Origin of the sequence: Nocardia sp. JCM 34519.1, assembly GCF_020361265.1 — a bacterium.
GTDB classification, from domain to species: Bacteria; Actinomycetota; Actinomycetes; order Mycobacteriales; family Mycobacteriaceae; genus Nocardia; species Nocardia arthritidis_A.
Genome location: NZ_JAIRBR010000035.1, coordinates 1 through 51,597, shown reverse-complemented (window position 1 = coordinate 51,597; position 51,597 = coordinate 1). Strand labels below are relative to the sequence as shown.

The following is a 51,597-nucleotide window of genomic DNA, read 5'->3' as shown; positions in this document are numbered from 1 at the left end:
ACAGAACCAAAATATTTGGCACTGACATTCATCGACACACTATTGAGTTCTCAAAGAACACACGCACACACCATCGCTCAAGGTTTAACTCGATTGATCGGTGAGGCAACTTTTCCAGCTTAGCTCAGCCGCAATCCCAGTTGCAAACTGGGGTCTCGATCTGAACCAGTGTGATCGTCAGGCGCTCCTCGTCCTACCTCGTTTCCCAGGCCGTTCGGCTCCGGGTCGGTGTCCGTGTCGCTCTGACTCGATAAAAGTTACGTTGCTCCAGACGCGATGTCAAATCGCCTGGTCAAGAACGGTTTTCGGCTCACCGTCGGTGAACCGATGCCCAAACCGCCCGAATTTCAAGATCAATCCGGCGCCCCGACCCGTTCGACCTGACCGCCCAACGCCTGTAGTTGCTCCACGAATTTCGGGTAACCCCTATCGATGTGGAACACGTCGTGCACCTCGGTTGTTCCATCGGCGACCAGACCGGCGAGTACCAAACCGGCGCCCGCCCGAATATCCGACGACCAGACCGGCGCGCTCGACAACCGGGGAATACCGCGCACCACCGCGTGATGCCCATCGGTGCGCGCATCGGCGCCGAGCCGAATCATCTCCTCCACGAACCGGAACCGGGCCTCGAAGATGTTCTCGGTGATCATCGACGTGCCGTCGGAGATCGCCGCCAGACCGATGGCCATCGGCTGCAGGTCCGTCGGGAAACCGGGAAACGGCAGGGTCGAGAAGTTCACCGCACGCGGCCGATCCGCCTGCACCACCCGAAAACCGTCCTGCTCGAACGAGATTCGCGCACCAGCGGACCGCAACTTGTCCAACACCAGCGACAGATGCTTCGGGTTGACCCCGGTGACGCGCACATCGCCCTGGGTCATCGCCGCGGCGATCCCCCACGTCGCCGCAACGATCCGATCACCGATCACCCGATGCGTCGTCGGATGCAACCGTTCGACGCCCTGAATGGTCAGCACCGAGGTGCCCGCGCCGCTGACTTTGGCGCCCATGCTCACCAGCATGTTGCACAGGTCGACGATGTCGGGTTCGCGGGCGGCGTTGTCCAGCACCGTCTCCCCCTCGGCGAGCACCGCCGCCATCAGGATGTTCTCGGTCGCGCCGACCGAAGGGAAGTCGAGCCGGATCCGCGCGCCCTGCAGCTCGTCGGCGCGGGCGACCACGCAGCCGTGCTCGATCTCGCTGGTCGCGCCGAGTAGCCGCAGACCGGCCTGATGCATATCGAGCGGACGCGAACCGATCGCATCACCGCCGGGCAGCGCGACGACGGCGCGCTTACACCGCGCCATCAGCGGACCGAGCACACACACCGACGCACGGAACTGTGTGACGGCGGGGAAATCGGCGTGATACTTCGGTTCCGCGGGAGTCGTGATGGTGACCACGCCGCTATCGATCGTGACATCGCAGCCGAGGCCCCGCAGGACGTCGGCCATCAGCGGCACATCGAGGATGTCCGGGCAGTTCGTGATGGTGGTTGTGCCCTCGGCGAGGAGGGCCGCGGCCATCAGCTTGAGGACGCTGTTCTTAGCTCCCCCGACCGTGACCTCACCGACGAGCCGATTCCCGCCAGTAACCAAAAACCGTTCCATGCCGCCTCTCCGCGTATTGGCGCACCGTTGCGTGCAAGGATAGTTGGGACGCGTCTCGCGAGTACGCGTGCCGGGCCAGTTGCCCCTAGGTCACGTGACAGTCATCGCATCCATGACCTACCCAGGCCTGCCCGAGTCAGTCGCCGGATTCGGGATTTGCCTGATCACCGCCGGGTTTCCAGAGCACATCGCCGTCCGGATTGGCTACCCGGCCGAGGATGAAAAGCAAGTCGGACAGTCGGTTCAGATATTTCGCCGGCAGCACGCCGGTGTCGTCGGGATGCGCCTCGATGGCGGCCCACGCCGAACGTTCCGCCCGCCGCGCCACCGTCCGCGCGGTGTGCAACAGCGCGGCAAGCGGGGTACCGCCCGGCAGAATGAACGAATTCAACGCGGGCAGTTCGGCATTGAACTCATCGCACCACGCCTCCAGCCGATCGATATACGGCTGGGTGATCCGCAGCGGCGGATACTTCGGTTCCGCGACAACAGGTGTCGACAGATCGGCGCCCACATCGAACAGATCGTTCTGCACCTGCCGCAGCACCGCGAGAATCCGCTCATCCGGCTGCCCGAGCGTGACAGCGACACCTATCGCCGCATTGGTTTCATCGCAGTCGGCGTATGCGACCAGGCGCGGATCGTTCTTCGACACCCTGGAGAAATCGTTGAGACCGGTCGTACCGTCGTCGCCGGTACGGGTATAGATGCGCGTCAGATGCACACTCACACCGCAACCCTAATGGGCGCGGTCGAGGAAGCCGACCCCAGCCCGCGCATGGCCGGAACGAAGTCGGCGGTGATTTTCACCGGCACTCAGCGCAGGCGACGAGTGCGGTCGGACGGACGGGACTCCACCCAGGAAAGAAATGCGGCAAGCGACCCGCGATCCAGGGCCAGCTCGAAACTGCCGTCGCTGTCGGATACCGCGATGACCGCGATCTCATCGGTCATGATGTCGTACTCGTCGCCGCGCGGACCGCGCCGATCACCGATCTCGATGCCTTGACGGCGAATCGAGGAATCCGGTCCCAGCTTCAGACTCGACAATTTGTAGAAGACCAAACGGTCCTCGTCATAACGAATCAGACCGTGCCGCCAGCCCTGACCACCCTTGGCCGGTAATACCCGCAGAATGGCGGCCGTCCCGCCGCGGCGCAGCATGATCAGGCGGTAGGTCGATGCCAGGGCCAGGAAAACGAGCAGCAACACCAGAATGATCAGCAGAACCATCCCGGTTTGCAATGCCGTTCGTCCCTTCGCTCCGCCGCCGTGCGCTCGACGCCATGTTCAGTCATTCAACCACGTCACGAGTTTACAAACGGTACGGCCATGTCTTTCCACTAACGCGGCGCGGATACGGGACTGCCGGCGGTGCGCACCGCCGGCAGTCCGAACCGTTATTCGCTTGTGTCGCTTGGCATGCCCGGGCGTTACCCGGGACGCCCTCAGGCGTTCGCCGTCTGCTCGACCGCGCGCACCCTGGCCTGCGCCGCCAGCTGCTCCTCCTCGGAGGCGCTGGCGTCGGCCAGCACCTGGCGGGCCGCCTCGACATCCACCTCATCGGCGAATTCCGCCGACTCGGCCAGAATGCGGACCGAGGTCGCGGTCACCGAGAAGAATCCGCCGTGCACCGCGGCGACGATCCGATCGCCCTCGGCCGGAACGATATTCACGATGCCGCCCTCGACCAGCTGACCGAGCAGCGGCTCGTGGCCGGGCATGATGCCGATCTGACCCTCGGTGGTCTGCGCGCTGACGAACGTCGCCTGACCCGACCAGAGCAACCGCTCGATCGCGACCAGATCAACTGACATTTCCGCCATCGGTGACTACTTTCCGGCGATCTTCTTCGCGGCCGCCTCGACGTCGTCGAGACCACCGCAGGAGTTGAACGCCTGCTCCGGCAGGTGGTCGAACTCGCCCTTGCAGACCCGGTCGAAGTCGTCGATGGTCTGCTCCAGCGGAACCACCGAACCCTTCTGGCCGGTGAACTTCTCGGCGACGATGAAGTTCTGGCCGAGGAACTTCTCCAGGCGACGGGCGCGGCCGACGAGGACCTTGTCCTCCTCGGAGAGCTCGTCCATACCGAGGATGGCGATGATGTCCTGAAGTTCCTTGTACTTCTGCAGGATTCGCTTCACCTCGTTGGCCACCGCGAAGTGCCGGTCGCCGACGATCGAGGCCTCCAGGATGCGGGAGGTCGAGGTCAGCGGGTCGACGGCAGGGTAGATGCCCTTCTGCGAGATCGGGCGGGAAAGCTCGGTCGTCGCGTCGAGGTGGGCAAAGGTGGTCGCCGGGGCCGGGTCGGTGTAGTCGTCGGCGGGCACGTAGATGGCCTGCAGCGAGGTGATGGACCGACCACGGGTCGAGGTGATGCGCTCCTGCAGCTCACCCATCTCGTCGGCCAGCGTCGGCTGGTAACCGACGGCCGACGGCATGCGGCCGAGCAGGGTCGACACCTCGGAACCGGCCTGGGTGAACCGGAAGATGTTGTCGATGAACAGCAGCACGTCCTGGTGCTGCACGTCGCGGAAGTACTCGGCCATGGTGAGGGCCGAGAGGGCGACGCGCATACGGGTGCCCGGCGGCTCGTCCATCTGGCCGAAGACGAGGGCGGTGTCCTGGAGCACGCCCATCTCTTCCATTTCCAGGTGCAGGTCGGTGCCCTCACGGGTGCGCTCGCCGACACCGGCGAATACCGAGGTGCCGGAGAACTCACGCGCAATACGGGTGATCATCTCCTGGATCAGCACGGTCTTGCCGACACCGGCACCACCGAACAGACCGATCTTGCCGCCCTTCACGTACGGGGTCAGCAGGTCGATGACCTTGATGCCGGTCTCCAGCAGCTCGGTCTTACCCTCGAGCTGGTCGAAGCTCGGCGGCTTGCGGTGGATGCCCCACTGCTCGCCGTCGCGGCCCAGACCCGGAGAGTCCAGGCACTCGCCCAGCGCGTTGAACACGTGGCCCTTGACCACGTCACCGACCGGCACCGAGATCGGCTTGCCGGTGTCGGTGACGGTGGCGCCACGCACCAGGCCGTCGGTCGGCTGCATCGAGATGGTGCGCACGATGTTGTCGCCGAGGTGCTGGGCGACCTCGAGGGTCAGTGTCTTGGCCACCGAGGACAGGGTGATCTCGGCGTGCAGAGCGTTGAACAGCTCGGGGATGGAGCCCCGAGGGAATTCGACGTCCACGACGGGGCCGATGACTCGGGCGACGCGCCCTGCGGATGCGCCGGTCCGACTCGTGTTGTCTTGAGTGACAGCTGCGGTCATTGAATGTTTCTCTTCCTGCGCCTAGTCGCGGTCCGAGCTCGAAGCCAGCGCGTTGACGCCGCCGACGATTTCGCTGATTTCCTGCGTGATCTGGGCCTGACGCACCGTATTCGCCTGCCGGGTAAGCACACTGGCCAATTCGTTGGCGTTATCGGTGGCGGCCTTCATTGCGGTGCGCCGAGCCGCGGACTCGGATGCCGCTGCGTCGAGCAACGACGCGTAGATACGCGTGTTGATGTACTTGGGCAGCAGCGCCGCCAGCAGCACATCGGCGTCGGGCTCGAATTCGTACTGCGCCTGCAGTTCCGCCGTCGGCGAATCGGACACGAAGTCCTCGCCGAGATCGAAGTTCTCGTCGACGAAGCTCACCTGGATCGGGGCCAGGCGGCGCACCTCGGGGGTCTGCGTCAGCATCGACACGAAACGCGTGTAGACGATGTGCAGTTCGTCGACGCCCTCGATGGTCCCATCGCCGTTGGGCGCGGGCACCTCGCCGTCGGAACCCGCCATGAAGCTGTCCACCAGGTGGTGGCAGGCGGCGGAGGCATCGGTGTACTTCGGCTGCTGCGAGAAACCGGTCCACGCCGAGGCGGGCGGGCGGTTGCGGAAGGTGTAGTACGTGAGGCCCTTATTGCCCATCACGTACACCACCGGTTCCTTGCCCTCGTGCCGCAGCGTGGTCATCAACTCCTCGGCCCGCTTGAGCACGTTGGAGTTGTAACCGCCGCACATACCGCCGTCGCTGGTGATGACCAGCACGGCGGCCCGGCGCGGGTTCGGGCGCTCGGTGAGCAGCGGATGCGACAGGCTCTGCGAGGCACTGGCCAGTTCGCCGAGCACCTTGGTGATCTCGACGGCGTACGGCTTGGCGGCCGCAACCCTGGCCTGCGCCTTGGAGATTCGCGAGGTCGCGATGAGCTCTTGGGCCTTGGTGATCTTCTTGATCGAGTTCACACCACGGATGCGGGAGCGCAATTCACGCAAGCTTGGCACGGTTCACCCTCCCTTCAAGCATCGAATAACGCATCGGTCGACCCCGCTCTTACTTCTCGACGTGCTTGCGGGTGACCGACAGCGACTCGACCTCTTCGTGTGCGAGCTCACCGGCGGCGGGCTCGTTCACGACACGGCTGCCGTCGGAGGCGAGGAAGCCCTGCTTGAACCGGTCGGTGGCGGCCTTGATCTGGTCGGCGGCCTCGTCGGCCAGCGGCTTGGCACCACCGGCGATCGACTCGAAGGCCTGCGGCACCTGGCGGTGCAGATCCTCGAGCAGCTCCGAGTTGAAGCGGCGGATGTCGGCGACCGGAACCGAGTCGTAGTAGCCGGCGTCGACCAGGTAGATGGAGACGACCTGATCCTCGACCGCGACCGGCGAGTACTGGTCCTGCTTGAGCAGCTCCGTCCAGCGCGCGCCGCGCTCCAGCTGGGCCAGCGAGGCGGCGTCCAGGTCGGAGGCGAAGGCGGAGAACGCCTCCAGCTCGCGGTACTGCGCCATTTCCAGACGCAGGGTGCCCGCGACCTTCTTCATGGCCTTGGTCTGCGCGGCGCCACCGACGCGGGAAACCGAGGTACCGACGTTGATCGCCGGGCGGACACCCTTGTTGAACAGGTCGGACTCGAGGAAGACCTGACCGTCGGTGATCGAGATGACGTTGGTCGGGATGAACGCCGAGATGTCGTTGGCCTTGGTCTCGATGATCGGCAGACCCGTCATCGAGCCCGCGCCCATCTCGTCGGACAGCTTGGCGCAGCGCTCGAGCAGCCGCGAGTGCAGGTAGAAGACGTCACCCGGGTACGCCTCGCGGCCCGGCGGGCGGCGCAGCAGCAGCGATATGGCGCGGTAGGCCTCGGCCTGCTTGGTCAGGTCGTCGAATACGATCAGCACGTGCTTGCCCTGGTACATCCAGTGCTGGCCGATCGCCGAACCGGTGTACGGCGCAAGCCATTTGAAGCCGGCCGAATCCGAGGCGGGGGCCGCGACGATGGTGGTGTACTCCATCGCGCCGTGCGCCTCCAGCGCGGATTTGACGCCCGCGATGGTGGAACCCTTCTGACCGATGGCGACGTAGATGCAGCGCATCTGACGCTTGGGGTCGCCCGACTCCCAGGCCGCCTTCTGGTTCAGGATGGCGTCGATGCAGACCGCGGTCTTACCGGTCTTGCGGTCGCCGATGATCAGCTGACGCTGGCCGCGGCCGATCGCGGTGAGCGCGTCGATGGCGGTGATGCCGGTGGCCATCGGCTCCTCGACCGGCTGACGCTGCAGCACGGTGGCGGCCTGCAGCTCCAGGACGCGCTGCTCCTCGGCCTCGATCTCACCGAGGCCGTCGATGGGCTGGCCGAGCGGGTTCACCACGCGGCCCAGGAACTTGTCGCCGACCGGGACCGAGAGCACGTCACCCGTACGACGGACCTCCTGGCCTTCCTCGATCTCGGCGAACTCGCCGAGGATGACCGCGCCGATCTCGCGGTCCTCGAGGTTCAGCGCGACGCCGAGCACACCGCCCGGGAATTCGAGCAGCTCGTTGGCCATCGCCGAGGGCAGGCCGGAGACGTGCGCGATGCCGTCGCTGGTGTCGGTGACGACACCGACTTCTTCGATGGAGGTCTCGGGGGTGTAGCTCTGGGTGTAGCTCTCGATCGCGCTACGGATCTCGTCGGAGGAGATCGTCAGCTCCGCCATGTTCTTCCTGCTCTCGCTGTGTGGGTCTCGAATGTCGGGGGTGGCGCTCGGTTACGCCAGTTCGCGGCGCAGCCGCTCCAGTCGGCCGGTGGCGCTGCCGTCGATCACGTCGTCGCCGATGTGCACGACCAGCCCGCTCAACAGTTCCGGGTCGGTCTGCACGTGGACCGTGATCTGCTTGCCGTAGATGCGCTGCAGCGAGGTGGCAAGCCGCTCCCGCTGCTGCTGCGTCAATGGAACGGCGGCGCGCACATGCGCGACGATCTGATCGCGGCGGGCCGCCGCCAGATCGGACAGTTGCTCGAAGGCCAGGCCGATGCTGCTGCGCAACCTGCTGACCACCTGTTCCGCGAGGGTCCGGGTGATCGGCTCGGTCTTGCCCGCGAGCAGCCGCGCGATCAGGTCACGCTTGGCCGCTGCGGGCTTGCCCCGATCCGAGAGCGCCTGCTCGAGCTGCGGGTTGTCATCGAGGATCCGGCCGAGCCGGAACAGCTCGTCCTCCACCGCGTCCAGCCGGCCGCTGTCGGCGGCCGACTCCAGCAGTGCCTCCTGGCCGAGCAACACCAGGGTGTCGACCAGATCCGAGGTGCGCGACCAGTTCTGGGCCACCGCGGTGGTCAGCACCGCCAGGGTGGCAGCGCTGACCTTGCCGCCGAAGACCCGTTCGCTGAGCTCGGCACGCGCCGAGCCCGGCACCGACACGTCCGCGAGCGCAACACGCAGCGAACGTTGGTCGTCCAGGACGGAGACAACGGCAAACAGTTCCGACCCTGTCGTGGCCGCAACACTGTCGCTTCCGGTCAGAGCGGCCCGAAGCGCCTCCCGTGACCGGGAGCGTGCCTCACGGCTCGCTGCGTACATGCTTCTCACTTTCGCGTCGCTACCTTCCGACCCCGATGCCGGCATTGGTCTGATCGAGCTCCGTCAGGAACTTCTCGATCGAGGCCGCCTGCTTGGCTTCGTCCGAAACCGATTGGCCGATAATCTTTTCCGCCAAATCTACGGCCGTTCGGCCGACTTCGGAACGCAGTTCGGTCAGGATCTGCTGCCGCTGGGCCTCCAGCTGGGCGTGACCGGCGGCGACGATGCGGTCGCTCTCGGCCTGGGCATCCGCGCGCATCTGCGCAAGGATCTGCTGGCCCTGCAGTCGCGCGTCCTCGCGGATCTTCGCGGCCTCGAGCCGGGCGTCGGCCAACTGCTGCTGGTACTGCTGCAGTGTGAGCTGGGCCTCTTCCTGCGCGGCCTCGGCCCGCTGGATGCCGCCCTCGATCTTGTCGGCACGTTCGTCGAGCGTCTTCATCAGACGCGGAATCACGTACTTGTAGAAAACAGCCGCGATGATCGCGACGCAGACGATCGACCAGACGATGTCATACGTTTCGGGGAGAAGGGGATTCACATCCTCACCCTTATCCGCCGCGAGCATGGTGATCTCGTACATCGGAATCAGAAAATGAAGCCGGCGACGAGACCGATGAGGGCGAGGGCCTCGGTGAACGCGATACCGAGGAACATGTTGGTGCGGATGGTGCCCTGCAGCTCCGGCTGACGCGCGAAGCCCTCGATGGCCTTACCGACGACGATGCCGACGCCGATGCCCGGGCCGATGGCGGCCAGACCGTAGCCGATGGCGCCATAGCCCTTGATCTTGTCGCTGTTGGAGGCGGCTTCCTGGGCCAGGTACGCGAGGCTCATGAGTCTTCTTTCCCTTTCTGTTGCTCACCCGCCGGGCGGCGCGGTGTAGCAGGTATCCGGTAGTTGTGCGGTCAGGTCAGTGCGAATCTGCGTGTTGTGCGAGTCCGATGTACACGGCGGTCAGCAGGGCGAACACGTACGCCTGCAGGAATATGACCAGCATCTCGAACATCGTGAACCCGAATCCCGCCAGCAGCGAGAACGGCGAGAAGACCTTCATCCAGGATGTCGCGTCGAACAGGAAGAACCAGGTGGCGCTGAAGAACAGCACCAGCATGATATGTCCGGCCAGCATATTCGCCATGAGTCGGACCGTCAGCGTGAAGGGGCGCAGGATGAAGGTCGAGAGGAACTCGATCGGAATCAACAACACGTGAAACGCGGGCGGAACGTCGGGAACAACGACGCTGCTACGCATGTACTTGACGAAGCCGTACTTCTTGATACCCACGTAGTTGAACGCCAGGTACGCGATCACGGCCAGCACCAGCGGCATGCCGATTCGAGCATTCGACGAGATGTTCAGGAACGGAATGATGCTGGAGAAGTTCAGAAAGAGAACCGTAAAGAAGATCGTCGCGATCAACGGGAAGAACTTGCGACCGGCCTCCTTACCGAGCACCTCGTCGCAGATCTGTTCCTTCACGAACACCAAACCGGATTCGGCGATGTTCTGCAGCCCACGCGGGACGATGCGGGGATTTCGGAATGCCAAGACCATCACGATCAGCAGCACGGCCGACATCACGATCCGGATCAGCATCAATCGATCGAGTTCGAACGGCGTTCCCTCGAACAGCACAGCTGGAGGGAAGAAGTCGGTAAGCGACGGCGCGTGGAACTCGCCCGCCATAGTGGTGACGCTCAGCGTTCTCTCCCGTGTTCGGGCCGCGGGTACGGTCATTCCCGCGGTTCGATCGGACATTGACGATCAATTTGGGTCGACTCAGGTCGGCTCGAAATTCGTCATTCGCTGTGCGGTGAACCCGCCGCTGGCGTCTGTACGTGTGTCGGCGACATCGTCGACATGCAGAACCGGAGCCCCAGAAACCAGGGCGGCCGGCACGGCAGTAAGCATAGCGGCCATCAGCGCGATCTTTGCGATCGCCCCTCACTTGGTCGCTTGCTTACCAACACTTTACCAAGTTATCTACGACAACGTGTAGGTGGGTGGGGTAATCCCAGCACACGCGGTGTGAGCCTCAGGCCCGGAGGCGGTAGCGCAGCGTAACCACGCAGGGCCGGCGAGCGCCGCAAATCGGATACAGCCCCTCAATCGGCAACGCGCCCACCCGATTCGGGGGCGGGATCCGGCACCGTCACGTACGGAACCTTCTGCCGCACAACGCCGAACGTCTCCGCGCCGAGCACGATCAACAGCGCGCCGATCACCGTGAGGAACAGCGCGACCCGGTTGTAGAAATCGAAGTGGTTCAGGATCGCGACCACCACCAGCACCACCAGGATCTTGCCGACCCAGCTCACCAGCATCACCAAACCGGCGGTGCTCGGCGGCAATTTCGCGCCGAACAACACCACCGCGACGGTGGTCAGAATGAATCCGCCGCCGATCGCCGCACCGAGCAGCGCACCCCACAAACCGGGCAAACCGGCCGCCGCGGCGGCGATCACGGTGGCGAGCACGACCAGCACCGCCAAGCCGATCAGCCCATAGCGCAGCGCGGCGCGCAGCGGTGCGTCGGGACCGGCAACGGGTTTGATCGGTGAATTCACGATGCCCGACTTTACCTGGAGGGCTGTTCCTCCCGTGCGGCCTCCCCACGCCGCAGACCCGGTATAGCGGTCACTACCAGCGCGAACACCAATCCACCCGCAACGAACAGGACCACCAGCTGCCAGTTCATCAGCGAGGTGCCCACCGCACCGAATGCGAGCACGCCGACCCACAAATAGATGAGCAACACAACGCGCCGCTGTGAATGTCCGATCTGTAGCAGTCTGTGATGAAGATGCATTTTGTCCGGAGTGGAGAAGCTGACCCCCGCCCGCACCCGCCGAATGATCGCAAGCACCAGATCGAGCACCGGAATAAACATCACCGCACCGACCAACAGCAGCGGTGAGAGCAGACCGACAATGTCGCGGGTGCCGAACCCACTCAACGGGATTCGGCCGGAGGCGCCCGTCGAGACCGCGGCCAACATCAATCCGATCAACATCGAGCCGGAATCGCCCATGAATATGCGAGCCGGTTGGAAATTGTGCGGCAGAAATCCCAGACAGGCACCGGCCAATGCGGCGGCGAGAAGTGCGGGCGGATAGGTATCCACCGATCCACCCTGTTCGTAAAGCAGGGCGGTGGCGAAGACGAATACCGCGCTGGCACATATCAAACCGAGCCCGGCGGCCAGTCCGTCGAGGCCGTCGACGAAGTTCATCGCGTTCACCAGGGTCACCGTCACCACGACCGTCACCAGGCCGCCCTGCAGCGAATCCAGCACGACCGTCGTGTTGTTGAACGGGTTGTAGAAGCTGTACCAGCTCAGCCCCATCACGGCCATCAGACCGGCCGCGGTCACCTGTCCGGCGAATTTCGTCAGCGCATCGAGCCCCCAGCGATCGTCGATGATGCCGACCGAGACGATGAGCGTCGCCGCCGCCAACACCGCGGGGATATCGGGTGAAAACGCGAATCCCCTACGGAGCGCAGGCAACTGATGCGCGACAAGTACCGCGACGACAACGCCGATGTACATGCCGACGCCACCCATCCGCGGTATCGGCTTCACATGAACGTCCCGCTCCCGCGGAATGGCGACCGCACCGAAGGCGATCGCGACGAGCCGCACGCCGCCGGTTACCAGGAGGGTCACGGTCGCCGCGATCAACACCACAAGTCCCAGCTCGCGAAGCGGAACGATGGACGCAAAGCCGGTCACGCGCGCCCCTCACCTCCGAGCGAAATGACGGGTCCCCCGGATGAATTGTCGACGTCCCAGACCACCATCACGCCACCATCATTGCACCCCACCCCCCGCCGACCACGCGGCCGCCTGACCCAACTCAGATATCTATGCAAACCCCACCGCGAAATATCCACTCGCTACGCGGTGCACCGTTCGCATGCTGATACATCTCTGCACACACCTTCCCGCTGCCGTGTCCCCAAGCACTTCCAACCGCACCCTTCGACCATGCATTCGCAACACGTTCGAGTCCGGGGCCGGTGAAGTCAACGTGGCCTGGGATGCTGGAGTCAACGCATTGCAGTGGCCTCGCGGCAGATGCGTACCATCCGCCGTGCTCCCCCTGCTCCACCCGCAAGTACAAGCAGCGATCGGTCGCTTCCTTCGGCAGTCTCGGCCACGCGGCAGCGGTGCCGACCATGCCACCGGCAGCCGAAACCGACAGGAGCACAAGCGTAACGGCGCGTAAAACGAATGACCTCATGAAATCCCCCAATGCTGCAGTAGAAATGCACCATTGAGCCTAGGAGGCAGAAGCCAGTCGCTCCATACCGCCCAACCGACTGTGGCAGTGATCTGTCAGACCGTGGCAGTGTCAGCGGTCGGCGGGGCTGGTGGTCAGGGCTTCCGGGGACATGCCGAGTACCTCGGCGACCTGTGCGACGGATACCGCGCCTTCGCGGAGGATGCGGGGTTCGTCGGAGGTCAGGTCGACGATGGTGGAGGCTACGGCGTGGGCGGCGGGGCCGCCGTCGAGGTAGATGTCGACGAGGTCGCCGAGCTGATCGCGGGCCTCGGCTGCGGTCTTCGCGGGCGGCTGTCCGGAGACGTTGGCGCTCGAGACCGCGAGCGGGCCCACCTCGCGCAGCAGTTCCAGTGCGACCGGGTGCAGCGGCATCCGCAGCATCACCGTGCCTCGGGTGTCGCCGAGGTCCCAGGCCAGCGAGGGCGCCTGCTGCACAACGAGACTCAGTCCGCCCGGCCAGAACGCGCGGATCAGCTCGCGGGCCTGCGGGCGCACCGAGAACACCAGCCCGTCGATGGTGTTCCAGGAACCGACCAGCACCGGCACCGGCATATCCCGGCCGCGGCGCTTGGCCGCGAGCAACGAACTCACCGCGGACGAGTCGAAGGCGTCGGCCGCCAGTCCGTACAGCGTGTCGGTGGGCAGCACGACCAGCCGCCCGGATTTCAGCGCACTGGTGGCCGCGGTCAATCCGGCGGCGCGCGAATCGAGATCCGCGCAGTCGTAGACGGTACTCACGGCCACCATCCTGTCACGGGCTCCCGATCCGCCCACCATCCCCCAGGGTGGTTGTCCATCCGTCAACCCGATGGTTTCCGGGCGTCGGCGGACGACTCGGACGGCTCATCCCCGGGTCGCGGCGACGAAGCGCGGCTTTCCGGCCAGATCCGGATGCTCGACGATGTCGACGAAGCGACCGCCGTCGGCGAGCAGCGCGGCCACGCCGGAGCCGTTGGTGTCGTCGTGTTCGATGGCTGTCGCGCCACCGGGGCGCAGCAGGCGCGCGATGGTCGGGATCATCGGCCGGATCACGTCGAGGCCGTCCGGCCCACCGAATAGGGCCCGATGCGGATCATGTTCGGCCACTTCGGGTTCCAGCACCGCGCCGACCGGTATATAGGGCGGATTCGAGAGCACGATGTCCACCCGCCCGTCGAGTGCGGGCAGCAGATGCGGCGCGGTGACGTCGTCGGCGTGCAGTGTGATCGCGGTATCCCCCGCCGCGATCCGCGCGTCGGCATTGTGTCGCGCCCACCGCAGCGCGGCCGGATCCAGTTCCACCGCATGGACTTCCGCATCCGGTCTGGCATGCGCGACGGCCAGCGCCAGCGCACCCGACCCGGTGCACAGATCGACGACCACCGGCGTGTGGTCGTGCGGCAGCGTCGCCAATTGCGCCAGCGCCCAGGCGAATAGGAGTTCGGTCTCCGGCCGCGGCACGAAAACACCTGGGCCGACCGCGAGTTCGATATCCCCCATGGCCGCGAGGCCGATCAGGTGCTGTAGCGGAATCCGTTGTGCGCGTTGGTCGATCAACTCACGGAACCGGTCGAGCAGCTCCGGCTCGACCATCGGCACCAGAGCCAGCCTGCCCCGCTGCACACCGAGCAGATGGGCGGCGAGCTGTTCGGCGTCGGCTCGCGGACTCGGCACGCCCGCCGCCGCCAGTTTCGCGGCGGCCTCGTTGATGGCTGGACGCAGCGTTTGCCGGGTCATGCCGTCGGTGTCACTCGGCGGCCATGCGGGCCTCGCGGTCCGCCTTGCCGAGCGCGTCGAGCAGCGCGTCCATATCACCGTCGAGCACGGCGTCCAGGTTGTGCGCCTTGAAACCGATGCGGTGATCGGTGATGCGATTCTCCGGGAAGTTGTAGGTGCGGATGCGCTCGGAACGGTCGACCGTGCGGATCTGGCTGGCCCGGCCCGCAGCGGCCTCCTGCTCGGCCTGCTCCTCGGCCAATGCCTGCAGCCTGGCGGCGAGCACCTGCATGGCGCGCATTTTGTTCTGCAGCTGGGAACGTTCGTTCTGGCAGGTCACCACGATGCCGGAGGGTAGGTGGGTGATGCGGACGGCCGAGTCTGTGGTGTTGACGCCCTGTCCGCCCTTACCGGAGGAGCGGTAGACGTCGACGCGCAGATCGGACTCGTCGATCTGCACCTCTTCCACCTCATCCGGTTCGGGGTAGATGAGCACGCCCGCGGCGGAGGTGTGGATGCGGCCCTGTGATTCGGTCACCGGGACGCGCTGCACCCGGTGCACGCCGCCCTCGAATTTGAAGCGCGACCACACGCCGTCGCGGGCCGCGTCGCGACTCTTGATCGAGAGCGTGGCCTCCTTGTATCCGCCTAGGTCGGAGACGGTGGCATCGAGGATTTCCACCTTCCAGCCGTGCCGCTCGGCATAGCGCACGTACATGCGGGCCAGATCGGCCGCGAACAGCGCCGATTCCTCGCCGCCCTCACCGGATTTCACCTCGAGCACGACATCGTCGCCGTCGTGTGGATCGCGCGGGGCCAGCAGGTCGGCCAGGGCCTGTTCGAGTTCGTCGACCTGGCGCTGCAATTCGGGCACCTCGGCGGCGAATGCGGAGTCCTCGGAGGCGAGTTCCCGGGCGGTGGCCAGGTCGCCGCGAGCGGATTCGAGTTTGTTATACGTCGCCATGACGGGGGCGAGCTCGGCGAACCGCTTGCCCGCCCGGCGCGCGGCGCCCGCATCGTTGTGTAGCGACGGATCGGCCAGCTGTGCTTCCAGGCCCTGATATTCGGCCAGCACATCATCGATGGCGGACGGTTGCGTCACTTGTGGTGCTCCCTCTTGATTTCCGTGATTCGTGCGGAAGGTCCGTCATTCCGGCCCAGACCGGAATTCACAGAAAAACACCGACGCCCGGCCTGCTGGGCAGGACCGGGCGTCGGCGCGGAAGCTACTTGGCGTCGGCCTTCTTGGCGGCGCGCTTGCCGTAGCGGGCCTCGAAGCGGGCCACGCGACCACCGGTGTCCAGGATCTTCTGCTTGCCCGTGTAGAACGGGTGGCACTGCGAGCAGACTTCGACGGTGATGTGTCCCGACTCCTTGGTGCTGCGAGTCTGGAAGGTGTTGCCGCAACCACAGACGACCGTGGTCTCGACATACGCCGGATGGATTCCTGCCTTCATGGGTGTCCTCTCGATATTGGTCGCCGGGTCGCCCTCGCGTATTTCGCCAGGACGTGAACCGGAACCGACTTAGGCGGGAGGTCTGCTCAGCGGAGCAGACGCAACGACCGTTCAGTATGCCAGACCAGCCGTTACGCACCCAAAACGCCCCCGGTGAGTAGTTTGTTCCCGCCCGGCGCGCCGCGATATCCGCGCACTACTCGCGCCGCTCGGCGCGGCCGTCCGCGACCGGGGCTCCGGAGCGCGGCACCCACCCGGCCGAATCCTCACAAACGAGACCGGCACGGCGAATCGGGCACACCCCAAAGAAGTCCGGGCACGCGCCTTCGGCGGGCTCGAGCAACCCTGAAGTCGGGTAGTCCGCTACTCGTGTACACGAACAGTGGCGTTCGTAGATTTATTTCACACACGGATTCCGCCGCGAATCCGACAGGAATACGGGCAGCACACCGGCGTGCCGAGGCAGAAGGGAGAAATCATGACCACCCGAGTCGCCGCGGCGATCTTCATCGGCCTGATTCTCGCTGTCACGGTCGGCTGGCTGACCGCACCGAGGCACCCGACGGCCCACCTCGGCCCGGCCGTTGTGAACTATGCCCAGGCGCAAGGCTTTTCGATGCCGAGCGGCGCGGAGGGGACGCCGCTCGGCATCGTCGCCGGCTTCATGGTCGCCGGGGCGGCGGTCATCGGCGTCGTCTTCTTCGCCCCGCGAACACCGAGGGGACCCCGCCTGCGCGAGATCTCTTCGGCCGCGCGTCACGCACTCGTCGCCCACATCCGGGAACTCGAGATTGTTCTCGAACTTCTACAAACAGTCGATGAGCGGATTTATCGCCTATCGAAAATACAGACCAGACAGTATGTGCTGCGGCTCGCGTCATACCACTGAACTGGTGGAATCGTCGGTAAATCGCGAACTCTCGTATCGATATGCGGCATTTACCGAGGTCGAATACGGTACCGGCAAATCGGTTCAGAGATCCTGGACAGGTCCAGCCCCAATTTGCAGGGTGGTGTCGCACCACACCCCATGGCTAATACGCCGCATTCGGAGTGCCTGGGGATTTACGGTCCAGGTCGACACAAAGGCAAATAGTTGGTTAATTCAACGTGCGCGTGGCTTCGGATTGCAGTCGTTGACGGCCTGTATGACCTCCGGCTATGCTTCCGACTGGTAGCTAGTTAGGCTAATTGAAGGGGTTTCGTATGTTGCGCGCATCCGCAATTTAGTTTTCAAGCTACATGCGCGCCTTGCTGCATCTCTGAGGTATTCCGATATCTTCTTTCGACGTGGGCGGCGCAGCGTACCTGCGCGAAATGGTCGCGCCCGCGATATTCGAGTGAGAGATGCCGTCGAGTGCCGTGGCGGTCGAATCGGTTCGTGTTGTACCGCCATTCGAGACGTAATTCGTATCGTTGATTGTTCGCGACCTCATTCGGTCGTGTCCGATTGTCGACGAGTATGCGAAGCACCTGCAACGTGCAGAGTTGCAGGCGGTGAAAGAGGGATCATATGAGTGCGGAAGATGCACGGTCGGAACTGCGTCAGCAGATTTTCGCCATACTGTCCGAGGTCGCGGGCGGCGTTCTGGACAGTCAGAACATCGAATCGGATACGGAGTTCCCCGAGACCGGAATGAGCTCCATCGAATACCTGGCGCTCATCGAGAAAATCGAATCGAAGCTCGATGTCTTCATCGACCTCGAAGCCAATGAAGATCTGACCAGCGTCGACAAATTCTGCGATTATCTGCTGGAACAAGCGCCATCGGCCTGAGAAACAGCAGTAAAAGCTCAGCCGACATCTGCTGGGCCATATTCTCCGATAGAGATCAAAGGTTTCGGAATCATGCACTCAAAGGCATTCGGTTGCTTCCTGCCCCCATTCCACGACCCCTCGGTCAGCCCGCCCGCATCGTTGAAGCACGATATCGAACTGTGCGGGTTGGTCGACGACCTCGGATTCGACGAGATCTGGCTGGGCGAGCACCATTCCAGCGGTTGGAGCACACTCAGCTCTCCGGAAATGCTCATCGCCGCGCTGGCCCGTGAAACGCGCCGCATCCGATTCGCTACCGGCGTGATACCGCTGCCCTACCATCACCCCGTTCACGTCGCGGAACGAATGGTGCTGCTCGATCATCTCACGGCAGGTCGAGCGATCCTGGGCTGTGGTACGGGAACCTACGTGCACGACATGGAAATGATCGGGGTGGATCCGAGCACACTCCGCGCTCATTTCCGGGCGGCATTGGAAACGGTTCAGGCACTTATCAACGGCGAGACGGTCGACACCGTGACACCGTGGTTCACCGCGAAGAAGGCCGTGCTGCAGCTGCGGCCGCTGCGCGGCGCCATCGAAACCGTTGTGGCGTCATCGCTGGGTGATCCGGGCATCGAGCTCCTGACCGATACCGGGACGACGCCGACCGTGCACGTGGTACCGCCGTGGGGAATGATCCGGCCCGGCATGGATAAGGATCCGGTCGGCTCGCTGATCGAGCGCATCGAGGCCTACCGGAACAAATCCGCGGGTGCGACGCGGATCCGGTGCAACGTTTTCGTCCATATCGCCGATTCCCCGGCCGCGGGTATCGATGAACTCATAACCGGATTCTCCGCGCTGCGGCGCGGTTTGTACCGGAATATCCTCGGCATGCCCATTCCGGATTCCCCGGTCGCACATCGCAAGACGCTGGAGAGTCTGATCGACGCGGGTGCGTTCATCATCGGGGACGCGGCGACATGTACCCGGATGATCCGCGATCTCATGGATCGCATAGGCGATCCGGTGACGTTGAATTTCTTCGTCCCCCAGTGGATACCGTACAAGGCGACCCTCGAACAACTGACGGCTATCTCGAATGAGATCCTGCCCGCCCTCGTCGGCGGATTCGACGGCACCGCGGAGTCGATGCGGCTCACCTCGGAAGAGGCCGCTCGTCAGATGAAGGCTCGAACCGAAATCGACAACGGGGGCAACAAATGAGCACCGCAAAACTGAGTCTGGACTTCAGTTCCGACGAATTCCTCGCCGACCCGTGGCCCATCTACAAGGAACTCCGGCGGTCGGAGCCGGTGCACTGGTCGGAGGCGTTCAACGCCTTTCTGATCACCAGGTTCGAGGACGTGCACAACCTGCTGTCGGACCGCCAGGTCGTCAGCGGATTTCCGATGCGCAGCAGTCGCCGGTTGTTCGGCCGGACATTGCTGGACACCGACGGGCCGCGTCATCGCGAAATGCGGAAGCTGTTCATGCCGCTGTTCGCGGGCGCCTCGGTGAAACGGCTGCGCACCGAAATACTCATTCCCGCGGTGGACCAGGTCCTCGATTCGATCGCGGCCGAAATGGGCGATAAGGACGAGGTCGAAATCGAGTTCATGGAGCGGGTCGCGGTCGGGGTGCCCTATGCGATGGTCACTCGATTGTTCGGTTTCCCGCCGGAGGACGCGGCCTGGCTGCGTCCCCGAGTTCTTCCGTTGGCCGGTGCGATCGAGTTTCCGGCGACGTCACTGGATATGGCGCTCACGGCCAAAGCGGAGCTGATCGAATATCTGAAGGATAAGCTCGCCGACCGCCGGGCGGGCGGCCGGATGCCGTTCCTCGATCTCGTCTTTCCGCCCGGTGAACCGCTCGACGAATCCTTGCTGGGAACGGCGACGCTATTTATGCTGGCGGGCACCGAGACGAGCGTCGCCACCATCGGCAAAATCATGTACGCGGTCCTGGCGCACAATGTCGAATTATCGGCGTTGGCCGATAACGAATACCGGACCCAGGTGGTTCGCGAAACGCTGCGGTGGGAACCGCCGAGCCACACCATTCTCAGGTACGCGTCCACCGACCTGAATATCCACGGTGTTGATATTCCGCGACGGTCGACGCTTTTGTTGTCGCTGGGTAGCGCCAGCCGTGACGAGAATGCGTTCGCGGATCCGGATACCTGGCGTCCGGACCGGACCGATCAGCGGACGCTGGCCTTTTCCGCAGGACCGCACACCTGCCTCGGCATTCAGCTCGCCCTGTCGGAATTCGACACGCTGTTCGAGCGGTTGTCGCTCCGGTTCGGCGGCGTCCGGCGCAGCGGCTCGCTCGACGGCATCCGGCCCGGTTTCTGGCGGCTGCGCGAGCGCGGCCACATTTTCCGCAGGCCCGATCACCTTCATGTCCGATTCGACCGCCGACGCGAAGGGAGCAGTACGGCCGATGCCTGATGTGCGAGCCGCTCCCTACGATCTGACGGTCGAATTGGCGGCCGGGTCCGCCGGGCGCGACCGCATGGCGCTGGTGGTGGCCGCGTTCGCGGTCACCCTGTGCCGGTGGACGGCCGCGAGCGAGGCCGCGATCTCGGTCGCCGGGCGGGTGATCCGGCTCCGGCTCGACGACCGAGCGCCCATCGATGACTTCCTGCGAACGGTGCACGCGGTCACCGAGGACGGATCCGTCGACCTGGTGATCGTTTCCGAGCACACCGATCTGCGGTCCGGGGAGATCCGCTTCATCACCGAGGTGCCGAATGCCGAGCACGGGTTCATCGCCGATGTCGCCGCCGCGGTGAACGAGCTTGCCTCCCTTGATGGTTCGGTACAGGACGTGCGCTGTATCGCGCCGGAGCGCCGCCAGCTCCTCGATGCCATGGCGGGCGCCGACATCCCCGCGGCCGATATCGAAACCCTGTTCCTGGATCAGGTGCGGCGCCACCCATGGGAGGTCGCGGTCCGCGACGCGACCGTCGAGCTGACCTACGAGCAGCTCGCGCACGCCGCCGATCGGTACGCCGACGTGCTGCGGCGGGCCGGGGTCCGGCCCCGGGACACGGTGTTGGTCGCGATCCGGAGGTCCGTCGCAGAGGTGGTGACGCTGTTCGCGATCATCCGACTCGGCGCCGCGTACGCGGGATTCGACGAGGACGCACCCGAAGCCCGGCTGGCGCGGATGGTCGGCAAGCTCGCGCCCGCGGCCGCGGTGGTCGATGCTGTCACGATCGACCATCCCGCACTGCGGGAAGTGACCCGCGTCGATACCTGGCATCCCGAACAAGGCACCGAGCACGGGGCGCTGAGCCGAACACCCGGCTCCGACGACCCGAACCGCACGGCGTACATCGCGTTCACCTCGGGATCCACCGGCGAACCGAAAGGCGTTGTCGTACCACACCGTGCGGTCACGCGACTCGCGCGCACCACCGAAATCCAGCCGCGCCCGGGCGACCGCGTGCTGCGGATGGCGCCGCTGGCTTTCGACGCGTCGACGTACGAGATCTGGGCGACGTTGCTCAACGGCGCGACGCTGGAGGTCTTTCCCGGGAAACTTCCGTCGGTCGGAAAGCTGGAGCGGTTCCTCACCGAGCGGAAGATCTCGGTCGCCTGGTTGACGGCCAGCCTCTTCCGGCTGGTCGCCAAGTCTCGGCCGCAGGCGCTCACCGGACTGCGCTGGCTCTTGACCGGCGGTGAGGTCGTATCGCACGAGTCCGCGGCGCGGATGCTCGAAGCGCATCCCGGGTTGGTGATCACGAACGGATACGGCCCCACCGAAAACACCACTTTCACAACCACATACACCGTGCGGGACAGTGCGGAGATCGATGGGCCGCTCCCCATCGGCAAACCGATCGCGGGCACAAAGGTTTTCGTTCTCGACCGCGACGCCCGCCTGCTCCCGCCCGGCGCGGTCGGCGAATTGTACGCGGCCGGAACAGGTTTGGCCGATGGCTATCTCGATGACGAGATCGAGACGAATAAACGGTTCGGCCACTTCTCGCCGGATATCGATGAACGTCTATACCGCACAGGCGATCTGGTCCGGCTCGACCCGAACGGCAACCTGGTCTTCCTCGGCCGCGCGGACAAGCAGATCAAACTCGACGGACATCGCATCGAAACCGAGGAGATCGGCAGCATTCTCGCTCGCCATCCCGGTATCCGCGACGCGGTGATAGTTGTTGCGCGGCAACCGGATCGCAGCCCCCAGCTCATCGCCGGCGTCGTCCCGCACCCCGGCGCCGACGCGGACCAGCGAGCCTGGCGCACGTATCTGTCACACCTGCTGCCGAGCTACGCGTTACCGGCCCGATGGGTCGTCGTCGACGAGATCCCGCTCACCCGCAACGGAAAAGTCGACGAAAAAGCCCTGATCGAATCCGCGATACCGCCCGCGCCCGCGCGCGACGGAGACCGCGATGCCCTCGCCGCTCGACGGCGATGAGCGCCTGACGAAGGAGTACCCGATGAAGTTGTCGCTCGGGCAGGAACGTCTGTGGCTGATACAGCAGCTCGACCAGACCAGCGCCGCGTACAACATCCCGATCGTGCTGCGGTTCCGCGACGGTGTCGATTACGCGGCACTCGACCGCGCGCTCGACCTGCTCGCCACCCGCCACCCGGTGCTGCGCTGGGCGTTCGTCGTCGACGAATCGGGTACGCCGGCCGCGAAACCGGTGCCGGACTTCCGGATTCCGGTGGCGCGACGGACCGCGGCGGACAGCCGGAACGGATGGCAGACACACGCGGCCGACCTGGCCAGGGAGCCGTTCGACCTCGCGGCGGCACCGCCGGTGCGCGCGATGGTTGTCGAATGCGCCGACGGATCGGCCGTGCTGTGCCTGGTGAACCATCACATCATCACCGACGGACGTTCCATCCAGATCGTCACCGAGGATCTCATCGCCTTCTACCGAGGGCAGCTGCCCGCACCGCTCGACGTGACCTACCAGGATTTCGTCGCATGGCAGCGCGCGAGCACCGACGCCGACTCCGCGGCGGAGCACCTCGAGTATTGGCGGCGGGAGCTCGCCGGATTCGAACCGCTGCGGCTGCCGACGGACCGGCCGCGATCGGCCGATCCCGGATTCGCGGGCGACCACGTCGATTTCGAGCTGCCGACCGAGCTCACGGCGAGCTTTTCCGCCTTCGCCCTGCGGAATCGGTGCGCGCTCTCCAGCGCCGTCGCCGCGGTGTTCCAGGCGCTGCTGGCGCTGCATTCCGGACAGGAGGACATCACCATCGGAACGGTGCTCGCGGGCCGCGACGACCGCCGATTCGCCGATGTACTCGGGTTTTTCGTGAATACCGTGGTGTTGCGCACGCAGATCACCCCGTCGACGTCGTTCCGCGAGCTGATCCGGACGGCACGCACCAAGATGGTCGCGGCGTACGCCCACCAACAGGCGCCGTTCGAGCAGGTGGTCGCGGAGATCCGGCCCGAACGGGATCCGGGGCGCAATGCGATCTTCGATGTCGTCGTCGTGCACAACGGGGAGGTTCCCGCACCCGGCGAGGACGAAATCTCCAGCGTCCCATGGGCAGGCGTGGCCACCCGGTTCGACCTGGAGCTGGTCACCCATATGCAGGACGGCGAGCTGCACGGCTCACTTGTGTTCCGCACCAGCCTTTTTCACCGATCCACCGCGAAGCGGCTCGTCAGCAGACTCATCCGGCTGGTCGAACACGCGCTGGCGAACCCGGACGAGCCGATGTTCGAATACCTACGCGGACAACTCGATTACTGGCGGCGAGAACTCGCCGATGCGCCCGCGGCGCTGGACCTACCGACCGACCGCGCACGCCAGCCGGTGGCGTCCTACCGCGGCGACTCGGTCTCCTTCGAAGTGGACCCGGGTGTCGCCGCGCAGCTACGTGAGCTGAGCAGTCGCCATGACGTCACGCTGTTCATGACGCTGCTGGCGGCCTACAACCTCACGCTGTCCCGTTACGCACGCACCACCGACGTAACAGTCGGCATACCAACAGAATCCGATGCCAACCTGCTGATACTGCGTACCGACCTCTCCGGCGATCCCGCCTTCCCGGAACTGCTCGATCGCGTGCGGAAGACCACGCTCGGCGCATACGCGCACCAGGACGTTCCCTTCGAACGTCTCGTCGAGGAACTGGCACCCCACCGGGACTTCAGCCGAAACCCGCTCGCCCAAGCCGCTTTTCAGCTGGTGGACGTGCCGTTGCCGGAAGTTTCGCCGCTCGGCACGCAAGCGGTGCCGTTCGATCTCGAATGCCATGTCGCGGAACGGAACAGCGGGCTACAGGTGCGGGTCGACTACAACGCCGATCTGTTCGACCGCGTCACGATCGATCGATTCATCGGCCACTTCCATCAACTACTCGCATCCGTCGGGGCGGGCCCGGAGCAACCGCTGTCGACCCTGTCGATCATGAGCGATGCCGAAATCCGGCGGCTGACACAGGATTGGAACGACACAACCGAACCGTTGCCGTCACCGGCGACCGTGCCAGCGATATTCGCCGAACAGGTCCGCCGCCGACCACATGCGACGGCCCTGATATCCGGCGAAAACTCCCTGACCTACACCGAACTCGATATCCGGTCCAACCAACTCGCGCACCGGTTGCGGACCCTCGGCGCCGGGCCCGAGACCGTCGTCGGAGTGTGTCTGCCACGCTCCATCGAACTGATCACCGCATTGCTCGCGATTGTCAAAACCGGCGCCGCATACCTGCCGATCGATCCGGAATATCCCGAGGAACGTCAACGGTTCCTCCGCACCGACGGCGAGACGCAATTCGTGATCACCGCCGATCTGATCGGCGACCCCACCATCGATGCGGAACCATCGACCGCGCTCGAATCCGAAGTGGTACCGCAAGATCTGGCCTACGTCATTTACACATCCGGCTCGACCGGACGCCCGAAAGGCGTCGAAATCGAGCACCGGTCGATCATCCGTCTCGTCACCGGACTGCCAGCGGGCATCCTCGGCCCGAGCGAAGTACTGCTGCACGCGTCGGCGGTCTCCTTCGACGCCGCCACCTTCGAGATCTGGGGTGCGCTGCTCACCGGAGCCACCTGCGTCGTCTCCACCGAAAGAGTGCTCACCGCAGGGCCGCTCGCCGACGCGATCGCTCGTCATCGGATCAGCACGCTCTGGCTGACCTCATCGCTGTTCAACCACATCGTCGACGAGGACACCGCGGCGCTGACCGGGCTGCGCCAGCTCCTCGTCGGCGGGGAGGCGCTATCCGTCGCCCATATTCGCCGCGCCGTCGCCGCGCTGCCCGGCACGCGAATATTCAACGGCTACGGCCCCACCGAATGCACGACGTTCGCCACCTGCCACCCAATCACCAATCCTGTTGCGGCCGAGACGAATAACATCCCCATCGGCCGCCCGATCGGCAACACCCGGGTGTACGTCCTCGATGACAACGGCGAGCTCGCGCCCACCGGAGTGCCGGGCGAACTGCACGTGGCCGGGCTCGGTATCGCCCGCGGCTATCGCGGACAACCCGAACTCACCGCCGAGCGGTTCGTCCCCAACCGCTACGACACCGACGGCGACCGGCTCTACCGGACCGGAGATATCGTCCGGCACAACGCGAATGGCGATATCGAGTACCTCGGACGCTCCGACGACCAGGTCAAGATCCGCGGGTTCCGCATCGAACCGCGGGAGATCGAGGCCGTCTTGCAGACCCACCGGGATATCGCGCAGGCCGCCGTCGTCACGCGCGAAGACGCCACCGGTCAAAAGAGACTCGTCGCCTATCTCGTATGCAACGGCGTCGTCGACGACCACGCCCTGCGCACCCACCTACGTCGTGAGCTGCCGGAGTACATGGTGCCCGCGGCATTCGTGTCGCTGCCCGAACTACCGCTGACGATCAACGGAAAACTCGATACCAGAGCACTTCCCGAACCCGCGAGCGGATCGGATTCGGCCGCGAAGTCCGTCCGGCCACAGAACCCGACCGAAGAAACGTTGGCGGACATCTGGACTCGGATTCTCGGCATCGAAACCGTAGGCAGGGACGAGAACTTCTTCGATCTCGGCGGGCATTCATTGCAGGCCGCGCAGCTCGTCGTCCGGATTCAGGAGACGTTCCGGCTGAACCTGCCGTTGCGGGCGCTGTTCGAACGGCCGACGATCGCGAAGCTGGCCGAGGAGATCAACGGCGGGCGGCGGACGAGCACCACCCGGGTCCGCTCGTTCGATCCCCAGCCCATGCTGCGCGACATCATCCCGGATCCGTTGCCGCCCAGCGGATCCGGTGAAATCGCGGACATCCTGCTCACCGGGGCAACCGGATTCGTCGGGGCGTACCTGGTCCGCGCGTTGCTGACCCGGCCCGGCGTGCGCGTCCACTGCCTCGTCCGGGCCACCGACGAACAGGCGGGTTGGCGGCGGCTGCGCGCGAATCTCGACCATTACGGCCTGTCGGACGAGATAGACCAGGAGCGGATCGAGGTCGTTCCCGGCGATCTCGCGGCACCCGGGCTCGGGCTCACCACCGAGACATTCGACCGGCTCGCGGGCGAGATAGACCTGATCTGCCACAACGGCGCCCGGGTCGACGCACTGTCCAGCTACGAACAGCTCGAAGAGGCCAATATCGGCGGCACCCGTGAACTGATCCGGCTGGCGGCCACCACCCGGCTCAAGCAATTGCAGTTCGTATCAACCATTTCCGCCGCCGATGAAGGCGGCGGCCGCAGCGGCTACGCGGAAACCAAATCGCATGCCGAACAGCTGATCATCGCCGCACACGACCGCGGAATGCCCGCGGCGATCTATCGGCTACCGCGGATAGTCGGGGATTCGCGCACCGGACAGGGAAATACCCGCGACATCATGCTGCGGGTACTGCGCACCATTCTCGAGCTGGGCGCCGCACCCGACACCGAGCTGGCGGAACCGTGGATCGCGGTGGATGAGACGGCCGATCTGCTGGCCCGGCTCGGCACCGAGCAGCCGCGCAACGGCGGCCGGTTCGTGCTGACCAGTCGACGACCGGTGCGTCTCACCCATCTGCTGGATCTGTTGCGCGGCACCGGCATGGTGATCGACACCCGGCCCGTCGGCGACTGGCTCGCGATGCTCGCGGACCACTCGCCCGAGGAGCACGCCATCCTGAAGCTGCTCTTCGAATCCGCCTCCGACACCACCGGCGACAGCCAGCCGGGTCGTGAATTCGCCCCGATCGTCGTGCACGGCCCCGACGACAGCGCGCTACTTCGTTACGTCGACAGAATGCTTGTCCGGACCGACCAAGAAGGGCTATTGCAAATATGACTCGTGAACATCAGGTGGCCCTGTACCGGTCTATGAAATTGATCCGAGAGTTCGAAGAGCGATGTCTGGAGATGGCGATTGCCGGTGAGATCATCGGCGGTATTCACCCGTATATCGGGCAGGAGGCCGTCGCCGTCGGCGTATGTTCGAACCTGACGGAGCAAGATTTCATCACCAGTACGCATCGCGGGCATGGGCACGTGCTGGCAAAAGGTGCGGACCCGCGCCGAATGCTCGCCGAACTTCTCGGCACCCTCGAAGGTTTCAATAAAGGCCGTGGCGGTTCGATGCATGCCGCGGATATTCGGCTGGGCATCCTCGGCGCCAACGGAATCGTCGGAGCAGGCGGCGCGATCGGTTCCGGCGCCGCCTGGGCGGCCAAAGAGCGCGGAAATTCGGAGGTCGTCGTCAGCTTCTTCGGCGATGGCGCGATGAGCCAGGGCGTATTGCTGGAGGCATTCAACCTGGCCGCGATCTGGTCCTTGCCGATACTGTTCGTCTGCGAGAACAACAGGTACGCGACGAGCCTGAAAATCGACTCGGGACTCGCAGGCAATGCGGCGCGCCGCGCCGAGGGCTTCGGGATGGTCGCACGCACGGTCGACGGCATGGACGTCGAATCCGTGGCAGATATGGCAGGCGAACTGATCGAGCGTTGCCGCGCTGGTAAAGGACCCGCATTTCTGGAATGTTCGACCTACCGATTCTTCGAGCATCATTCGGTGCTCGAAAAAATAGGTGTCACATTTCGCGATCTCGACGAAGTGGCCGACTGGCGCGAGCGGGATCCAATTACTTCATTGGGTAAGCGGTTGGGCGACGAGATCGTCGCCGAGATCGATGCTGCGGTAAAGAAGGAAATCGATGCGGCGGTCGAGTTCGCGCGGAATGCCCCATCGCCCGAGCCGGAGGACGCACTGATGTACTTGTACTCGGCACCGATCGCGGTCCGGCCGGGGGTGATCCTGTGAGCGCGCTGCCACCGCCACCGCCGGACCTCGGCTATGTCCATGCGTTGAATCGCGCCCTGCACGCCGAGATGGCGGCGGACGACACCGTATTCGTACTCGGCGAGGATATCGGCGTCGGCGCGAGCGGAGTCACCGCGGGACTGGTGCCCCGATTCGGCTCGAAGCGTGTGCTGGACACGCCATTGTCCGAACAGGCGTTCACCAGTTTCGGGACGGGCGCCGCGATCGCCGGAAGAAGACCCGTGATCGAATTCCAGATATCCTCGCTGCTGTATCTGGTATTCGAGCAGATAGTGAACCAGGCCCATAAGTTCTCCTTGATGACCGGCGGGCAGGTTCATGTGCCCGTCACATATCTCGTCGCCGGGTCGGGTTCGAGAAATGGCTGGGCAGGCCAACATTCGGACAGCCCATACAGTCTGCTCGCACACGCGGGAATCAAGACGGTGGTTCCGAGCAATCCAGCCGATGCCTATGGGCTCCTGCGATCGGCGATTCGCGATCCGGACCCGGTAGCGGTGTTCGCGCCTTCCGCATTGATGGAAACAATGGGTGTGCCCGATTCGGGCGAAGAGGAGATCGTGCCGCTGGGCGAGGCGAATGTGGTGCGGGAGGGCGATGACCTGACGGTAGTGGCGGTGGGACAGCACGTCGGTACTGCACTCGAGGTCGCGGTTAGCCTGAGCGGTAAGGTCGGGCTGGAGATCATCGATCCGAGAACGGTTTATCCATTCGATTGGGAATGCCTCCGGAAATCGATCGACAAGACCGGACGCCTCGTCGTAATCGACGACTCGAACCGCATGTGCGGTTTGGGGGCGGAAATAATCGCGACGGCGGCCGAGGAATTCGACCTATTGTCGCCGCCGCGGCGCGTCAGCAGGCCGGATGGCACCGTTATCCCCTACGCCCTCGCGCTCGACCGTGAATTGGTGCCCGGTCCCGAACAACTGACCAAGGCCATTGCGGCGACATTGCGCCGGTAAAGCACCGAGGGAGAACAATGGAACCCAACGATATCGTTGATCGCTATCGGCGGACACAGGATGTTTTCGACGCCGTGCTCGCGGCGGTACCGCCGCAACAATGGGACGCGCAATCGGCGTGCGAACTTTGGACGGTGCGCGACGTGGTGGGTCACGTCATCTGGAGTCTGGAGGTCCTGCGCCATCACGTGACGGGTCAGGAGTACACCGAGAAATCCGGCCCACCGGGTTCCGAGCATCCCGGCGAACTCGCCGGCGACGACCCGCTGGCCGGATGGCGCACGAGCCGGGAAGCCGCCGCCGCCCTCCTCACCGATCAGCTGCTCGACCGGCCCGCCCCGGCGTGGTTCGTGGCCAGACGCCCCGACGCGACGATCGCGGATTTCCTGGAGTTGTCGACCTTGGACACCCTGGTCCACGCCTGGGATATCGGCTCCGCATCAGGCGTTGACGTGCGCTTCGATGCCGACCTCGTCGCGCGGGTGTTCACCCTCGCTCGTTTGATCGTCGTCCGCTCGGCGAGCACCTTCGGGCCGAGGCTGACACCGCCACCGGGCGCCGACCCGCAGACCCGATTGCTGGCCTTCCTCGGACGATCGGTCGAATGACCGGCCGCAGACGGCCGGTCGCTCGCGAGTGGCGGCATCCGCCACTCGCGAGCGGCACTCACTCGTCCATGGCTCCCGGCGCGGTCTTGGAGACCTGCATCAGGAATTCGAGGTTGTTCTTGGTCTTCTTCAACCGGTCGATCAGCAGATCGATCGCCTGATGCGAATCCAGGCCGGACAGCACTCGACGCAGCTTGTGCAGGACCGCCGCCTCATCCTGGCTGAGGAACAGATCGTCCTTACGGGTGCCGGACGGGTTGACGTCCACCGCGGGGAACACCCGCCGCTCCGCGATCTTGCGGTCCAGCTTGAGGTCCGCGTTACCGGTGCCCTTGAACTCCTCGAAGATCACCGTGTCACCGGTCGAACCGGTCTCCACCATGGCGGTGGCGATGATCGTCAGCGAGCCGCCGTTCTCGATATTGCGCGCCGCGCCGAGGAATCGCTTCGGCGGGTAGAGCGCGGTCGAGTCGATACCACCGGAGAGGATACGACCGGAGGCCGGCGACGAGTTGTTGTACGCGCGACCCAGTCGAGTGATCGAATCCAGCAGCACCACAACGTCTTTGCCCATCTCGACCAGCCGCTTGGCGCGCTCGATGGCGAGCTCGGCGACCGAGGTGTGATCTGACGGCGGGCGGTCGAAGGTGGAGGCGATCACCTCGCCGCGCACGGTGCGCTGCATATCGGTGACCTCTTCCGGACGCTCGTCGACCAGCACCACCATGAGGTAGACCTCGGGGTTGTTCACCGCGATCGCATTCGCGATGTCCTGCATGATCGTCGTCTTACCGGCCTTCGGCGGCGAAACGATCAGCGCACGCTGACCCTTACCGATTGGCATGATCAGATCGATCACACGCGTGGTCAGCTTGTTCTGCGTGGTCTCCAGGCGCAGGCGCTGGTTCGGGTACAGCGGGGTGAGCTTGGTGAAGTCCGGCCGACGCTTGGCCGCCTCGACATCACCGCCGTTGACCGTGTCCAAACGCACCAGCGGATCGAACTTCTGCCGCTGATTGCTCTGGTCGCCCTCGCGCGGCGCGCGCACGGCGCCGGTGATCGCGTCACCGCGGCGCAGGCCGTTCTTGCGGACCAGGTTCATCGAGACGTAGACGTCGTTCGGCCCGGCCAGGTAGCCCGAGGTGCGGACGAACGCGTAGTTGTCCAGCACGTCGAGGATGCCCGCTACCGGCTGCAGCACATCGTCCTCGCGGATCTCCAACTCGCGGGCTTCGCCGCCGCCACCGCCGCCATCGCGGTCGCGACCACGACGACGTTCCCGGAACCGGCGACCCCGCCGTCCGCGACCGCCCTCGTCCTCGTCACCGCCGCGGTCGCGATCCCGGTCGCGGTCGCCGCCGCGGCTGCCGTCACCGTTGCGCGTGCTCTCGCCGTTGCGGGCGCCATCGCTGTTGCGTGCGCCGTTGCGCTCGCCCTGCTGATTGCGCTCGCCCTGCTGATTGCGGTCGCGGCGACGCTCGCCCTGCTCGTCCTGCTTGGGCTCGTCTCCCGCAGTAGGGGTGTTCTCCCCACCGGAACGCGTCTGCGCCTGATCCCGGCCGCGGCGCTGGCGGCCCCGACCGCGCTGACCCGCATCACGACCGGACTCCTCGCCGGTCTCGGCCGCGGGGGCGGTGTCGGTGGAACCCGGATTCGCGGGGGCGGAATTCGCCGCCGCGGCTTCGGTCTTCGCGGCGGGCTCGGCCGTTTTCGCCGGTGCCGCAGCCGCTTTCGCCGGCGCGGGGTCCGCGACGGGCGTCACGTCGAGGGTGGCTTGCTCACCACGGGCCTCGGACTTGGCGGGCGCCTCCGTCGACGCCTTCGCCTCGGACTTCCCGGCGGCCTCGGCCTTCGCGGGCTTGGCGTCCGCCTTGGCGGCGGGCTTTCCGGCCTGGTTCTCCTTGATGGCGGCGATCAAATCACCCTTGCGCATACCGGAAGTGCCTCGAATACCGAGCTCTCCCGCAAGCGCGCGCAACTGCGGCAACAACATTCCAGTCAGCCCCGATCGTGCGACGTCGGTCCGTTCGCTCATCTTAGAAATCTGTCCGGAGTCACTTTCGCGGCTGCCCGTAGGGTTCGAATCCACCCCGGGTGTCGCGAGCAGGTCCGTATCTGTCACGGAAATCCTTTCCTTCCCTCGACCGCCGTGTGCTAATTCGAGGGGTCAGTCCCGCAGTCCGGGCACTGTGCCGGACTCGGTTTATCGCCGTATCACCTGCCCCGCCGGACCGGCGGCTTCGCCACCGGTTCTGAAAGGTGGGAGAGATCATTCCAGTTGCGCAGCTACGCAGTTACCCCCATGGCCTGGAGGCTCGAGCCTGGAGCCTGCTGGAGCGATTGCCCTGATGAAGCACCGGCGTCTGATGCGCACGATGTACGGACTCGCTCAGGATAGCTGGCACAAGGGAAACTCGGCAAGGCAGACTCGCCGCCGCGGTGCGAGTGACGTGCCACAAAGGTGGCGATGCGGCGGACGAGCCCGGCGGAGGCCGCTCCGCGCAGCTCACGATGGGTGCGCGCGGTCTGCGGCGGGTACTGCCGATCAAACACTGCCGACCTGGACGCCGTCGGCGACTCCCGGTTCGAGCACGCGCATGCCCTCCGCCACCGCGAGTTCGCCCAATTCGGTAGGGAATTCGCCGGTACAGAGCGCGAGCACGGTCGGGCCCGCACCCGAGACGGTGGCCGGAATGCCCGCCGCACGCAGCCGCTCGATCCACGCCGTGGTCAGCGGCAACGCGGGTGCGCGCTGCGCCTGGTGCAGCCGGTCGGCCGTCGCTGGCATCAGCAGATCGGGACGCTCGGTGAGCGCGACCACGGCCAGCGCGGCCCGGCTGACATTGAACGCGGCATCGCCGTGCGGCACCACCTCCGGCAGCAGCCCGCGAGTGTGCGCGGTGGCCGACCGCTCCTCCGGAATCAACACCACTGGACGCAGCGACGGATGCGGCTCCAGCCGAACCGCCCGGTAGATCCGGCCGTGGTCGGGTACCGCGATAGCGCCGCCGAAGTCGGCCGCCCGGTCGGTTTCGGTCCAGGACACCACGATTCCGCCGAGCACGCTGGCCGCGGCATTATCCGGATGACCCTCGAATTCGGCGGCCAACTGCACCAACCGGTCGGCGTCGACGGCGTCGGCCGTCGAATCCGCTTTGGTGGCAAGGGCGCAGCCCGCGGCCAGCCCGCCGACCACCGCCGAGGCCGACGAACCGAGCCCCCGTGAATGCGGAATCGCGTTGCGGCACACCACATCGAGTCCATCGGCCCAGACACCCGCGGCCTCCAGGCCGCGCTCGATCGCGCGGACCACGAGATGTGAAGGGCCCCAAGGCACATCGTCGGCGCCCTCACCCTCGACCCGGACGGTGAGCCCGGAATCGGTGGTGCGCACCTCGATTTCGTCGTAAAGGCCCAAAGCCATGCCGAGCGAATCGAATCCGGGGCCGAGATTGGCGGTGGACGCGGGAACTCGTGCGATGACACCGATTCCGGCGGGCAGCGGCGTCGTGACGCCCGTTCCCCGCTCGCGCATATGAGATTCGCGCGCCGTCAAGGTCAGGCCAGCTCTAGTGCGCGTGCGACGGCGACCGGGTCGACCTCGATGGGCCGTACCTGCGGCATCCCGGCCAGCGCGTTATCCGGATCCTTCAGGCCGTTGCCGGTGACGGTGCAGACCACCGTGAGCCCGGCCGACAGCCACCCCTCCTTGCGCGCCGCGAGCAGGCCCGCGACGCTGGCCGCGGACGCGGGCTCGACGAATACGCCCTCGGTGGCGGCCACCAGGCGGTAGGCCTCCAGGATGGCCTCGTCGGTCGCGGCGCGGAACGCACCGCCCGACTCGTCCTTGGCGTTCATCGCGCCGTTCCACGAGGCCGGGGCGCCGATCCGGATGGCGGTGGCCACCGTCTCCGGATCTTTCACCGGCGCGCCGTTGACCAGGGGCGCCGCACCGGCGGCCTGCACGCCGAGCATGCGCGGCCGCGAATCGACGACGCCGTCCTTGGCGTATTCGGTGTAGCCCTTCCAGTACGCGGTGATGTTGCCCGCGTTACCCACCGGCAGCGCGTGCACATCCGGCGCCCGGCCGAGCACATCGCAGATCTCGAACGCGGCGGTCTTCTGCCCCTCGATCCGGGCCGGGTTCACCGAGTTCACCAGGCCGACGCTGGGGAATTCCGAGGTGACCTTGCGGGCCAGTTCCAGGCAGTCGTCGAAGTTGCCCTGCACCTGGATGATCTTGGCGCCGAGCATGACCGCCTGCGCGAGCTTGCCCATCGCGATCTTGCCCTGCGGGATCAGCACAGCGCAGCTCATACCGGCGCGGGTCGCGTATGCGGCCGCCGATGCCGAGGTGTTGCCGGTGGATGCGCACAGCACCGCCTGCTGGCCACGATATTTCGCGTCGGTGATGGCCATCGTCATGCCGCGGTCCTTGAAGGAACCGGTCGGGTTCAGGCCCTCGACCTTCAGATACACCTCGCACCCGGTCAGCTCGGACAGATGCGGCGCGGGCACGAGCGGCGTGCCGCCCTCGTACAGGGTCACCGGCTCCCAATCGGCCGCGCCCTCCAGCCGATCGCGATAGGCCGCGATCAGGCCCGGCCAGCGGGAATGCACCCCTGCTTGAGCCTGGACGCCTGTCGTGTTCATTCTTCGGTGCCTTCCAATCTGAGAACACTGGTCACGGATGTGACGGACGCCATTTCCGCAAGCGCGGCAACGGTATCCGCGAGCGCCGACTCCGCCGCGTGGTGGGTAACCACGACCAAGCGCGCACCCGTACCGTGCCCTTCCTGACGGACGGTCGAAATGCTCACCTCGTGCTTGGCGAATTCGCCCGCCACCGCCGCCAGCACGCCTGGACGGTCGGCGACCTGCAGGTTCACGTGATAGCGGGTGGGCGTATCGCCGATCGGCGCGATCGGTAGCTCAGCATAAACCGATTCGCCGGGAGCGCGACCACCGTAGAACTTGTTGCGCGCCGCCATCACCAGATCGCCGAGCACCGCCGACGCGGTCGGGGCGCCGCCCGCACCCTGCCCGTAGAACATCAGCCGTCCGGCGTTCTCCGCCTCGACGACCACGGCATTGAACGCGCCGTTCACCGCGGCCAGCGGATGTTTGCGCGGGATGAGCGCCGGGTAGACGCGCACCGAGATGCGCTCCTTGCCGCCCTCGGCCGGACCGGGCTCGCCCGGCCCCGCAGCGACGCGCTCGCAGATAGCCAGGAGTTTGACCGTGCAGTTGAGCGCCGACGCGGTCTCCAGATCCTCCGCGCTGATCTTCGAGATGCCCTCGCGGTAGACGTCGGCGGCGGTCACCCGGGTGTGGAAGGCCAGCGAGGCGAGGATCGCGGCCTTGGCGGCGGCGTCGTAGCCCTCGACATCGGCGGTCGGATCGGCCTCCGCGTACCCGAGGCGGGTGGCCTCCTTCAGGGTGATCTCGTAGTCGGCGCCGGTCTCGTCCATCGCGGAAAGGATGAAGTTGGTGGTGCCGTTCACGATGCCGACCACGCGATTCACCCGGTCGCCGGACAGCGACTGGATCAGCGGGCGCACCACCGGGATCGCGCCCGCCACCGCGGCCTCGAAGTAGAGGTCGGCGCGGTTGCGTTCGGCGGCCGCGGCGAGTTCGCCGGTGTAGTCGGCGAGCAGGGCCTTATTGGCGGTTACCACCGATTTGCCCGCATTCAGCGCGGATTTGATCAGCGAACGCGCCGGATCGATACCGCCGACCACCTCGACGACGATATCGACGTCGTCACGGGCCACCAGGGCCGCCGCGTCGGTGGTCAGCAGTTCGGCGGGGATGCCGCGGTCGACGCTCAGGTTGCGCACCGCGACACCGCGCAACACCACCGGCGCGCCGACCCTGGCGCGCAGGTCTTCGGCGTGCTCGCGCAACACCCGCACCACCTCGGTGCCCACCGTGCCCATACCGAGGACCGCGACACCGATCGGGTGATCCGCACCCCAAGCGCCTCTAACCACTTCGGTCATTTACCGCACCTCCAAGCTGAGCAAGTCCGTCACCGTTTCCCGGCGCAGAATGAGTCGCGCCTGACCGCCCTTGACCGCGACGACGGCCGGACGGGGCAACAGGTTGTATCGACTCGACATCGAATAGCAATACGCACCGGTCGCGGCCACCGCGATCAGATCACCCGGGCCGACATCCGACGGCATCCAGGTATCGCGAATGACGATATCCCCACTCTCACAATGCTTTCCGACAACCCGCGCGACGACGGCCGACGCCTCCGACGAGCGCGAGACCAGGCGGCAGTCGTATTCCGCCTGATACAGCGCGGGCCGGATGTTGTCGCTCATCCCACCGTCGACGCTGACGTAGCGCCTGCTCGCGCCGCCGTCCAGCGCGACATCCTTGGTGGTGCCCACCTCGTAGAGGGTCACCGTGCCCGGTCCGGCGATGGCCCGGCCCGGCTCCACCGCGATGGTCGGGCGCGGCAGGCCGATCCCATGGGCCTCGGCGTCGACCAGATCGCGCAGTTTGCCGGCGAATTCGTCCAGCGGCGGCGGGTCGTCATTCGGCAGATACGAAATACCAAGTCCGCCACCGAGATCCAGCGTCGCGATCTGGGCGGTGCGGTCCGCGCCGAATTTGTCGATGGCCTCGCTCAGCAGCCGCAGGATGCGGCGCGCGGCGATCTCGAAGCCGTCGATATCGAAGATCTGCGAACCGATATGGCTGTGCAGGCCCACCAGGCGTAGGTTGTCGGCCTCGAAAACCCGGGCCAGCGCCTCCATGGCGTCGCCGCCCGCGATCGAGAATCCGAACTTCTGATCCTCGTGTGCGGTCGAAATGTATTCGTGCGTATGGGCTTCCACGCCGACGGTCACCCGGACCAGCACGTCCTGCACCACACCGGCGCGGCCCGCGACGGCCTCCAGGCGCTCGATCTCGATGAGCGAGTCGACGACGATGTGCCCGACACCGGCCGCCACCGCCGCTTCCAGCTCGGCGACCGATTTGTTGTTGCCGTGCATGGCGATTCGCTCGGGCGGGAAACCGGCGTGCAACGCGACGGCCAATTCGCCGCCGGAGCACACGTCGAGCGAGAGCCCCTCGTCCCGGATCCAGCGGGCCACCTCACCGCACAGAAATGCCTTGGAGGCGTAGTGCACTCGGTTCTCCGGGCCGAACGCACGCACCATATCCCTGCAGCGGGAACGGAAGTCGTCCTCGTCCACCACGAACAGCGGGGTGCCGAATTCGGCCGCCAGCTCGGACACCGGAACACCGGCCAGCCGGACCACACCGTCGGCGTCGCGGGATGCGTTGCGCGGCCAGACATTCGCGGGCAGATCGATCATCTGCCTCGGATCCACCGGGCGCTGCGGCAGACTCGGCGCGTGTGGGATCTCCGCATGCCGGGGACCTGCGGGGTGCGCACTCATTCGATTTCCTTTCCCGCCGCGGACACAACGCCGCTCACCTTCTTGGCCGGTTCGCCGACGATGTTGCCGCCGTGGGCAATTCGTAGTCTCACATCCGCTCCGGTGCGCTCACGCCGAGCAGCCCGAGGCCGTTGGCGAGTACCTGGCGGGTCGCGTTGACCAGCACCAGCCGGGCCGCGTTCACCGGGGCCACCGGCTCGTCGCCCTGCGGCAGGATGCGGAGGTTCTTGTTGGTCTGGAAGCGGTGATAGGCGCCGGCCAGCTCCTCCAAGTAACGGGCCACCCGGTGCGGCTCACGCAGCGTCGCGGCGCCGGCGACGATGGCCGGGTACTCGCCGAGGGTGCGAATCAGCGCGCCCTCCTCGTCGGCCGTGAGCAGACCGAAATCCGGTGCCACACCGTCGAATTCGAATTCGGCGGCATTGCGGGCGACCGCCGAGGTCCTGGCGTGCGCGTATTGCACGTAATAGACCGGGTTTTCGTTGCTCTGCTTGGTCCACAGGCCGAGATCGATATCGATGCTCGCGTTCACCGACGAGCGCACCAGCACATAGCGCGCCGCGTCGACACCGATCGCCTCGACCAGGTCCTCCAATGTGACGACGGTGCCCGCGCGCTTCGACATACGAACGGCCACACCGTCTTTCACCAGATTCACCATCTGGCCGATGAGCACCTCGACGGTCGCCGGATCATCGCCGGAAGTGGCGGCGATCGCCTTCAACCTGCCGATGTAGCCGTGATGGTCCGCGCCCAGCATGTAGATGCACAGGTCGGCGCCCCGCGCCCGCTTGTCCTGGTAGTAGGCGATGTCGCCGGCCACGTAGGCGGCGTTGCCGTCCTTCTTGATGACGACGCGATCCTTCTCGTCACCGTAGTCGGAGCTCTTGATCCACCAGGCTCCGTCGCTCTCGTACAGATTGCCGGAATCCTTGAGCTTGGTGACCGCGCGGTCCACCGCACCGGATTCGAACAGCGAACTCTCGTTGAAGTACACGTCGAAATCGGTGCCGAAATCGTGCAGCGACTGTTTGATCTGGGCGAACATCAACTCGACGCCCTCGGCGCGGAACAGCTCCACCCGCTCCGCCTCCGGCAGCGACGGCGCGTCCGGATGCCGCGCGACGATCTGCCCCGCGATTTCACCGATATAGGCGCCCGCATAGCCATCCTCCGGGGTCGGCTGCCCCGTCGCGGCGGCGACCAGGGAGCGGGCGAACCGGTCGATCTGTGCGCCGTGATCGTTGAAGTAGTACTCGCGCACCACATCGGCGCCCTGCGTGGCCAGGATCCGGCCGAGCGCGTCGCCGACCGCGGCCCACCTGGTGCCGCCGAGATGCACCGGGCCCGTCGGATTGGCCGAGACGAACTCCAGGTTGATGCTCATCCCCCGCAGCGCATCCGTCGAACCGAACCGCTCGCCCGCATCGATCACCTGACGCAGGATCGCGCCCTGCGCATCCTTGGCCAGGCGAATGTTCAGGAAACCGGGACCGGCGACCTCGGCCGTATCGATCGACTCCGCCGCCGACAGCGCATCCGCAAGCCAGGTCGCGAACTCGCGCGGGTTGGCGCCCGCCTTCTTACCGACCTGAAGCGCCAAATTCGTGGCGTAGTCGCCATGTTCCGGATTACGGGGACGCTCCACGCTGACCTGCTCGGGGAGGACCGAAGCGTCCAATCCACGTTCAACAAGCACCTTCGCCGCGGTCGAGCGAAGGAGATCTGCAAGGTCAGCTGGAGTCACGAGTCTCTATCCTATGGTCTGGGCAGGTGTACACCACGGGTGGGCACCGGTGGGGCAACCCGCCCGCGCAGCGGAAAGCACGTCGAAGAGAGCACAACGAGCGATGCCGAGCAGGACCAGTGCCAAATCGGCCAAGGCCGTCCGGGCCGCAGGGAAATCGTCGTCGTCCCGCAAACGGGGCAAGGTCAAGGGGCAACTTCCGGAGAAGCGCCGAATTCCATGGCCGGCCGTCGGTGCCGCCGTATTGATCATCGCATTGGTCGGGGCACTCGCCTACAGCCTGGTCCCGAAGTACCAGCACCGGGCCGACGAGGAGAAGTTCACGCCGAGCGCGCAGAAACAAGATCCGTCGGATCAGATACCGGGCGTGGTCAAGAAGAAATACGAGCAGGGCTATCACGTCAACGCGACCCAGCGGGTCAACTACGACCAGAAGCCGCCCTTCGGCGGTCCGCACGACTTCGCGTGGGCCACCTGCACCGGCATCGTCTACCCCAAGGCGATCCGCACCGAGAACGCGGTGCATTCGCTGGAACACGGTGCGGTGTGGATCACCTACAACCCCGACAAGGTGGACGCGGCGGGCGTCGACGCGCTGAAACAGAAGGTCTCCGGACAGCAGTACACGCTGATGTCGCCATATCCCGGCCTGGACACCCCGATCTCGTTGCAGTCGTGGGGACATCAGCTGAAGCTGAACGATCCGGGTGACAAGCGCATCGATGAATTCCTGACCGCGCTGCGCCGCAACCCGTACACCTATCCCGAACGCGACGCGGTCTGCTCGACACCCGCCTTCGACACCGACAACCCGCCGCCGTTCGACCCGACCCCGCCCGGACCCGACGCGGTGCAGATGGACGGCAAGGGCGCGAACAAGGACACCGACGAATCCGCGATGGGCGGCCTGCCGCCGGGTATTCCGGGACTTCCGCCACAGCCGGGCCGCTGACATGGACGAGCCGGAAACCGGCGCCGTACGTGGGCAGCGCACCGCACTGTTCGTACTCGGCGCCATCGGGCTGCTGCTGATCGGATTCGCCGTCGGCGTCCTCGCCCGGCAACCGCTCGACCGACCCGCGACACCCGCACCGAACAGCGTCGACATCGGCTTCGCCCAAGATATGGCGGCCCACCACGCCCAAGCCGTCGAAATGGCCGGGATCGCGCTCGTCGGCTCCACCGACAACGACGTGCGCCGCCTCGCCTACGACATCATGACCAGCCAGGAAAGCCAGATCGGCCGCATGCAGGGCTGGTTGCAAACCTGGGGACAACCCGAACAGGGCGTCAACGGACATATGGGCTGGATGACCGAACAACCCACCCACGACCACACCGGCGGCAACCACGGCATGACCGGACCGGTGACGATCATGCCCGGCATGGCCAGCGACAACGAATTGGCCGCACTGCGCAAAGCCACCGGCGCCCAACTCGACACCATGTTCCTGCAACTGATGCTGCGCCACCACCAAGGCGGGCAACCCATGATGCACTACGCCGCCCAATACGCCGCCACCACCGAAATCCGCACCCTCGCCGACTCCATGGCACAAGCCCAGCAAAGCGAGGCCGAACTCATCGCCACCATGCTCACCGCACGCAACGCCAAACCACTCCCCAACTAACCGAAACCCGGGTTCGCCTCCCTTTTTTGGCGCACAGCCGCCAATGCGATACGCTTGGCCCCGCCCGACCGGCAGCCCCCAGCCGCCGATCGACCTATCCCGCCCTCGTAGCTCAGGGGATAGAGCGTCTGCCTCCGGAGCAGAAGGCCGCAGGTTCGAATCCTGCCGAGGGCACAACGCAATTCAGGCTCCGACCAGCGGGTAAGCGGTCGGAGCCTGAACCGTTCAATGAGGTCAGCTGGCGTCGATGACACGGGATGACACAACCTCACCCAAAGTCTTCGCGGCAGCGCGCAGCGCCTCATCCTGCGAGTGGGTGTAGATCCTCGCGGTGACACTGGCGTCGGCATGACCCAGCCACGCGGCGATCACCGCCAACGGCACCTTACGCAGATGCATGGTCGTTCCGCAGGTGTGACGAGCATCATGCAACCGGATGTGCCGGACACCCGCCTTCTTGATCGCCTTCGCCCACTTGTGAGTCAGCGTGTCCGGATGATAGGGGTTGCCCGCCTCATCGCACGCCACATAGCCGCCCTTACCGTAGGCTTCCCCAACCGACAGCTTCTCGGCCGCCTGCCGCCGCGAGGCTCGTTTCAACACCTCCACCATGTCGTCATCCATGGGCAAGGTCCGAACCGATGCCTCGGTTTTCGGATCGTCCTCCACCGCCTTGCCGCCCGCCGACGCACGGCCGATATGTACATCGATCGTCTTGCGCGTGAAATCGACTCCGCTCCAGCGCAATCCGCCCAACTCGCTGCGCCGCAGGCCACACAGGGCAAGGAACCACAGGTGCCCATTACGATCGGCATCGAGGCTAGTCAACACCTTCGCGACCTCATCCGGCGTGTAGGTCTGCGGCTTACGCTTCTTGCCCGGTTTCGGCCTCATCGGTCGAGATATGTTGTGCGACAATATTTTTCGCTCAATCGCGTAGTCCAGCATCATCGTGATGGTTTCGATCGTTCGTTTCAACGATCGCGCAGCCCACGGCCGCCGCGTGTGCCCTTTCTCCGTGATTGTCCCGCCGCATTTCAACGCCGCCACCAAATCGTCGAGATGCTTGCGCGTCAGCTTCTGAACAGCTAGTTCACCGTGCTCCTCGCGCAACGGCGCAAGGTTGTACTTATAGCCCGCCAACGTCGTTTCTCGCGCCCAGTGCAGACTTTTCAGCCAGTCGGCGCACATCTCCTCTACGGTCATATCCTTACGTGGCACGAAATTGCCGGATGCCGCATCGGATTGAAAATCTGTGAGGGCCTTCCGAGCTTCCTTCTCGGTCCGGTACCGCCGACGCACTTGGTGTCGTTTGCCGGTTTCCGGGTCGACTCCCGCATCAACCCGAACTTGGTACCGCACAACCGATTTCCCGGTACGCCGATCTGTAACCGTGACTTTCGTAATCTGCGGCGGCAATTGCTGCCTGGTCATGCCGCAGCCACCTCATCGAGGAGAGCAATATAGTCGGCCACCGCCTGTTCGGTGACGAACCGTCGACGACCAATCTTCACCGACCGCAGCTCACCTGAACCGATCAATTCGTAGTACTTGCTGTGCCCGACCGGAATCAACTTCCGCACCTCGTGCTCAGTCAACAACCTGGACATATCCCCTCCCTTCTATGCTGCTTCCCGGATTGCCGAAAGTTGTTGTGTCCCTGGCGGACTGGCCGCGAGTAGGCGTGTGGCGTACTCCGCGCGCCACCTGGTGCGTTGCGCGATATGAGCCATGATCAACTGGTCACGCGGTGGGCAGTGCTGGTCACCGGGTTCGACCGGGGTGATCTGGAGCCGGTCGGTCTCGGGGAGGGTCATGCCGACCTTGCCGAGCAACTGCCGGACGAATTCGACGCGGTCGGCCTTGTGGTCGGCCAGGGTCTTGCCCGTCCATTTCCTCGAGTTCAGGACACGCCGACCGGGCAAGCCGAGGGTGTCTCGGCGGTGCGCCTTGCCACGGCAGCGTCCCGGAATCGTCTTCTCGGTCGCGCCCTGGGGGACGATGCCGAACCGCAGCCACACCGCACACGTTTCGCTACATGGGGTGTGCTGAAGTTCGGCGTGTAGCCGGTCGTAATGTACTGCGGCCCTGGCGGATTGGGGTTCGAGGACTTCGGCGATCGATTTGGTCAGGTATTTGGTGACGTAGCCGATCGTGCGGGCCGCTTCCTGGGTCCCGCCGATCACGCCCTTGATGTGTTTCGGGTCGATCTGGGCACCGAACTTGATCACGTGGGCCGGTTTCAAGTTGTCGCGAGCGTCATCGAATCCCGGCAGCGCAGCCTTGGTGTCCGGGTCGACGAACGTCGCCGTCTTGTTGTCCCAGACCGGCATTCGGCCGTGCCCGTAGACCTCGTTCTCCGCATCGTGGTAGGGCCACCACACCTGGTGATAGGTGCCGCGGGCCACCTGCTTGACCACCTCACGCGGGATCCGGCCCCGGATCAGCATGTGCACGTGCGGGGCACCGCGTTTCTGCGGTTCCACCATTTCCCAGTACTGGACGTTCCAGCCGACGCAGCGGCGCAGGTTCTTCTTGAACCGGTCACGCAACGCCGCGAAATGCACGATGTCGCGTGCGGCGGACTGATAGTCGTAGGTGTCCGGGTCACGCGGTGAACCATCCGAGGCAGGCTTGCCGTCTTTGTCGCGTCCGCCATCGGGGTTGATCTTCCCGTAGGAGGGCAGGGTGAGGGTGATCATCATCGAGGGCCGGTACTTGCCCGCGAAAATCTCACCAATCGTGGTGCGGCTCACCTTCTTTCGCGGTAGGTCCGGCATGTCCTGGCGACGTTTGGTCGAACGGATACGCCGTTTCTTGGGCAGCGGGTCCAACGCCGCCAGCTTGACCGTCCAGCCGGTATCGTGTAGCTCGGCATCCAGGTCCGCGACCAGTTCGCGGATGCCGTCCATCAGATGCTCATCACCTTCGGCCTTGGCGGCTTGGTAGTCGTCGAGCAGGTTCGCCCGTGCGGTCAGCAGATGGACCTGCCACTCGGTCGGTTCCGGTTTCTCGTCCACCGGTTCGGCATCCAGGTGCCAGCCCTCGTAGCATTGCGTAACCCGCACTGCGCGAGCAGCTTTCGCGCACGCCGCACATGTCGAGGCGATCGTGGCCTTACACGGTGTCGCCACATACATCTCGGTCAGGGTGCGCGGGTCGTACACGCGCATCGGGATCGGCCGCTTACACACCCCGAACTTCTCCGCCGTGGCCAACGCGATGTCGTAGAAGTTGGGCATCCCGCGACGCTGCATAGCCGTCTGCCGCAACGGTTCACCATCCTGCGGTTCCATATCGATCATCACAGGACACCTTCCTCAGCGAGCGAATCAGGTTGATAGAACAGCAGTTCCACGATGGCCGGGCCGACGAGCGTTGCGTGGCATCGGGTTGCGCCGAACGCTGCCGCGAGTCGGGTGGTGCGGTTCTCCCAGTCGGCGGGGCACTGGCCTGGCAGCATCCGCACCAACAGGCGGTCGACGCCGTCGACGCCGATCTCGATACGCAGCCGGGGCGGGATCATGCGGGCGTCGGCCGGGCCGGTCAGGTGGCAGGTGGTGAGCTGGCGTGCCCAGCGGCGGCCGTAGCGCCACCACCCGATCAGCCGGGTACGCGGCCAAGCGGTCAGCCACCGGTCCATGGTGAACGTGGTCGAGGTGTTCATTACTTCCTCCGGACCGGTGTCTCGAACAACGCCAGCTGGTTGTCATCGGCGCGCTTGCGACGCGGGCGGGGCTTGGTCGCGGCGGCGGCCACGATCGGGTTGATTCGCCGTGCTGGTGCCGCTGGGCGACCGACCTTCAGGCGAGCGTCGGTGTCGACGAAGCGGGAGAACCGGGAGTTGGGTGGTTGCGGCACCAGCTCCCAGCCCTCCGGGGTATGCCGGTGAGAATCGGCCGGCGCGTAGCGGGCCTGCGCCAGCGGAAACGCGCCACCCCGGATCGGCCGGTCGTTGATCTCATACAGCAGGTCACCGGGGCGGACCTGGTTCGGTGCGATCAGGTAGAAATGCAGCGTCTCCACCGGCTGTACGGGATCAGGATTGGTGGTCATGGCTGAGGTTTCCTAGTCGTCGAATGTTTCGCAGACCCAGCACATGCGGGTTCCGGCGGCATCGGAGTACACCCACTGGTGCCGTCCCCGCTCGCAATCGATGGCGACGGCGCAACCGGGGCAGAACACCCCGGCCCCATCGGTGCGCCACCCGCTCGATTCGATCCGGCGCACTGCGGCGATATCGTCGAGAACGCCCAGGCAGCACGCTTGGCGCTGGCAGTCCTTCTCACCGCACTGCCAGGGTTGGCCGCAGGCGGTGCAGTAGGCGAGCAGGTGTGTTTCGGTGACGAATCCGGTTTTCACCCCCGACCCTCCTTCACGGCCGGTACGGCGAGTTCGGCGTAGACGCGCACACCGTTGCCGCCACGGTTGGGATAAGTCAGGTCGCCGACATCGATCAGCAGGCCCTCGGTGCCGACCAGCACCGCCAGCACCGCCGTGATATCTCCGAGGTCACCACAAAGACGCAGGCGCACAACACCATTCATGCCACTCGCCCCCGCTCGCCGAAGTCGGCCGGGTTAATCGGACGCGGACGCGGCCGGTAGCGTTCGGCGATCCGTGCCATGTCCTCCGATGTCACCTCGAACACGCGGGCGCGGCGGAAACCCGCTGTGCCGTCCTCCTGCACGTAGCAAACACCCGGTGTGGTGTGCGGGATCTCATCGCAACGTGAACCCCGATCCCGCGCGCCGTGGCCATGGATCATGGCGACCTGGGTGGGTTCGGCCATCCGCAACCCGATCCGATAGGGCAGCAATTGCCGTTGGGGCACATTGTCTTTCGACGGATCGATCACCGTTTCGACGACCGAAAACAACGGGGCGCGACCCTGCGAGAGCAGCAGGCCGTGTGCCCGCGCGTAGCGGGCCATCAGTTGCGGATCGGTGAACGCCGCCAACGTCGCCGCCTCATCGATGATCGTGACCACGAGCGGGTTGTCCGGTGTCGGGACTGGTTTGTCGGTCCCTGCGGCCCGATACCGCAGGGCAGCCTCCTGCATGTCGGTGACCGTTTCCTCCAACAGCCCGATCATCAATTCCGGTGTGGTGCATTCGAATCGGGTGCACAGCTCTTCCAGCCAGCCCAATCCCATGCCGCCCTTGGGGTCGATCACCCGCAATTCCACCCGCCCCGAGGCGATCGCCGGACCCATGCCGTTGACCAGCGCGCCGAGGAAACCGGTTTTGCCGGAACCGGTCTCCCCGCCGACCAGGACGTGTCGGCCCTGCACGGGGACGGTCCAGTCGGTGTCGTCCTCGAACTTGCCGGTGAGGACGGCCGTGAGATCCACGTCATCGGGGACCACCCTCGGCAACGCTGTCGAGGTGGCGAGAGTATCGAAGACCCTCACCTCAAGGCGCATCCATCCAGGCGACGGCGATATCGCTGTCACCCTCGGCACACCCAGGACGTTCGCGATCGCGTCCAAGGTGTCCTCGCTTGTCCAGTCCTTACGTCGTTGACCGGCCAGCATGATGAAATCCACGTCCAGCCCGTGCGGGGTGTAGTTGTAGGCGTCCAGGACCGGGAAGCCCTTCTCGACCGACCCCAGGCCGACCGCGGTAAGCATCAGGTCTGTTTGCATCGGGTCGGCCAGCACGAACACCGCCGCGCACAACTCCTCCGGAGCCTGCCCCACGATGGCATCGACTGTGATCGCCTCGGGTTGGCGAACCTTCAGGCAGGACAACGCGATCGGCGTTACAAGCCCGGTCACGACACCTGCCGCCAACAGAGTGGGCATAATCGACATCACGCCACCTCCATCAGCGGGGCCAGCGCCAGCGCGATGCTGTGTTCGGCCAGCACGTTCGGCAGCACCTCGCACAGGGCGCGGGCATCGGTCAGGGATAACCGGATCTCGTTGTCGCCCACCAGGAACGACACCAGTGCTGAGGTTTCGACTGGCCGGAATCGAGACGCGGCAACGTATTTCACGTTCCGCAGCCCACCGCCGACGACAAGGTTCGTGGGCATCAGCGATCACCCTTCCAACCCGGTTCGGTGCAGAACATCAGGCACTGACCGGGCTTCGGCGGTGCCGGAGTAGGTGTCGGCGTGACCGGCGGACAGTTGGCCACGCAATCCACCCCGGCATACGACGGGACCGGGCCCGGTGCCGGATCGCAGAACATCACACAGCCGCCAGCGTGAATGCTGGTGAAGTGCGCTACCGGGCGCGGCGTGCGATCAGTGGTCAGCATCAGCACGCCGGTCGCGACAGCGAATACCGGGACCGCGACCAGGGCGGCGATAGCCGGTTTACGGGACGAGACAGGAGTTGTTGGGATAGGCATCAGGCACCCCCGAGGGCGGGAATAGCGAGCGGCAGCATGGTTTGCATCGGCCGCTCGGGACGAACAGGATGAATAGATTGGGTCGCGGCGGTGACGCGAGGTTGCGCGGTCTGCTCCACCACCGGTTTCGGCGCGTACTTTGCAGCCGTCGTCGCCGAAACATTCAGCGCGGCAGCGATTTCGGTGTAGGTTGCACCTTCGGCGCGCATTGCGACCGCACGAGCTACCAGCGCCGGATCTCGCCGAGGAGTCCGCCGCCTCACCAACGGAACCGAGGCGATAGCAGGCTTCGGAACCGCGCCTGTGGATGGAACTGGTTCGGGCGCAACAATTTCGGGAGTATCGTTGTCCCGACTGATCATGTGGGCCAGGGTCGCGCCCATCCCCAAAACGGCTGGCGGGATGCAGGCGACCAGCACTACCACCGGCCACGGCGCGGCATTCCACCGTGCGGCCTGCATGAGGTGATAGGCGACCTGCCCGACACCACCGAGGGCCAGCGCGCCCAGGGCGGACCACTTCGCATAAGCACGGGTGCCATCGGACCGGATGCGGCCATTCAGCCACACGTGCAGCGCGTAGGAGGCGTAGGTTTCCATCCCGATCGGCAACGTCACCGCCGTATTGATCGAGAAGTCATCCCAGATACCCGGCAGGGGTTGCACCGGACCGAAACCGGTCATCTTGCCCAAGCCGACCCAGCCGGACCAGATCGCGACGAACGCCGGAAGCGCCAACACCAACACCGGCCACGAGCGAATCTGTTTGTCCGCCTTGCTGTTCCGGTCCGGCATAGATCGGCCGAACATCACGCCACCGCCTCCCGCAGACGCGGCCACCGCATCGCAGATGGCTCAGACTCGAACCAGGCCATCGAGGCGTACCAGCCGGGCATGTCTGCGGGGTCTCCATGCTCGAAGATCCGCACGATTGCTTCGGAAAGCAACCTGTTGTATTCAATGTCCGGTTTCATCACGCCACCGACCTCGACTCATCGGAGAGGTATTCGGCATAGTCGTGCTGAGCCAGCACATTCGGCAACGCTTCCGAAAGGTCGTGCGCGTCAGCGATATCCAGCACCACCCGTGTCGCACCGAGGAAGAACGAAACCTGAGGCGGAAGCGCAGACCCCAAGCGGCCCTTACGATTCGGCTCATACTTCAAACCGTGCAGCTCCCCGCCCACGGTCGGGATGTTCACGAACGACGACATCACGCCACCACCTTCGCGGCGCTACCGCTGATGCTGCCCGAATCGAACTGCGCCAGAGCGACATCCAAATCCGCCCGCAGCACAAGGGCCTGATCGTAGGGCACATGAATCGACACATGATCACCAAAATTCACAATCACGGTCTGTCCTCCATGCTGCGACCGATGCACATGCGCCGACGCCTCGCCGAACACGGAAAACGTTGCGTAGCAATCATTCTCATACATCACGCAGCCGCCTTACCATTACGCGGAGCCGATGCCGAGTGATCACCAGGCGCAACCGTTCCCGAGTTATCACCCTTGAACCCGGTCGCCCGAATCGACCAGCCGATCGACTTGTACTCCCCCGAACCGATCAACTTCGGCTTCACCATCAACCCGACCAACTCGACCTGAGGCAGACCCTCACCAACGGCCACCGGAGGAACCGGCTGCGCATCGGCAACGAAAATCACGTCGTAGCTAGCCTGCTTCGCATTCGCCGCATCCCGATCAATGATCGTGGCCTTCCACAAGCGCTTCCCCGTGCCCTTGCCCTCGTAGTCGAGATCGACCTTCTGAACCACCGGGGCGTTCCGATCCCGCTGAAACTCTGTCAACGGCTCAACCGCAGTCAGCAAGAACACCCCCTTGGGAAAGAACTCCCCGTGCACGGTGTTCAACCACACGTTGCCTGACGCCATATCTGAAACTCCTTATCCACCTTGGGTTTGAAGCGAGACTCATATGCCGCCCCACTTCCATATGCAAGTTCCATTAAATCCTACTTACATATGGAAGTCAAGGGATGTGGCAACCCCCCTATGCAGGATGAAGCGAGGGAACCTAGGCTGGAGGAATGACCACTATCGACCCGGACGACCCCAGGGCACCGTTTCGGCAGGTTGCGGATGTCCTCCGCGCTTCAATCCTGACGGGCAAACTCAGTCCGGGCTCGAAGCTGCCCTCGAACGCCGAGCTGACCGACCAGTACGGCATTTCCAAGGTGACGGCTCAGCGCGCGATCGAGGCACTGAAGGAAGCAGGGCTTGTGGTCTCGCGACAAGGCAGCGGGGTGTTCGTTCGTGAACGCACCGAACGACCAGTAGGACTACGACCCCATGTCGAGCGGGCGTTCAGCGCACCCCAGGTAACCATCGATTTTGCTGGTTTCTCGGGCGAGACCTTGCATGGAGCAATCTCCGAACCGCTGGACAAGATCCGCGACGGCCGCTACAGGCCGGATACTATTCATGTCCGAATGCTGGTGCCAGACCCTTCAGTGCCCTGGACATTGCCCGCCCGCGTCGAGGACATGGCAGACAGCCCCGCCTTTCGGAAACGGGCCGCACGAATAATGGAGCGCCACACCTTCGCTGTAGTCGATGAAGTTCGAGAACTCGCAGAATTGGGCCTCATCTCATCGGCATCAGCCGAAGTCCGCATCCATCCTGCGGTCCCGCTTTTCAAACTGTACATCATCAACAAATCAGAGACGTTCTTCGGTTACTACCCCATTGAAGAACATGAAATAGCCCTGAACAATGAGCCGACACGAATGTGGGACCTGATGGGCAAGAACGCGACGCTCTTTCACACCGAAACGGGTGACGCGACCCTTAAAGACACAGACACACAGTTCGTACAACAATCCCAAGTATGGTTCGACAGCCTCTGGAATATCGCGCGGGAAGTTCAACCATAGGAGACGATTAAAGTGCCCGTAGCGGTTTCACAGGTCGGCATCGTTATCGTGACACACAACAATGAAGTCGATCTCACCCGTTGCCTTGATGCCATTCAGTCCAATGCCCTTGGTGCACAGGTAGTGGTGCGAGACTGTGCTTCAACCGACCATTCCGTCGAGGTAGCGAAAAGGCACCCGGTGGTTTCGACTGTTATTGCAGGTCCGAACGTCGGTTTCGGTGCCGGTTGCAATGATGCGGTTCGGTCATTTGAGCTGCCACCTAAGATGATCCTCATCCTGAATCCGGATACCGCCATCGATTTTGCGCTAGCTGACCTGCTACTACATGTCGAGCAATACGACAACTTCGGATGCGCTAGTGTGATGCAAATGTCATTCGACCATCGCCTTGTATGGTCGTGGGACAACTTCCCATCACCCCGCCTCGAATGGCAAAAGGCTCGTGACCTTCCGCTGCTCCAACGATCGCCAGCAGGTTACAGTCGAGATCGCACTGTCGATTGGGTAATGGGCGCGCTCCTCCTAATCCCCTACGACGCTTTTATCGCCATGGACGGCTTCGATGAGCATTTCTTCATGTTCAACGAGGAGGTGGACTTATGCCACAGACTCAACGACGCTGGCCTGAGCACACACTACATCAACAGGTTCCGGTACCTGCACGATCGCAGTAACAAAGACACACTTTGGCGAGAGGTTCTGCGGATTAACTCACGCCGCAAGTACGACCGAAAGTGGCTATCTCGGTCGGCGATGCTGTCCTGCCAACTCGCCCAGAGCTACCGGTGGTCCAAACAGCTCTTCAAACCGATAAAGCCGTCCGATCGAAGACTTGCAGTTCCGAGGCTGCTTGCAACCTGGGGGCTCATTCAGTCCCTGGTACCTGCCCCCGCCGATTCAGCTACCAGGGACACATGGGCGTCAGTACAGTTCCTGGGATTCACCCCCGCTTCGGATGATCGTTGCCGAATTTAGCCATATAGGATCAAGAGCGGCGGCCCTGCGGGCCGCCGCCGCCACGCCACGACACCCCAGCGGGCTCCGCTTCGCTCCGCCCGGAGCGTCGGCGCGTCGGCGGCAGCCCTCCAGCCCGCTCGCTTAGTACCTGAATCGCTTACTTCTCCAACGGCTTTGCAGCAGGCGCACCACCCTTCGGCTCCTCACCTGCGTCACGCCGACAGCGTCGTACGCTCGGGCAACTCGATGCCCCGTGACTTCGCCTCGCGACGAGTGGGCGGGCCGTAAAACGACCAGTCGATCACTACCTCACGACCGGCGAATTGCTGCCGAATCGACTCCACAACGTTGGCCACGAGCTTCGTGAAGTCCTCGTCGGACTCGGAAATCGGCTGGTCGAGCTCTTCGAAATCCGCCTCGTCGCCATCCTCGTCCACCGACTGGAATTGCTCGAATCGGCCGCTCCAGTAGCCCTCGAACAAGCCCTCCGCTGCCGGGACCCACTCCAGTTCAACGTCCACCTGCACCTTCGCTTCGGTCATCCCTCGATGGTGACTCCAAACCCCGTACCCGACAACCAGTTCCGGCATTCGAGTTGGTTGACAACTCCGGGATTTCCCTCCTTCCTCATGGCCCAATCATCTCGCTCCAGCCAACCGAGTCAAGGACCACCTTCGGTGTCCGCTACGCGGTGCCTACGGCATCCTTGACACGGCCGTCTTCCGCTGAGGGCGGCCAGTATGAGGAACGAGGGGAAGAGCAGTCAGGGGCGGATAGGCGATCTATCCGCGACACGGACCGGTGACACGCGAGTGACACAAGTACCCCAGACATGCGCAAACAACCGAGTACCGGACCGCCAGGACACCAGACCTCGGCATCCATCCCGACACCCCAATAACCGGCCCGTTGCTGCCTCCGGAGCAGAAGGCCGCAGGTTCGAATCCTGCCGAGGGCACGTTCCACTCGTAGGTGGCCCATGCTCATGGAGAGCATGGGCCGTTCTCGTTTCACTCGTGTTTTGTGGGGGCGCAGCCCCCACGCCCCGCCCGGGCGGGGGGGGGGCCCCCCCCCCCCCCCCCGGGGGGGGGGGG

51 protein-coding genes and 1 tRNA gene are annotated in these 51,597 nt (G+C 64.8%); 14 read left to right on the top strand and 38 right to left on the bottom strand.

The features are described 5' to 3' along the window. Positions 1-353: 353 nt before the first annotated feature. From murA to rpmE, 17 genes are all read right to left on the bottom strand, one after another. Positions 354-1,613: a UDP-N-acetylglucosamine 1-carboxyvinyltransferase gene (gene murA / locus LGY53_RS42150; RefSeq protein ID WP_167472529.1), complete on the bottom strand. Its 1,260-nt coding sequence runs from the start codon at positions 1,611-1,613 to the stop codon at positions 354-356. 136 nt (positions 1,614-1,749) lie between these two features. After that, positions 1,750-2,343: a cob(I)yrinic acid a,c-diamide adenosyltransferase gene (locus LGY53_RS42145; RefSeq protein WP_225732281.1), complete on the bottom strand. Its 594-nt coding sequence runs from the start codon at positions 2,341-2,343 to the stop codon at positions 1,750-1,752. Between the two features lie 86 nt (positions 2,344-2,429). Further along, a complete protein-coding gene (locus LGY53_RS42140; protein WP_174867572.1) occupies positions 2,430-2,846 on the bottom strand; it encodes a DUF2550 domain-containing protein in 417 nt (138 codons plus the stop codon). Positions 2,847-3,061: 215 nt separating this feature from the next. Next, on the bottom strand, positions 3,062-3,439 hold the full coding sequence (locus LGY53_RS42135; RefSeq protein ID WP_167472527.1) for a F0F1 ATP synthase subunit epsilon: 378 nt from the start codon (positions 3,437-3,439) through the stop codon (positions 3,062-3,064). A gap of 6 nt (positions 3,440-3,445) precedes the next feature. Next, on the bottom strand, positions 3,446-4,894 hold the full coding sequence (atpD, locus tag LGY53_RS42130) for a F0F1 ATP synthase subunit beta (RefSeq protein ID WP_225732280.1): 1,449 nt from the start codon (positions 4,892-4,894) through the stop codon (positions 3,446-3,448). Positions 4,895-4,915: 21 nt separating this feature from the next. Next, positions 4,916-5,887: a F0F1 ATP synthase subunit gamma gene (locus LGY53_RS42125; protein WP_225732279.1), complete on the bottom strand. Its 972-nt coding sequence runs from the start codon at positions 5,885-5,887 to the stop codon at positions 4,916-4,918. Between the two features lie 49 nt (positions 5,888-5,936). Next, on the bottom strand, positions 5,937-7,577 hold the full coding sequence (atpA, locus tag LGY53_RS42120) for a F0F1 ATP synthase subunit alpha (RefSeq protein ID WP_225732278.1): 1,641 nt from the start codon (positions 7,575-7,577) through the stop codon (positions 5,937-5,939). 51 nt (positions 7,578-7,628) lie between these two features. After that, the gene (locus tag LGY53_RS42115; RefSeq protein ID WP_225732277.1) at positions 7,629-8,438 is read right to left on the bottom strand and encodes a F0F1 ATP synthase subunit delta; all 810 of its coding nucleotides are present in this window, start codon (positions 8,436-8,438) and stop codon (positions 7,629-7,631) included. Positions 8,439-8,457: 19 nt separating this feature from the next. Beyond that, the gene (locus LGY53_RS42110; protein WP_167472522.1) at positions 8,458-9,018 is read right to left on the bottom strand and encodes a F0F1 ATP synthase subunit B; all 561 of its coding nucleotides are present in this window, start codon (positions 9,016-9,018) and stop codon (positions 8,458-8,460) included. Between the two features lie 5 nt (positions 9,019-9,023). Next, complete coding sequence (locus LGY53_RS42105) at positions 9,024-9,272, bottom strand: ATP synthase F0 subunit C (RefSeq protein WP_167472521.1); 249 nt, start codon at positions 9,270-9,272, stop codon at positions 9,024-9,026. A gap of 76 nt (positions 9,273-9,348) precedes the next feature. Beyond that, positions 9,349-10,197, bottom strand: a complete 849-nt coding sequence (gene atpB / locus LGY53_RS42100; RefSeq protein WP_374111321.1) for a F0F1 ATP synthase subunit A — start codon at positions 10,195-10,197, stop codon at positions 9,349-9,351. Between the two features lie 347 nt (positions 10,198-10,544). Further along, entirely contained in the window at positions 10,545-11,009 is a 465-nt protein-coding gene (locus LGY53_RS42095) for a hypothetical protein (RefSeq protein ID WP_374111322.1), read from the bottom strand. A gap of 8 nt (positions 11,010-11,017) precedes the next feature. Then, complete coding sequence (locus LGY53_RS42090) at positions 11,018-12,172, bottom strand: glycosyltransferase family 4 protein (RefSeq protein ID WP_225732275.1); 1,155 nt, start codon at positions 12,170-12,172, stop codon at positions 11,018-11,020. A 622-nt stretch (positions 12,173-12,794) separates the two neighbouring features. Continuing rightward, positions 12,795-13,463 carry an L-threonylcarbamoyladenylate synthase gene (locus tag LGY53_RS42085; RefSeq protein WP_225732274.1) on the bottom strand — a complete coding sequence of 223 codons (669 nt, stop codon included), beginning with the start codon at positions 13,461-13,463 and terminating at the stop codon, positions 12,795-12,797. Between the two features lie 105 nt (positions 13,464-13,568). After that, the gene (prmC, locus tag LGY53_RS42080) at positions 13,569-14,441 is read right to left on the bottom strand and encodes a peptide chain release factor N(5)-glutamine methyltransferase (RefSeq protein ID WP_225732273.1); all 873 of its coding nucleotides are present in this window, start codon (positions 14,439-14,441) and stop codon (positions 13,569-13,571) included. Between the two features lie 10 nt (positions 14,442-14,451). Then, positions 14,452-15,522 (bottom strand): peptide chain release factor 1, encoded by a 1,071-nt coding sequence (gene prfA / locus LGY53_RS42075; RefSeq protein WP_167472516.1) that lies wholly within the window; start codon positions 15,520-15,522, stop codon positions 14,452-14,454. Positions 15,523-15,646: 124 nt separating this feature from the next. Next, positions 15,647-15,877, bottom strand: a complete 231-nt coding sequence (rpmE, locus tag LGY53_RS42070) for a 50S ribosomal protein L31 (protein WP_167472515.1) — start codon at positions 15,875-15,877, stop codon at positions 15,647-15,649. 478 nt (positions 15,878-16,355) lie between these two features. Between rpmE and LGY53_RS42065 the strand changes: the two genes are divergently transcribed. The 9 genes from LGY53_RS42065 (at position 16,356) to LGY53_RS42025 (ending at position 29,487) form a co-directional block, all read left to right on the top strand. After that, complete coding sequence (locus LGY53_RS42065) at positions 16,356-16,766, top strand: hypothetical protein (RefSeq protein WP_225732272.1); 411 nt, start codon at positions 16,356-16,358, stop codon at positions 16,764-16,766. A gap of 624 nt (positions 16,767-17,390) precedes the next feature. Next, on the top strand, positions 17,391-17,654 hold the full coding sequence (locus LGY53_RS42060; protein ID WP_225732271.1) for an acyl carrier protein: 264 nt from the start codon (positions 17,391-17,393) through the stop codon (positions 17,652-17,654). A 72-nt stretch (positions 17,655-17,726) separates the two neighbouring features. Then, positions 17,727-18,866, top strand: a complete 1,140-nt coding sequence (locus LGY53_RS42055) for an LLM class flavin-dependent oxidoreductase (RefSeq protein WP_225732270.1) — start codon at positions 17,727-17,729, stop codon at positions 18,864-18,866. After that, positions 18,863-20,092: a cytochrome P450 gene (locus tag LGY53_RS42050; RefSeq protein WP_225732269.1), complete on the top strand. Its 1,230-nt coding sequence runs from the start codon at positions 18,863-18,865 to the stop codon at positions 20,090-20,092. The genes LGY53_RS42055 and LGY53_RS42050 overlap by 4 nt, the downstream gene beginning before the upstream one ends. Then, positions 20,085-22,082, top strand: a complete 1,998-nt coding sequence (locus tag LGY53_RS42045; RefSeq protein WP_225732268.1) for an amino acid adenylation domain-containing protein — start codon at positions 20,085-20,087, stop codon at positions 22,080-22,082. Before LGY53_RS42050 ends, LGY53_RS42045 begins: the two co-directional genes overlap by 8 nt. Beyond that, positions 22,057-26,922 (top strand): non-ribosomal peptide synthetase, encoded by a 4,866-nt coding sequence (locus LGY53_RS42040; RefSeq protein WP_225732267.1) that lies wholly within the window; start codon positions 22,057-22,059, stop codon positions 26,920-26,922. The genes LGY53_RS42045 and LGY53_RS42040 overlap by 26 nt, the downstream gene beginning before the upstream one ends. Then, entirely contained in the window at positions 26,919-27,893 is a 975-nt protein-coding gene (locus LGY53_RS42035; RefSeq protein ID WP_225732266.1) for a thiamine pyrophosphate-dependent dehydrogenase E1 component subunit alpha, read from the top strand. The genes LGY53_RS42040 and LGY53_RS42035 overlap by 4 nt, the downstream gene beginning before the upstream one ends. Further along, positions 27,890-28,879, top strand: coding sequence for an alpha-ketoacid dehydrogenase subunit beta (locus LGY53_RS42030; RefSeq protein ID WP_225732265.1), 990 nt, complete (start codon positions 27,890-27,892; stop codon positions 28,877-28,879). Before LGY53_RS42035 ends, LGY53_RS42030 begins: the two co-directional genes overlap by 4 nt. A gap of 17 nt (positions 28,880-28,896) precedes the next feature. Next, positions 28,897-29,487, top strand: coding sequence for a TIGR03086 family metal-binding protein (locus tag LGY53_RS42025; RefSeq protein ID WP_225732264.1), 591 nt, complete (start codon positions 28,897-28,899; stop codon positions 29,485-29,487). A gap of 58 nt (positions 29,488-29,545) precedes the next feature. Here LGY53_RS42025 and rho read toward each other — a convergent pair whose 3' ends face one another. The 6 genes from rho to argS form a co-directional block, all read right to left on the bottom strand. Then, a complete protein-coding gene (rho, locus tag LGY53_RS42020) occupies positions 29,546-31,609 on the bottom strand; it encodes a transcription termination factor Rho (RefSeq protein WP_374111320.1) in 2,064 nt (687 codons plus the stop codon). 423 nt (positions 31,610-32,032) lie between these two features. Beyond that, positions 32,033-33,022 (bottom strand): homoserine kinase, encoded by a 990-nt coding sequence (thrB, locus tag LGY53_RS42015; protein ID WP_167472512.1) that lies wholly within the window; start codon positions 33,020-33,022, stop codon positions 32,033-32,035. Between the two features lie 23 nt (positions 33,023-33,045). Continuing rightward, positions 33,046-34,140 carry a threonine synthase gene (gene thrC / locus LGY53_RS42010; RefSeq protein ID WP_225732262.1) on the bottom strand — a complete coding sequence of 365 codons (1,095 nt, stop codon included), beginning with the start codon at positions 34,138-34,140 and terminating at the stop codon, positions 33,046-33,048. Further along, positions 34,137-35,489, bottom strand: coding sequence for a homoserine dehydrogenase (locus LGY53_RS42005; protein ID WP_225732261.1), 1,353 nt, complete (start codon positions 35,487-35,489; stop codon positions 34,137-34,139). The genes thrC and LGY53_RS42005 overlap by 4 nt, the downstream gene beginning before the upstream one ends. Continuing rightward, a complete protein-coding gene (gene lysA, locus LGY53_RS42000) occupies positions 35,490-36,908 on the bottom strand; it encodes a diaminopimelate decarboxylase (protein WP_225732260.1) in 1,419 nt (472 codons plus the stop codon). An 88-nt stretch (positions 36,909-36,996) separates the two neighbouring features. Next, positions 36,997-38,655, bottom strand: a complete 1,659-nt coding sequence (gene argS / locus LGY53_RS41995; protein ID WP_225732259.1) for an arginine--tRNA ligase — start codon at positions 38,653-38,655, stop codon at positions 36,997-36,999. 103 nt (positions 38,656-38,758) lie between these two features. On the opposite strand from argS, the gene LGY53_RS41990 reads away from it, so the two are divergent. The 3 genes from LGY53_RS41990 (at position 38,759) to LGY53_RS41980 (ending at position 40,460) form a co-directional block, all read left to right on the top strand. After that, entirely contained in the window at positions 38,759-39,607 is an 849-nt protein-coding gene (locus tag LGY53_RS41990; protein WP_225732258.1) for a DUF3105 domain-containing protein, read from the top strand. Position 39,608: 1 nt separating this feature from the next. Beyond that, entirely contained in the window at positions 39,609-40,286 is a 678-nt protein-coding gene (locus LGY53_RS41985; protein ID WP_225732257.1) for a DUF305 domain-containing protein, read from the top strand. 101 nt (positions 40,287-40,387) lie between these two features. Beyond that, positions 40,388-40,460, top strand: a tRNA-Arg gene (locus tag LGY53_RS41980). A 60-nt stretch (positions 40,461-40,520) separates the two neighbouring features. On the opposite strand, the gene LGY53_RS41975 is transcribed toward LGY53_RS41980, so the two are convergent. From LGY53_RS41975 to LGY53_RS41910, 14 genes are all read right to left on the bottom strand, one after another. Continuing rightward, positions 40,521-41,720 carry a tyrosine-type recombinase/integrase gene (locus LGY53_RS41975; protein WP_225732256.1) on the bottom strand — a complete coding sequence of 400 codons (1,200 nt, stop codon included), beginning with the start codon at positions 41,718-41,720 and terminating at the stop codon, positions 40,521-40,523. Further along, the gene (locus tag LGY53_RS41970; RefSeq protein WP_225732255.1) at positions 41,717-41,896 is read right to left on the bottom strand and encodes a helix-turn-helix domain-containing protein; all 180 of its coding nucleotides are present in this window, start codon (positions 41,894-41,896) and stop codon (positions 41,717-41,719) included. Before LGY53_RS41970 ends, LGY53_RS41975 begins: the two co-directional genes overlap by 4 nt. 12 nt (positions 41,897-41,908) lie before the next feature. Then, positions 41,909-43,591 (bottom strand): helitron helicase-like domain-containing protein, encoded by a 1,683-nt coding sequence (locus LGY53_RS41965; protein WP_225732254.1) that lies wholly within the window; start codon positions 43,589-43,591, stop codon positions 41,909-41,911. Next, positions 43,591-43,953 carry a hypothetical protein gene (locus LGY53_RS41960; RefSeq protein ID WP_225732253.1) on the bottom strand — a complete coding sequence of 121 codons (363 nt, stop codon included), beginning with the start codon at positions 43,951-43,953 and terminating at the stop codon, positions 43,591-43,593. Before LGY53_RS41960 ends, LGY53_RS41965 begins: the two co-directional genes overlap by 1 nt. Beyond that, entirely contained in the window at positions 43,953-44,342 is a 390-nt protein-coding gene (locus LGY53_RS41955) for a hypothetical protein (RefSeq protein WP_225732252.1), read from the bottom strand. Before LGY53_RS41955 ends, LGY53_RS41960 begins: the two co-directional genes overlap by 1 nt. 12 nt (positions 44,343-44,354) lie before the next feature. Beyond that, positions 44,355-44,648, bottom strand: coding sequence for a hypothetical protein (locus LGY53_RS41950; protein WP_225732251.1), 294 nt, complete (start codon positions 44,646-44,648; stop codon positions 44,355-44,357). Next, entirely contained in the window at positions 44,645-44,833 is a 189-nt protein-coding gene (locus tag LGY53_RS41945; protein WP_225732250.1) for a hypothetical protein, read from the bottom strand. Before LGY53_RS41945 ends, LGY53_RS41950 begins: the two co-directional genes overlap by 4 nt. Next, a complete protein-coding gene (locus LGY53_RS41940) occupies positions 44,830-46,065 on the bottom strand; it encodes an FtsK/SpoIIIE domain-containing protein (protein ID WP_225732249.1) in 1,236 nt (411 codons plus the stop codon). Before LGY53_RS41940 ends, LGY53_RS41945 begins: the two co-directional genes overlap by 4 nt. A gap of 35 nt (positions 46,066-46,100) precedes the next feature. Continuing rightward, a complete protein-coding gene (locus tag LGY53_RS41935) occupies positions 46,101-46,325 on the bottom strand; it encodes a hypothetical protein (protein ID WP_225732248.1) in 225 nt (74 codons plus the stop codon). Further along, positions 46,325-46,645 (bottom strand): hypothetical protein, encoded by a 321-nt coding sequence (locus LGY53_RS41930; RefSeq protein ID WP_225732247.1) that lies wholly within the window; start codon positions 46,643-46,645, stop codon positions 46,325-46,327. The genes LGY53_RS41935 and LGY53_RS41930 overlap by 1 nt, the downstream gene beginning before the upstream one ends. Then, on the bottom strand, positions 46,645-47,457 hold the full coding sequence (locus LGY53_RS41925; RefSeq protein ID WP_225732246.1) for a hypothetical protein: 813 nt from the start codon (positions 47,455-47,457) through the stop codon (positions 46,645-46,647). Before LGY53_RS41925 ends, LGY53_RS41930 begins: the two co-directional genes overlap by 1 nt. Before the next feature lie 160 nt (positions 47,458-47,617). Next, positions 47,618-47,860 carry a hypothetical protein gene (locus LGY53_RS41920; protein ID WP_225732245.1) on the bottom strand — a complete coding sequence of 81 codons (243 nt, stop codon included), beginning with the start codon at positions 47,858-47,860 and terminating at the stop codon, positions 47,618-47,620. Continuing rightward, positions 47,857-48,087, bottom strand: coding sequence for a hypothetical protein (locus tag LGY53_RS41915; protein ID WP_225732244.1), 231 nt, complete (start codon positions 48,085-48,087; stop codon positions 47,857-47,859). The genes LGY53_RS41920 and LGY53_RS41915 overlap by 4 nt, the downstream gene beginning before the upstream one ends. Further along, entirely contained in the window at positions 48,084-48,542 is a 459-nt protein-coding gene (locus LGY53_RS41910) for a hypothetical protein (protein WP_225732243.1), read from the bottom strand. The genes LGY53_RS41915 and LGY53_RS41910 overlap by 4 nt, the downstream gene beginning before the upstream one ends. Positions 48,543-48,697: 155 nt before the next feature. Here LGY53_RS41910 and LGY53_RS41905 point away from each other — a divergent pair, with 155 nt between their 5' ends. Continuing rightward, positions 48,698-49,543, top strand: a complete 846-nt coding sequence (locus LGY53_RS41905; RefSeq protein ID WP_225732242.1) for a GntR family transcriptional regulator — start codon at positions 48,698-48,700, stop codon at positions 49,541-49,543. A 12-nt stretch (positions 49,544-49,555) separates the two neighbouring features. Next, on the top strand, positions 49,556-50,521 hold the full coding sequence (locus LGY53_RS41900) for a glycosyltransferase (RefSeq protein ID WP_225732241.1): 966 nt from the start codon (positions 49,556-49,558) through the stop codon (positions 50,519-50,521). A gap of 194 nt (positions 50,522-50,715) precedes the next feature. Here the strand turns inward: LGY53_RS41900 and LGY53_RS41895 are convergent, their stop codons facing one another. Beyond that, on the bottom strand, positions 50,716-51,045 hold the full coding sequence (locus LGY53_RS41895; protein ID WP_225732240.1) for a hypothetical protein: 330 nt from the start codon (positions 51,043-51,045) through the stop codon (positions 50,716-50,718). Positions 51,046-51,597 lie beyond the last annotated feature (552 nt).

What these genes read in the sequence shown, in the direction of transcription:
- murA (WP_167472529.1), bottom strand. Translation starts at nt 1,613, where the DNA reads ATGGAACGGTTTTTGGTTACTGGCGGGAATCGGCTCGTCGGTGAGGTC.
- LGY53_RS42140 (WP_174867572.1), bottom strand. Translation starts at nt 2,846, where the DNA reads ATGGTTCTGCTGATCATTCTGGTGTTGCTGCTCGTTTTCCTGGCCCTG.
- LGY53_RS42135 (WP_167472527.1), bottom strand. Translation starts at nt 3,439, where the DNA reads ATGGCGGAAATGTCAGTTGATCTGGTCGCGATCGAGCGGTTGCTCTGG.
- atpD (WP_225732280.1), bottom strand. Translation starts at nt 4,894, where the DNA reads ATGACCGCAGCTGTCACTCAAGACAACACGAGTCGGACCGGCGCATCC.
- atpA (WP_225732278.1), bottom strand. Translation starts at nt 7,577, where the DNA reads ATGGCGGAGCTGACGATCTCCTCCGACGAGATCCGTAGCGCGATCGAG.
- LGY53_RS42115 (WP_225732277.1), bottom strand. Translation starts at nt 8,438, where the DNA reads ATGTACGCAGCGAGCCGTGAGGCACGCTCCCGGTCACGGGAGGCGCTT.
- LGY53_RS42110 (WP_167472522.1), bottom strand. Translation starts at nt 9,018, where the DNA reads ATGTACGAGATCACCATGCTCGCGGCGGATAAGGGTGAGGATGTGAAT.
- LGY53_RS42105 (WP_167472521.1), bottom strand. Translation starts at nt 9,272, where the DNA reads ATGAGCCTCGCGTACCTGGCCCAGGAAGCCGCCTCCAACAGCGACAAG.
- atpB (WP_374111321.1), bottom strand. Translation starts at nt 10,197, where the DNA reads ATGTCCGATCGAACCGCGGGAATGACCGTACCCGCGGCCCGAACACGG.
- prmC (WP_225732273.1), bottom strand. Translation starts at nt 14,441, where the DNA reads ATGACCCGGCAAACGCTGCGTCCAGCCATCAACGAGGCCGCCGCGAAA.
- rpmE (WP_167472515.1), bottom strand. Translation starts at nt 15,877, where the DNA reads ATGAAGGCAGGAATCCATCCGGCGTATGTCGAGACCACGGTCGTCTGT.
- LGY53_RS42065 (WP_225732272.1), top strand. Translation starts at nt 16,356, where the DNA reads ATGACCACCCGAGTCGCCGCGGCGATCTTCATCGGCCTGATTCTCGCT.
- LGY53_RS42060 (WP_225732271.1), top strand. Translation starts at nt 17,391, where the DNA reads ATGAGTGCGGAAGATGCACGGTCGGAACTGCGTCAGCAGATTTTCGCC.
- LGY53_RS42055 (WP_225732270.1), top strand. Translation starts at nt 17,727, where the DNA reads ATGCACTCAAAGGCATTCGGTTGCTTCCTGCCCCCATTCCACGACCCC.
- LGY53_RS42050 (WP_225732269.1), top strand. Translation starts at nt 18,863, where the DNA reads ATGAGCACCGCAAAACTGAGTCTGGACTTCAGTTCCGACGAATTCCTC.
- LGY53_RS42045 (WP_225732268.1), top strand. Translation starts at nt 20,085, where the DNA reads ATGCCTGATGTGCGAGCCGCTCCCTACGATCTGACGGTCGAATTGGCG.
- LGY53_RS42040 (WP_225732267.1), top strand. Translation starts at nt 22,057, where the DNA reads ATGCCCTCGCCGCTCGACGGCGATGAGCGCCTGACGAAGGAGTACCCG.
- LGY53_RS42035 (WP_225732266.1), top strand. Translation starts at nt 26,919, where the DNA reads ATGACTCGTGAACATCAGGTGGCCCTGTACCGGTCTATGAAATTGATC.
- LGY53_RS42025 (WP_225732264.1), top strand. Translation starts at nt 28,897, where the DNA reads ATGGAACCCAACGATATCGTTGATCGCTATCGGCGGACACAGGATGTT.
- thrB (WP_167472512.1), bottom strand. Translation starts at nt 33,022, where the DNA reads ATGCGCGAGCGGGGAACGGGCGTCACGACGCCGCTGCCCGCCGGAATC.
- thrC (WP_225732262.1), bottom strand. Translation starts at nt 34,140, where the DNA reads ATGAACACGACAGGCGTCCAGGCTCAAGCAGGGGTGCATTCCCGCTGG.
- LGY53_RS42005 (WP_225732261.1), bottom strand. Translation starts at nt 35,489, where the DNA reads ATGACCGAAGTGGTTAGAGGCGCTTGGGGTGCGGATCACCCGATCGGT.
- lysA (WP_225732260.1), bottom strand. Translation starts at nt 36,908, where the DNA reads ATGAGTGCGCACCCCGCAGGTCCCCGGCATGCGGAGATCCCACACGCG.
- LGY53_RS41990 (WP_225732258.1), top strand. Translation starts at nt 38,759, where the DNA reads ATGCCGAGCAGGACCAGTGCCAAATCGGCCAAGGCCGTCCGGGCCGCA.
- LGY53_RS41985 (WP_225732257.1), top strand. Translation starts at nt 39,609, where the DNA reads ATGGACGAGCCGGAAACCGGCGCCGTACGTGGGCAGCGCACCGCACTG.
- LGY53_RS41975 (WP_225732256.1), bottom strand. Translation starts at nt 41,720, where the DNA reads ATGACCAGGCAGCAATTGCCGCCGCAGATTACGAAAGTCACGGTTACA.
- LGY53_RS41970 (WP_225732255.1), bottom strand. Translation starts at nt 41,896, where the DNA reads ATGTCCAGGTTGTTGACTGAGCACGAGGTGCGGAAGTTGATTCCGGTC.
- LGY53_RS41965 (WP_225732254.1), bottom strand. Translation starts at nt 43,591, where the DNA reads ATGATCGATATGGAACCGCAGGATGGTGAACCGTTGCGGCAGACGGCT.
- LGY53_RS41960 (WP_225732253.1), bottom strand. Translation starts at nt 43,953, where the DNA reads ATGAACACCTCGACCACGTTCACCATGGACCGGTGGCTGACCGCTTGG.
- LGY53_RS41955 (WP_225732252.1), bottom strand. Translation starts at nt 44,342, where the DNA reads ATGACCACCAATCCTGATCCCGTACAGCCGGTGGAGACGCTGCATTTC.
- LGY53_RS41945 (WP_225732250.1), bottom strand. Translation starts at nt 44,833, where the DNA reads ATGAATGGTGTTGTGCGCCTGCGTCTTTGTGGTGACCTCGGAGATATC.
- LGY53_RS41935 (WP_225732248.1), bottom strand. Translation starts at nt 46,325, where the DNA reads ATGCCCACGAACCTTGTCGTCGGCGGTGGGCTGCGGAACGTGAAATAC.
- LGY53_RS41930 (WP_225732247.1), bottom strand. Translation starts at nt 46,645, where the DNA reads ATGCCTATCCCAACAACTCCTGTCTCGTCCCGTAAACCGGCTATCGCC.
- LGY53_RS41910 (WP_225732243.1), bottom strand. Translation starts at nt 48,542, where the DNA reads ATGGCGTCAGGCAACGTGTGGTTGAACACCGTGCACGGGGAGTTCTTT.
- LGY53_RS41905 (WP_225732242.1), top strand. Translation starts at nt 48,698, where the DNA reads ATGACCACTATCGACCCGGACGACCCCAGGGCACCGTTTCGGCAGGTT.
- LGY53_RS41895 (WP_225732240.1), bottom strand. Translation starts at nt 51,045, where the DNA reads ATGACCGAAGCGAAGGTGCAGGTGGACGTTGAACTGGAGTGGGTCCCG.